The organism is Kitasatospora sp. NPDC057512 (assembly GCF_042802135.1).
In the GTDB taxonomy this organism is placed as follows: Bacteria; Actinomycetota; Actinomycetes; order Streptomycetales; family Streptomycetaceae; genus Kitasatospora.
Window position 1 is genome coordinate 1 of sequence record NZ_JBHVET010000001.1, and the last position, 57,671, is coordinate 57,671.

Genomic DNA, 57,671 nt, shown 5'->3' on the forward strand with positions numbered 1-57,671 from the left:
CCTCGGTGGTCGGCGCGGCCGGGGCGGGGACGGTCGGGACGGCGCCCGCGCCGGGGGTGGCCGACGAGGTGACGGCCGGGGTGGAGGCGGGAGCGGAGGCGGCGACGGACGCCTCGCCGTTCGTCGGGCCGCAGGCCGCGATTCCCACGGCGGTGACGACGGCCAGCGGGACGATCTTCGTAATACGGGCGATAACGGACGCGTTCATGTGACAGTCCCCCCAAGGACATGGTGATGGTGGTGATCGAATGAGCGGGCGCCTACGGTCGCGCCCCGAGGAACCGGCCCGAGCCCCCCGGCTCCGCCGGCTCGCTCTCCCCGCCTCTCACCCTGATAGACGTCCATCCCGCCGGGGGGTTGCAGGCCGGTTCGAAGAATTTCTCCCGGCCCCTCCCCGGAACGAGGCGATCCCGCACGCTCGACGGCCGGCGGGGACGCGACCGCGGACCGGAAGACGCCGTAGCCGCGGGCATCCCGTCAGAGACCCACCTGGCGCGCGCCGTAGTGCGTCCCCCACGGCTGCGAGCCCTGGCAGATCGACCCGTACGCCGGCTGCGGGACGCCGATCCGCCGCTACGGCGACACCGGCGTCCACGCCTGCGAGGCATGCCAGGCGAGGACCGCCCGACGCTGAGCACCAGGACCAGCACGATTGGCTGCCGCAGGGACCGCCAGGGGGCTCGGGAGCACCGGGCGAGCGGGGCAAAGCCGTCCCGACCGGCACCCGCCGCCCGCTACCGTCAACCATGCGGCCCGCCACCTCCGCGGCCGCTCCACCGAGGAGGACCAGGTGACTGCCCAGCCCGACCTCCAGGACACGGCCGCGCCGAGGCCGGCCACCCTACACGAGCTGCGCACCGCGATGTCCCGCTACGGCCTGCCCGGCGACCGGGACCGGTTCGAGCAGGACCTCGCCGCCGCCCTCGACGCGTCCCCGATCGGCGACCTCACCGCGCCGCGCCCCGGCGGGCTGGACGCGGTCGAGAAGCTCGTCGAGCGCCTCGCGGTCTTTCCGCGGCTGGGGATCCCGGTACCCGGCGGCACCGACCCCGAGGTCCAGGCCCGCGCGACCGACGGACGTCCCGGTGCCCGGCCGGTCCCGACGGACCGGACCGAACACGGTCGGAAGCGTCATTCGCCGTCGACATCGGTGTGCCGGCGTAGAGGGGGGAGAAGGAGCGACAGAGCGCCGATGGCGAGCAGGAGCAGGGCCTGCAGGCCGGCAGTGACTGACGCGGCGTCGTGCAGTGGCCAGGCCCAGATGCCGGGTCTGTTGTGTACCAGGCCTAAGGAGGCGCACAGGAAGGGGAACAGCGCGGTGGTCACCGTGGCGACGCGGGCTCCCGCGAGCCAGCGGATGATGAGAGCGAGGCCGAGGTAGCCGGCGAAGTCGCGGGCCAGAGCGGTGGTGGCGCTGCCCGCGCCCGCCGTGGATGCCACGGCGGCGGTCAGCGCGCAGGCCAGGACGCAGGCGGCCATGAAGGCCGCGTCCCATCCGCCCATGGCGCGGACCGCCACGCGTTCCGTGATGCCGTCGGCGCGGGCCTGGCCCTCCAGGATCAGGCAGACGGGTACCAGGGGCAGGAGCGAGGACATGGGGAGGTCGAAGGTCAGGCCGCCGATCACCACGGGGATGGGTACCGTCACGGAGTCGGCGCCGCTGCCGAGCAGGATGCAGGCGAGCAGGCCGACGGCGACGGCGGGAACGTACCTGATGCGCAGCCACCAGATCATCGGGCCGCCTGGAAGGAGGGTGCGCCCGGCTGGTGGTATTGCGCGGGGTCCAGGACCGGCTTGACGTCGCAGCGGCCCACGGTGTCCGCGTTCTTCCGGAACCATGTGAGCTGTTCGGCCTGCGGGAGCGCCATGACCTGGCGGGCGAGCTGTACTTCCTGTGGCCGGTAGCGGCCTTCGACCGTCCTGGGGGTGACTCCGGCCGTGAGCTTGAGCCAGGACGACAGGGGGGCGACGGCCTCGGATCCGGGCCAGCGGGCGAACGGTTCCTTGGCGCAGTCGGGAGCCCCGTTGGGGAGGTATCCCAGTGCGACGAGCGACTGCACCTCGTCCTTGCCGGGGCGGGCGGAGAGCGGTGAGACCGTCGCGGTCTGCGTCAGGCCCGCGGCGTTCAGGCGCTGCTGGGCCTCGAGGGCCCAGTCGGTGATGCGGGCGGCGTCGGCCTCCTGCTCGGGCCACAGGCACACCCGCGGCTCCGTCGTGGTGCAGGTCTGCTCGCTTTGCGGGCGTGCCTGCGCCGCACGGTAGCCGAGAGGTGCGGCGATCCACGCACCTGCGGCTGTCGTGGCCGCCAGCGCCAGGATCGCGGTGATCCGGTTGTTCCCGCGCAGCCGCGTCCAGATCCAGGCAGCACCCACCATCCCGACAGCCACGACGGCCGGGGCGAGGACCGCCCGGGTGGCCGGCACCTGGTCCAGGGCGCAGCACTCGGTGAGGTTGCGGCCGTTGAGCTGGCGGACCCAGAAGGCGTCGAGGGTCGACGGGTAGGCCATCCACAGGAAGCTGGCGATGAGGGTCAGGGGTACGGCGAGCAGCCGCGGCAGCATCTGTCCGAGTACGTAGCCGGCCACGGTGTGTGCGAGGACGACCAGCAGTTCCAGGAGGATGATGACGGGGACGGACCAGCCCGGGAGGCCGCCGGCCTGCGGCACGAACAGGGCGAGGGCAGCCAGGACGGACACGGTGCCGAGGGCCAGGGTGGGGGCCAGGAGGGGGAGGGCGATGGCGGTGGCGGAACGGGTTGGTGCGGTACCGAGGAGCGCGGACTGGCGCACCTTGAGGCCTTCCCAGGCCCCGCAGGCCGCGACGGCGGGTGCGGTGAAGTTGAGCAGGAAGCTGCTCTGGGCGGTGACGGAAGGCCAGTAGCCGTCGGTGATCCAGCCGGTCATTCTGCCGCTGTACATCGCGATCCACACGAGCAGGACGGGCACGGCCCGCACGGCTGAAGAGATCCGGATGATGCTGCGCCAGGGCACGGTCACACCTCTCCGGTGACGATGCCGGCGTAGGCGCTCTCGGCACGGCGTTCCGCGGAGACGGTGCTCGGCGCGAGTGCCAGGAAGGACTCGATGGGCCCTTGATGGCGTACCTGTCCCTGGTCGAGGACGACGACCGAGTCGTAGATCTCGGCCAGGTCCTCGGTCTGATGAGTGGAGACGACGAAACTCGTGAGGCCGCGCAGCTCGCCGATCAGATCCCGGAAGACTCCGCGCTGGACCGGGTCGAGTCCGGCCGTGGGCTCGTCCAGGAGTACGACCTGGGCGCTGTGCACCAAGGTCTGGGCGATCCCCAGCCGTCGTAACTGTCCACCGGAGAGCTCTCCGCTGCGCCGGTCCGCGAGCGAGGTGAGCCCGACCTTGTGGATGGCTTTCTCGGAGTGGTCCCAGGCTTCACTGCGCGACATGCCCTTGAGCCAGCCCGCGTAGGCCGCTTGCTCTCGTACCCGTAGGCCGGGTACCGGCCGTACCTGTTGGGGGAGCCAGGCGACCTTCCGGCGGTAGGCCTTGAGGTCCTTGGAGCTGCTGGTGTCCAGGCCGTCGAGGGTGATGCGGCCGGTCTCGGGCCTGAGAGAGGAGGCGATCAGGCCCAGCAGGGTCGACTTTCCCGCGCCGTTCGGGCCGAGCAGGACACTGCACCCTGTGCCCAGGCGGAGGCTGAAGGAGTCCAGGACTCGGGAACCCTTGCGGTAGCCGAAGGAGCAGTCAGTTACTTGAACAGGCACAGTTACCGATCCGGTTTCATGTGAGCTGGCGAGAGACGTGGTGCGTCCAGCCGGCTGGAGGTTCTTTTCTGCAGGTGTGTGCACCGCCAGGTTTCCGATATGGACTCTATGGGGCGGTGAACGCGCCTTGAATCTCCATGCTTTTTCGCTGGGTGAAGCACGGGCCGGGCAAGGGTTGCCGACCTCGTTCACGGTGATGAATTGAGGTCTTCTGGACTGGCGTGCCGGTCTTTGTGGCGCCTGAACTGAAGGAGGGTGCTCCGGGCGTCGCTGGCATATGCCGGAGCACCCCTCAGCCGAGGGGTGCCGGAAGCGCGCCCATGCCTGGTGATCTGCACCGACCTCCTTCCGGTGAGCCTTGCCACGAGACCTGTGGCGAGAGTTCGGATCCGATCATGCCGCATGAGCGCCACCTCCGTAGCGGCTTCCAGGGATCCGATCGCACGAAACATGACAAGTCGACCATTCGATGACCAATCATATTGCACAGTGCAATGTACGCCTTGCATCTATTGTCGTAAATTCCCTACCAGCCCGCGGGCTCAATTCCCTTGGCCTGGAATTTCTACGCCCTCGAACGTTGCAAATCACTCGGCGAAAACCGGCCGACCGTGCAGGAGTTTCAGAAAGTCTTCGCTCGTACGCAGGTATCATTAATTCGGCACTCCGGAGCTTCCCGAGTGTCGGCTTCGCTGATGGGCGAAGCCCCCGCAGAAGGGGATCAAGGTGCAGGTCACTGGATTCATACGGCGTCGCGCGGGCGTCGTCGTGGCCGCGATCGCGGCGGCCACGATCGCCGGAACGGTGCCGGCGAATGCCGAGGGAAGCTGGAGCTCCTGCATCACCAACTGGATGTACAACTCCGAGTCCCGCTGGTGGACCGACAACCACGCCGACGGGAACTGGACCACCGTCAGCTTCAGCTGCTGCTACCACAACGGTCCGTCGGACTACTTCAACCGCGGCGGGCAGGCCACCATCGAGCTGGGCAGGGACATCTCCTGGTCCCCCGACACCAGCTACGGCGGCCGCGGCAACTCCTGCAACACCGTCGACTGGGGCGAGCGCACCACGGCCGGGCGGTACTACTTCATCTTCAAGGATGACTACCCGCTGAGCGTGGACTCGGTCTACACCGCCTACTGACCGAACCAGCCCGAACGCTGGCCGCCAATGTGCCCGGCGGCGCTGATACCACCGCCGGGCACACCCAGGTCAGCCCGGGAACGGCTCAATCGCACCGCCCCAGAGATGGCCAGGCCTCCACGCTCGAATCGTGAGAGACCTGGCCATCAGCGTACGACGGTTCAGACCGAGCCCCACGGCGCCGCTCTCGCCATCGCCCGCACCACCCGAGCCGGAGCGATCCCGCTGCGCACGCCCGCCTGGCTTCGCCGCGGACCGGAGCAGCGTGAGCCGCCGCCGTCCTCGCTCAGACGATCGAGAAGTCCAGCCACCGCGTCGGCGATCCGGCCCAGCGGCATCGTCCGCCGCGTGAGCTGCGTCGGCTTCGGCCTCTCCGACCCCGTCGCCCACCCGGGACGCCTCGTCTCCGAGGTGCGCGCGCTCCTGTAGACCGCCGTCGACAACCTGCTGACCCGCGAAGCCCTTGGGGGCTTGCTTGAGCCGGATGCAGTTAACGCTGCACGTCCGGTTCTGAGGGGGCCGGGTCACGGGAACGTGACCCTGCTACCCGACCGATCTCAGATCTGCTCACCTGACGGTGCCTGTGCACCCCGGATCCGGCGCCATAGAAGGGAAGGGTGACGATCAATCACATTCCCTTCGTGTCACCGGGTCACGATCACGGGGCGTTGCGTCGCCCCGTGACCACTCCTAGGGCATCCGGGGCAGGGCCTGGTGGATGCTGCCCGGCGACACTGGCGGTCTCGGTGCCCACCGCGTCGGTGATCTCGGGTGCGGTCAGGCCCATCACGTAGTGCAGGCTCGCAAGGTCCTCGTCGGCTGCAGTGGGACGGTGCTCGGTGAGCGGCTCGCTGTTCGGCTGGTCCCACTCGGCGACCGTTCTGCGCAGGATCTGCCAGGCCATGGCGGTGGGGTTGGAGCTGCCCAGCACCTCCGGCCACACCTCGGCCAGTGTGCAGAAGGCCCGGTCAACGATGCGCCCGGCGACGGCCGGCTCGTGGAACCGGACCCGCGCATAACTCAGATAGCGCGGACGGTGCAGCTCACAGAAGGCCGTGAACTCCGGAGGCATGTCCGACAGGTCGAGCGGCTTCGTGTGGCCGGCGGCTCGGTACAGCACCTCAGCCCCTTCGAGGTCCCCGGCTCGCTCACGCAGCATCGCCAGCTTGACCAGGTTGTCGGCGCGGCCGGCGTCGGCCGCTAGGCGAAAGAGCCACCCGGGGTTGTTGATCGAGAGGGCCAGCTTGGCCAACTCGCGGGCCGCATCCTCGGCTGAGCTGACGTAGCCGGAGTCGGTAGCACCTCCACCCAGCAGCTCGATGATCATTCGTACCTCGTCAGCCCGTCGGAGCGGTGTGCGCTCGCTCAGTCGGCGGGCCCCCGGAGATCCCAGGGAGGATTGCTCCAGCAGCGCATCGAACTCCTGGTCGTCACCCACGCCTGTCACGCTCCTCCTGCTGTTTGGCCTTGGTCCGCCACCGGTAGAGCAAGCCTTCGATGGCCCGGACGGACTCGGCGCCCAGGACCTCGCAGATCTCCTGCTGTGAGTATCCGTCGACGGTCATCGCCACTGCGGCTCTGAGCCTCGGATCGTCGATCTCCTCGATGGCGAGCATCACCCGCAGGTTTCCCAGCGCCTCGTCTTCGACGCTCAAGGTGCGCACCGAGTCCTCGTGAACGGCCTTCAGCCGCTTGAGAGCCCGGGACTGCTGCTCCCCGCTGGCCCGCCAGCGTCGGAATTCGTTGGGGAAGTCGTACGCGCAGGCGCCCATGAAGTAGGTGGTGATGCTGGCACCGCCCTCGAAGCTCCAGCCACCCTCGACGAACGCCTGCCGGCGGAAGCGGGGCAGAGCGAGGGCCACGGTCATGGTGGCGAGCTCCTCCCTGAGGTCGTTGTTGAGGTGAAGTTCCTCCAGCTCCAGTTCGTTCGGGTTGAGGCCGAACCCGCGGGCCGCGACGAGCTTGAAGATGTACCCGGAGTGCATCCAGGCCTTCAGCACGGCGATTCCGTAGCGCACGAGCTCGTCGACGAACCTGTCGTACTGCGGACCCTCGAAGCCCTTCTTGGCCAGTAGCCCGACGATCCGCTGGTCGGCCAGCCGCCGGTCGACGCTCTCCTGCAGCTTCTTCGCCCTCGCGCTCTCACGGGACTCCTCCGCGAAGAACGCGTCCAAGATCTCCATCGGCACCGGCATGCCGAGCTCGGTCGCGCCGGGTCGGCCTGCGGGTTGTAGGTCCCGGACGCGCGCGGCCGCGAACTGCGCGCCCGCGTCGTCGCCCCGCATCGTCTCCCCTTCCGATCGTCTCCCGGCCCGATGAGGAACGGGGCCGTCGTCAGGCTCCGCCGGACTCCCTCAGCCTTCGGCGGATGGCCGACCCCTTTTAAGTAGCCCTCCCCCGGGTACCCCACGGACTTTTTCAAGATTTTTTGGAGCGGCTCCGAGGAAACTCGTCCGTGGGGTGCAGGGCCCGGGACGACATAGAAGCGGACGCCCGAATCACCGACAACCCGACGGAGAAGCACGTGAGTTCGCCGACCCAATCGCCGACGCCCCCGCCCGCCCCTGAGCCGTTCCTGACGGTGCGCACCGCCGTCATCCTCCTCGCCGGCGCCCTCACCGGCCTGGTCGTCGGAGGACTGACCTTCCTCGGTGGCGGCCGAGCAGCCACCGCGGCAGTAGCCGGCCTGGCGGCGTTCGGAGCGAGTGTGGTCGGGCTGCACAAGCTGATCGCCTGAGCCCGTCTCGCCCCAAGGAAGGGAAGGACAACCACCGTTGTCCTTCCCTTGGTCCGGCGCGACCCGTCTGACCGGAAGGGGAGGACCACCGTGAACACCGACCAGGTCATCGCATGTGCGGCAGCTGTCTTCGGCGGAGCATCCGCCGGCACCACCTTCTGGCATGCGGCCATCGCCAAGGGCCAGGCGAGAGACGCACGCGAAGGCGCGCAAGCCGGAGGCGGCCGCCGAAGTCGCCCGGCGCCAGGCCCGGGCCGCCGAAGAACACGTGGCTGCCGTGCAGGACCAGGTACGCGCGGCCGAGGAACGGGTCGCGCTGCTGCGCCGCCAGCTGGACGCAGAGGACGCAGAGGACGCCGAACGCCGCGAGGCCGAGCGCCTCACCGACGCCGACCGCACTATGCACATCGGTGCCCCGGCCCAGAACGATCTATCCCCGCGAGCAGCGGGGCCGACCTGATCGACACCGTCGGCGAATACTCCACCCAGGAGCTATCCCCGCGAGCGCAGGGCCGACTCCAACGGGGCGCCGGCCGGGTCGGCATCGCTGGAGCTATCCCCGCGAGCGCGGGGCTGACTGACATGGGTCGGGCCTTCGCCCGGCAGCCCGGGAGCTATCCCCGCGAGCGCGGGGCTGACCCGGCGGCAGTCGGCACGGGGCCAGTGGGGGCTGAGCTATCCCCGCGAGCGCGGGGCCGACCCTCCGTCGGCACGACGCGGTGGGTGCGCGCCGGAGCTATCCCCGCGAGCGCGGGGCCGACCGCTCAGCGCTCCCGGCCGAGGAGACACCGGAAGAGCTATCCCCGCGAGCGCGGGGCCGACGGGGTCGCGGGGATCTTCTGGTCCTCGAACGGGGAGCTATCCCCGCGAGCGCGGGGCCGACTACGAGCCCACCCCGGGTGAGACCGGTGCCGAGGAGCTATCCCCGCGAGCGCGGGGCCGACCCCTGCTCCAGGCCCCGGACGAACCTGTCCAGCGAGCTATCCCCGCGAGCGCGGGGCCGACCCCCGAGGCCGGTGTCTACCGAATCACCATGAGGAGCTATCCCCGCGAGCGCGGGGCCGACAAGTTCGTCAGCCTCAGCAGCAGGTCGATGCCCGAGCTATCCCCGCGAGCGCGGGGCCGACACTTCCTGACCTGCTGCGATTGGGCTCAGAGTGCGCCAATTTATTCAGTTCGAATCCGGAGCCCGACGTGTGCCGGGCCAACTCGCCAGCGGCTGTCTGTCTCAGCTGCGCCCCGGCGAGCCGACTCTGAACCTTCGCCAGCATCGTACGGTCTGTTGTCAGCATGGGTACAGGAGACGGGTTCGCCGGTGGCCTCGTCGGTCAGGGCCCGGGGCTGAGAAGCTGACAAAGGACGACCTCCAGCTCGGCGATGCCGCCGCCCTCGGCGCCTTACCGATCGACCGCCTCGCCGCTGTCGCCGAAGTCGTCGCCGCATACCGCCGCTGCGTGATCCTGCGGACATACGAGGTCGACCCACCGCTCGACCGCGAGCAGCCGACTGTGGATCGGGTCGTTGTGATCAGCCCGGCCGTATCGGCCCACACCTGGGACACAAAGCCAGCGGGAGCGCCGCTCACTGGTCCCGGTGGTTCGGGAGGAAGATGGCCATGGCTGCGGCGACCAGCGCCCATGCACCGAGGACGATGCAGGCGCCTCCCACCGTCCACGGCCACTGCTCCGTGGTGGACTGCTCGTGGCCGATGCGTTCCCATGCCTGGGGGATCGTCATGTGCCGGAGGCTGATGGTGAGGTGCTTCTCGCTGCTCAGCGTGGAGGGCAGGACGAAGAGCAGGGCGATCGTGGCCACGATGGTGAGCACGCTGTGCCGGATGGCCGCGGCCAGCCCCATGCCCACGAGGGCGGAGACCGGAGCGAGCAACGCGGAGGCCACGAGCAGGCGCACGACCCCGGGATGCCCGAGGCCGACAGCGGCGTGCTGGCCGGAGAGGATCGTCTGGGCGACACCGAAGGAGAGCAGGGCCAAGCCCGCACCGAGGGCGCTCGTGGTCACGGTGACCACCGCCACCTTCGCGGCCATGGCCGAACGGCGGTCGGGCACGGCCGTGAAGGTCGTCCGGATCATGCCGGAGGTGCACTCGCTGAGGATCGTGATGGCGCCGATGGCGCCGACGCCGACGATCAGCAGCGTGGCGGCACCGGTGGAGAACGAGTCGGCCAGCCCCCCGAACATCCGGAAGTACGCCCGGTGCTCCTCGTCGGACCGGCTGTAGTTGTCGAGATCGCCCACGGCGGCGGTGACCGTGGTCGTGAGGACCAGCGCGATGGTGGCCAGGAAGGCCCAAGGGGTCGAGCGCAACGACCACAGCTTGATCCACTCGGAGGCGAACAGATCGCTGAAGCGGGGCGCGGGCTCCAGGACCGGCACGTTGGGCACTCCGGTCGTCTGCGTCGTGGTCTGCGCGGTCACCTGTTCTCTCCTGCGAGGTACTCGACGCTGTCGGCGGTCAGCTCCATGAACGCCTTCTCCAGCGAGCCGGTGCGGTTGGTCAACTCATGGAGCAGGATGTGGTGTTCGAAGGCGATCTCGCCCACCCGGTCCGACTCCAGCCCGACCACGGTGAGCCTCCCGTCGGCCTCGCGCTGCACCGAGGCGCCCTCGGCGCTCAGCAGTGGCGACAGTGCCGCCGGGTCCGGCGTACGGATCACCACGCTCCGGCCGGCCCCGCGGGCCGCGAAGTCCGCCACGCTCTCGGCGGCGATCAGCTCCCCGCGGCCGAGGACGACGAGTTGGTCGGCGGTGTGCTCCATCTCGGACATCAAGTGGCTGGAGACGAAGACCGTACGCCCCTCGCCGGCGAGTCGGCGGAACAGGCCGCGCACCCAGTGCACGCCCTCCGGGTCCAATCCGTTGAGCGGCTCGTCGAAGAGCAGCACGGGCGGGTCTCCGAGCAGCGCGGTGGCGATGCCCAGGCGCTGGCGCATGCCGAGGGAGAAGCCTCCGATCCGGCGGTCCGCCGCGTCCGCGATGCCGACCTCGCGCAGCACCTCGTCCACCCGGCTGCGCGGGATCGCGTTGCTGCGGGCCAGTGCCCTCAGGTGGAATCGGGCGGTGCGCCCGCCGTGCACGTCGCCGGCATCCAGCAGCGCGCCGACGTGCCGCAGACCCCGGGGCAGCGAACGGAACGGGCGGCCGTTGATGGTGACGGACCCGCTGGTGGGGGTGTGCAGGCCGAGGAGCAGGCGCAGGGTGGTGCTCTTGCCGGCGCCGTTGGGGCCGAGGAACCCGGTCACCTGGCCGGGCTTCACGGTGAAGGTCAGGTTGTTGACTGCCAGCTTCTTGCCGTAACGCTTCGTCAGCTCGCGGACTTCGATCATGTGGCCCATCGTGCGGCCCGCGTCGTGTTCAGTGCATCGAACCCGTGGTGGCAGTCGTCCGGCCGGCCTGTCAGCCACGGTTGTACACCCGTGGTCCGATGCCCGGTCAGCACCTCCTGGCTACCATCGGCGCATGTACGCCACGTCGACCCTCCCGCTGCTGAAGCGCGTGCCACCTGGCGCCTGGACAGCCTTCAGCTGGCTGGTGGTCACTGTCTACCCCACCCTCCTCGTCGGGCGGGACGGGGCCACCACCTGGTTCACCAGCATCGCCATGGACGGGCACTCGGCGACGAACAGGGACTGGAACATGGTGTGCGCGGCCGGGCTGGTGGCCCTGGCGGGCAGCGCCCTGCTGGCTCGTCGGCCGCTGGCCGGCCTCGCCCTGCTGATCACCGCCTCGGTCGGAGTGACGAACGGCTGGTCGGCCGGGTCGCAGTTCCCGGCCCTGCAGTTCGTCTCGGCGGACATCGCGCTCCTCGTGATCACGGCCACCCGCCCGCGGCGGACGGCTCGCACCGCCACCGCCATGCTTCTCGGCGTGCTGGTCGCACACATCGGCATGGTCCCCCGCACCGACACCACCGACGCCCAGGGCGCGGTGCTGCTGGCCGTCATCGCCTGGCTGATCGGTCGCTCGATGCACCAGTCCCGCGAGCACGCGGCACAACTCGAAGCCCAGGCCGCCGCCCGGGCGGTCACCGCCGAGCGGCTGCGGATCGCCCGCGAACTGCACGACGTGGTCGCGCACACGATGGGCATCGTCGCCCTTCAGGCCGGCGCGGCGCGGCGGGTCATCGACACCCAACCGGGCCGGGCGCGCGGCGCGTTGGGCGAGATCGAGACCGCCAGCCGGGAGACGCTGTCCGGGTTGCGCCGGATGCTCGGTGCCCTCCGGCAGCCAGAGCAGGGTTCGGATGCCGAGCCGGCCCCGCTGGAGCCCGGTCCCGGTCTGGCGAACGTCGAGCGGCTCGCCACGACCACGACGGCCGCCGGTGTCCGGGTCGACGTCCGCTGGACCGGCGAGCACCGGACGCTTCCCCGGGAGATCGACATGTCGGCCTTCCGGATCATCCAGGAGGCGGTCACCAACGTGGTCCGGCACGCGGACGCCACGGAGTGCCGGGTGTCCATCGACTGCCAGGAGTCGGAGCTGACCATCGAGGTCCTCGACCGGGGCCGCCGGCACCCGTACGGCAGGACCACCGGGTCCGGCTTCGGCCTGGTGGGCATGCGTGAACGGGTCGACCTGCTGCACGGTGAATTCTCCGCCGGGCCGCTTCCCGAGGGCGGCTTCCGCGTCGCCGCGCGCCTTCCCGTTCCCGAGGGGGTCCGATGACGATCCGCGTGGTACTGGCCGACGACCAGCCACTCGTGCGCGCCGCCCTGCAGATGGTGATCACCGACGCCCCCGACCTGGAGGTGGTGGGCGAGGCCGGCGACGGCGCCGAGGCGGTCGAACTGACCGCCGCCCTGGATCCCGACGTCGTGGTGATGGACATCCGGATGCCCGGCATGGACGGCATCGAGGCCACCCGGCGGATCACCGCCGGCCCCGGGAGGGCCCAGATCGTCGTGCTCACCACCTTCGACGACGACGACTACGTCTACGCCGCACTGAGGGCGGGGGCGTCCGGCTTCCTCGTCAAGGACATGGCGCTGGACGAGATCCTCGCCGCGGTACGGGTGGTCGCCGCCGGCGACGGCCTGATCGCCCCCGGCGTCACCCGCCGGCTCATCAAGGAGTTCGCCGACCGCCCGACGGCCACGTCCTCCGCCGAACCCCGGCGAACCATCACCGGCATCACCGACCGGGAGCGCGAGGTGCTCACCCTGATCGGCCAGGGGATGTCCAACCCCGAACTCGCCGAACACCTGGTGATCAGTGTCGCCACCGCCAAGACCTACGTCACCCGGCTGTTGTCCAAACTCAACGCCCGGGACCGGGTCCAGTTGGTGATCATCGCCTACGAGGCGGGCCTGGTGACCCCGTAGCCCCGGTGGGGGTCGACGGGCCGGTGTGCCCGCGTTCCGCGCCCCCGCCGCCGGTCGGCCACAGGGCCGGCAGGATCGACGGCACCACGCAGTCGCGAAGCCGCTTGGCGGCGAACAGGACGCCCAGGCTTCGGCTCCGGCAGCTCCGGCGGCAGCAACGGCTCGATCGGTCTCCCCGTACGGTGCGGTTCTGACCGTCCGCGCCGGGGTCGAATCCCTCGGGCAGGTACACAAGGTACTTCGGCTGCGCCAGGATGTTGATGACGGTCTCGGGGACCAGATCCCTCAGGGCCGACCAGCGCAGGAACTCGCGGACGGTCCCGAGGTGGGCGTTCGCAGTGCCGGGCCGGCGGTGTCTCGGCTCCGGATCCGGGCGTCGTCCTCTCGGCGGCAGCGGCTCGCGCACCAGCCAGCGCAGGTATCCAGAGAGGTTCTGCAGGCTCGGCCGGGTCAAGTCGAACCCCCAGGGCCGTGGCGTAGGAAAGGTAGAGCGCGATGCGGCTTGCGTAGTTCCTCTCGGTGTTCACCGAGGCATCCGCGGCGCGCAGGCCATCGAGGTAGTCCACCGACGGCAGATGGAGCTGGAAGTCCTCGTCGATCACGACCCGCCGTGACGACCCGTCCGCTGTCACCGCCCTCTCTACTCGGAAGCAGCGGTGGAGTGGTGGCGATATAACTGACGTCACTGAAATCCCTGCTGCTACTCGTTAGGCACGTGAGTATCAGGCTGCTTGCCTCACATGCCAGACGGCTGGGTACAGCCAGAGATCACGTTGGCGAAGGCACAGCACTTGCCGGTGGTCCAGGTGTCGGCGCCGACTGGCGGGGAGGCACCTCGTAGGAACGTCACCGGTGTCGGCCACGTCGCTTCCTTGGACTCCGCCCGGCGGGTCCAGTCGTTCACAGGCCCAGGCCGCTCCGCCTTGGGCGCCGGGTCGGTTGCGGGTTCTGCCCGGTAGCGGCGAGACGGGCCGCTGAGCGCCTGAGGGTGATGCGGTCGGCGGCCTGAGGGTCGGGGGTGGAGGCGAGCCGGTGGTAGAGGCCCTGGGCGGCGAGGTCGGCTCCGAGCGCCGAGACCACCGTGGCGAGGGCCCGCTCGGCGGCCGCGCTCGCCTGGCCGGCGGACCGGTACTCCTCGGCGAGCTCGGCACGTCGGTCGGCGGGCAGCGGCCGGGCCGGCAGCCGGTTGTGCCCGGGGCCGGAGGCCCGCATCATCAGCCGCCGGGTGTCGGCGAGGCGCTCGGCGAGGACCGCGTGGTCCTCGGCGAGGTGCTGAAGGCGGGCGGAGATCTGACGCAGGACGTCGCTCCACACCGGCAGGGCCGCGGCGATGTCGCAGGCCTGACGGGTCGGTCCCCCGTGGCCGTGGGACAGCCGCCAGGCCGGGTCGGCGTAGAGGAGCCGGCCAACCCGGTCGACCAGGGCGTGCGACTCCGCGGTGACGGCGGAGAGGGTGTTGTCGGGAGCGGAGCGCAGGGGGAACCAACAGGCGCGTACGCGGCGCCAGGCGAGCTCGGCCGCTTCCCAGGCGGTATCGGCGGCGTGGACGGACGCGAGGTGGGCGGACACGGTGGCGGGAGCGTGGGTGGCAGCGTGGGTGAACAGCAACCGGGTCAGCTGGTAGACGGCGAAGGCGTTGGAGGCCGCGGTGCCCATGGCGGAGGCCGTGTGTGCTTGGGAGTCGTCACCCACCTGTACGGCGCGCCAGCTGATGTCCGCGAGCCGGTCGGCCGAGGCGGCGGCGCCGGCGCTGAGCTGCGCAGGGGTCTCCGCAGTGCGGGGCGGGTCCGGCTGAAGCAGCGCGCGGGGCCGTACGGTGTCGAGCGCCGCGCCGCCGATCCGGACGTCCGGGTCGGCGGCGAGCGCCCGGACCTCCTGCTGCACCACTGCCAGCTGGTCGACGACCCGGCCGAGTCCACGGATGCGTTCGGTGAAGGACGCGCTGGAGGTGGCCTCGCCGAGGCGGCCCACCAGGTCCGCGACCGTTCCGGCGAGAGCGAGGACACGGACCAGGACGGCGGTGCGCAGGTGTGTGCTCTCCAGGGCGAGTCCGTGCCGGGTGAGGGGTCGGCCGTCGGGATCGGTGTGGGTGGCGAGCAGGTCCAGGCCGGTGCGCAGAGCCTGGATGGCATGGGGGACGTACCTGGGTGCTTGGAACGCCTGGAGGGCCGTGAGGGCCGGCGGCTTGCCGTAGGCGGCTCTGAGCTGTCGGGCGGCTTCGGCCAGGGCTACGTGCAGCCGGGCCCGGCAGGCACTGTCCGGTGCGGGGCCGGGGCCGGTGGGCGCCCGGTCGGGGAGGGTGTCCACCGGTTCCCAGGCGTACCGGGTCTCCACCGCGAGGAAGAGGTCCAGCAGATCCGCGACCTGATGGCCGACGGTCCGTCGGTAGAGCTCCGAGCTCCGCTCGATCGGCAAGTAGTCGGCATCGCTGAGGTAGCTGCCGGCGAGCACAAGGAACTCGCCGAACTCCGCGCTCACCGGGCGGTCTCCGCCGGGCGGAGCGTGGTGCGCACGGCGGCGGCGGTGTGCCCGAGGAGGCGAACGGCAACCAGGACGGTGTAGGCCTCGTCCGGCGTCGCCGCGGTGGCGGCCGCTGCCGAAAGCCGAAGCTCCGCCTGCTCCAGGAATTCGGCCAGCCGTCGGCCGTCGGCGAAGGTGAGGTCGGTTTCGGGGTCGTCGCCGTCGTCGGGCTCCGGCAGGAAGCCGCGGAGCTCGATCGCGTGGTTGAAGGTACCGCAGGCGGCCAGGGTGTCGCCGCCTGTGTCGGTGGTGACGGCCAGGGCCCAGTACCCGGTCTGGTTGGCGAGGGACCAGGCCGCCGAGAGCGGGCCCTGGATGCCGGGCTCGGCGAGGCGGGCGGCGAGGCGGTCGAACCAGGCGGTCGTCATGGCGGACTCCTTCGTCAGGTGTTGTCGTGGCGGTCAGGGTGACCGATCCGGCCGTCCCAGGGGGCCGGTAGCGCGGGTTCCTGTGGATAACCCGGGGGTTGTGGGCGAATCCGGTCACCCGGACGGGGGATCAGGTGACGATCCGGCGGACGGCGACGACCTGGTCGGGGCCGCTGCCGGCTGCTCTCCAGGCCTGGTAGCTGCCCGTCCGGATCTGGAGGCCGGTGCGGGGGGCCTCCAGGAGGAGGCCGTCGCCGATGTAGAGGGCGACGTGGCCGGGGCGGCCCGGATCGCCGTCCGTTCCGGTGGTGAAGACGAGGTCGCCGGGCCGGATGCTGTCCGGGTCGACCGGTTGCCCCTCCCCGACCTGGGTGAACGTCGAGCGGCTCAGCCGGATCCCGGCGTGGGCGTAGGCCTGCTGGACCAGGCTGGAGCAGTCGCACCGGTGGGAGGGGGCGGTGCCCAGCGGGTCGGTGCAGTCCCCGCCGAAGGTGTACCAGCCGCCGCGCTGGGCCAGGGCCCAGCGGATCGCGGCGGCGGCCTGCGGGTGGGTGCCGGCCGGGACGTCCCACCCGGGTGGAAGGGCGCCGTCGGCGGGGCCCTGCGGCCCGGCGGACAGGGGAGCGGTGAAGTCCGGGACCGCGGCGACGACGGCGGCGACGTACTGCCGGGTCTCCTGGTAGGGCGGGATGCCGTGGGCGGCTTCGACGGCGTGCCAGCCCGCGTTGTAGCCCGCGAGCGCGAGCTGCCACAGGTCGGCGTCGATGCCGGAGTCGCGGGCCTGGCGGATCAGCGAGCACATCATCCGGCCCTGGGCGTCGATCGCGTCGGCCGGATCGAACGGGCTGGTCACACCGTTGCCGTCGGCGTCCCGGCCCCAGGTATGCCAGGTGTCCGGGACGAACTGGGCCATGCCCTGGGCGCCCGCCGGGCTCTGGGCGTTGGGGTCGAAGCCGCTCTCCTGGTGGAGCTGGGCGGCGAGCCGGGGGGAGGTCAAGCCCTGGTCGCAGGCCCCGGCCGCGCGCTCGATCATCGGGACGTACCGGGCCGGGACGCTGCCCGGCCGAAGGGCGCTGCCGTACGGTCCGCGCCCGGGAGCACTCGCCGCGGCCGGTGTGTCGGTGGCGGCCATCAGCAGCACCAGGGCGAGCACCCCGGCGGGCGCGGTGGCCGCGCCCGCCGCCAGCAGGATCGCCCGTTTGGGCATGGTCCAGGTCCCTCGATCGTGTGGTGCCCGACGGCATGTCAGATGCCGACCGCCCCGGGCGGGCCGGCGCTGACGACGCGCGCGTACCCGGAGGTGGGGAAGGGGACCAGCGGCGGCCCGCCCCTGCAGGGTCGTACTGCACCGACACACTCCCGATCACTATCAGCTCCCAGTCGATCGCCGAGTGTAAGCAGAACGGCCGTCACTGTGCTAGACAGTGCGGCTACAGCCAGTGATGGCCACGGATGGCATCGCTGATCATCGGTCAGGTCAGGTGGGGGTGAGCGTCGTGGGCAGGTCCGCGCCCGTGGCCGGGCTGCACTCCGGCGCCCGGCTGGTCGTCCCGGTGCTGGGGGCGGCAGCCGGCTGCGGCCGGAGCACCGTGGCCCTGCTCGCCGCGGCCGGGCTGGCCCGGCTCGCCCCGACGGTGGTGCTCGACTGCGCGCCGACCGCGCTGTCGCCGTGGCGCCGCTGGCCGCTGACCGGCGGCACCGGGCTCGCCTCCGTGCCCGCCGACCGGTCGCTCCACACCGGTCAGGTCCGCGCGGCCGCCTCGTCCTGCCTGGACGGCCTGGTCCAGGTGCTCACCGACCGCAGGCCCTGGTCGCAGCCGCCGCTCGCGCTGCCCTCGGCGCCGTCGGCGTGGCCGGCGCTGGCGGGGATGGGCGGCTGGCGGGTGAGCGTGGCGGACACGGCGCTGACCGTCGCGGACGACCTCGGTGACGCCGGGGTCCGCTCGCGCACCGCCCGGTGGATGCTGCTGGAACGGGCCGTGCCGGTGATCTGCGCGCCGACGTCGCGAGAGGGGCTGGAGGCGGCCGCCGTCGCGATCGCCGCCGCCGAGAGCGCGGGACTGCCGCTTCAGCGGTGCGTGCTGGTGCTGGTCGGCGTGGCCGGAGGGATGCCGCGGCAGTGCCGGGCGGTCGCCACCATGCTCGCTCCCCGGGTCGGCGCGGTGGTCCGGGTGCCGCACTGCCCCGCCTGGCGGGCGCACGCCCTGCGGACCGACCGGCTCAGCCGCCGGTTCGAGGCGGCCGGCTCCCAATTGACCGACACCCTGATCACCACGGCCGAGAGGTCCTGGGGCCCGCTGCGCGCCCCGGCCGGGACGGCCGCCACTCCGGAGGACCCCTCGCATGACGACCTCTACGTCCCTGCCGGCGGCCCGGCTGACCGCCCTGCCGCTCAATGACCCCACCGCCGCCCCGAGCGGGTCGTTCTACGACATCGGGAAGAACTTCACCCCGCAGGTCCCAACCGGGGAGGTCGGCAGCGCGCTGACCACGATCGTGAACTGGACGATGGGGATCTGCCTCGCCCTGGTGGTCGGCGCGCTGTGCGCGTGCGCCGCGATGGACTCGTTCGGCAGCATCTCGGACAAGCCGGACGTCAGTGCGCGGGGCAAGGCCGGCATGCCGAAATGCTTCCGGGCGGCCGTCGTGATCGGGCTGGCCTGGCCGATCGTCTACCTCGGCGCGAGCCTGAAGGGCTGACGAGGTGTACTCCGTCGAGCTCCGTCGGCACCGGGCCCTGCGCAGGCTGGCCACCGGGGCGGCCTTGGCAGCGGCCGCCGCCGCGGGCGCGGTCGCCGTCCTGCTCTGGCAGACCGGGCCCGAACCGGGGGCCGGCGCTGCCGCCCCCGCCACGGCTTCGGCTGCCGCCGTGCCTCCGTCCGCGAGCCCGTCCACGGTGGTGGATGCGGTGCCGTTGCCCGCGCCCGCCCGGGTCGAGCAGGGCATCCCGGTCGGCTACCCGCACACCCTGGCCGGTGCCGTGTCCGCGGCCGCCCACTACACCGAGGCCCGCGACCTGCTGAGCCCCGACGCGGCCCCGGCGCAGATGATGGTGATGGCCGGCCAGGGCGACGAGAACTTCTTCAAGCTGACCTCGCTGGCGATCGCGGACGCCCGGGACTGGCGGCGCCTGCTCGGCCTCCCCGAAGCCGGGGGCAGCACCGGCTCGGACTTCATCGCCCTCCAGGTCCGCGCCTACCAGGCAACTCCCGTAAGCGCGGACGCCGTCGACGTGTGGCTGCTGACCACCCAGACTCCCACCGTCAGCGGCATCCAACACGGCACCGGCGTCTTCGCCATCGCCGCCCCGGTGGTGTGGAACGGAGGCGACTGGCACCTGATCGAAAAGAAGGTCACGCAATCCCCGGTCGTCGAGGATCCGGGTACCGCGCAGGCTGACGCGGCCGGCTGGAGGCCCGTTGCCTACCAGCACTAGCGTGCGGCGCGCAATGCTGGCCCTGGTTCTCGTCCTGGCCGCGCTGACCGGGCCCGCCGCCGCGTTCGCCGCCGCGCCCCCGCCGGTTCCCGTCCCGGGCGCCATCACCGGAACGCCCTGCCCCGCGCACACCCGGCCCGTCGGGCAGCCCGAGAAGCCGGCCGCCACCGGTCCGCAACCGAAGCCCCCGGCCGAGCAGATGGACGCGCGCGGCGGCTGTGTACCGCTCGACGAGGGCGGCTGCCAGGCCCTCGGGCTGAGGGGCGACCCGCTCACCACCTGCGTGTACGCCACCTTCAAGCACAAGTACTGCGACGCCGATCTCCTGCCCCTGCCCGGGATGGAGGTCTACTGCGAGAACGCCGACAAGGAGATGGCCGCGTGGTGCCAGCAGCACACCAACAGCACCCACTGCATGGTCGGCGCCAAGCACAGCCTCGCCGCCGCCCTGAAGAACCCCGGCGCCGCGATCGCCGACGAGGGCACCAGCCGGCTCGCCCACACCTTCTCCAGCTCGGCGAAGTGGGTGCTCGGGGAGATGGCCAAGGCGGTCCTGGAGGGGTCCGTCGTGGACCTGGACGCTGACGGGATCTCGGACACCCTCGCCCTGATGCTCCAGCTGTCCGCCATCATCGCGACGATCCTGCTGTGCGTGGAGGTCACCCGCACCTGCGTCTCGCACGAGGGCAAGGGGATCGCCACCGCCGTCACGGGCCTGGTCGAGTGGGGCCTGAGCTGCGCGGCCATGTACACCGTCACCCAAACCCTGATCTGGGCCGCCGACGACGTCTCCACCTGGATGATCCGCTCCTCCGGCCAGACCACCGACCAGTTCGTCGCCCGGATCAGCGGCCTGTTCGCCGGGATGGACGCCGTCTCCGAGATCGGTTGGCTGCTGGTGCTGGGCGTCGTCGGATGCCTGGTCGCCGGGCTGATGTGGATCGAGTTCATCTTCCGGCACGACGCCCTCGACCTCCTCGTCGTGGCGTTCCCCGTGTCGGCCGCCGGGGCGATCAGCGAGTTCACCCGGCAGTGGGCGCCGACCGCCCGCAAGGCCGTGTACTCGATCGTCATGATCAAGCCGGTCGTCGTGATCACCTTGCTGATCGGGGAGGGCATGGTCGGCGCGGCCACCACCGTCACGGGCGTCGTCGGGGGCCTGCTGGTCGTCGGCGTCGGTGCCGTCGCCTGGCCGGTGACCGCCCGCTTCATGCCGTTCGCCGGTGGGGGTTCCAGCGGCGGGTCGGTCGCCGGCGGCATCATCGGCGCGGTCGGCGGCACCGCGGCCTCGGCGATCTGGGGCCGCGGCGGCGGGGTTCCGTCCGGGAGCGGCGCGGCGCCGCCGGGGCCGGCTCTGGCCAGGGCGCTGGAGTCGGACGACGCCGACCGGCGCAAGGCGGACGGCGGCCCGCGTTCCTCGGCCAGTCGCGCGGTGATGGCCGGGTTGATGGCCGCTCAGGGCGCGAAGGCGGGCACCGAGCTGGCCTCCGGCGGCCTGGACGCGATGGCCGCGCACGCCGGGCTCAGCTCCGGGCGCGACATGGGCGGATCCGTCAACCTGCCGCCCAGCCGTTCCGGCGAGGCCTCTCCCCCGGCCGGGTCGCCGGGCACCGCGGGGGCCCCGGCCGCTGCGTCTCCAGGTCGGGCCCCCGCCCGGTCGTCGACCACGCGCCCCGGCACGGTCGCGGCGCCGCCCGTTCCGGCTCCCGGTACGCCGCGTCCTGCCCCGGCCCGCCCGCCGCAGGTCCCCGCGCCGCCTGCTCCCCCGCAGCCCGGCCCGACGGACGTCCCGACGGCCTCCACCCGCCCGACCCCGGCACCGGTCCAGCCCCTGCCGGCCGACCCGCCACCAGGAGGTGAGGGAACGTGACGTCCCCCGAGGAGCCGGCGACGTACGGCGGCTGGCAGCGCGAGCGCGGCCCGTACCTGGGCGAGCTGAGCCTGGGCGGCCTGGTGACGGTCACCGGTGCGGGCCTGGTCGCGATGCTGCCGGTCTACACCCACGCGTGGGCGGGCGAGATCGTCGCCGTGCCGGTCGCGCTGCTGCTGCTCGCGGCGGTCTACCTGCGGGTGTACGGCCTGACCGCGGCGGAGTGGGCGGTCCTCGCGGTCCGGTTCGAGGTTGCTGTCGTCAGGAGGCAGACGATGTTCTTCAGTGGTGCGTTCGCGCCCCGGCGGTCGGACGGTTCGCGGCGTACGGACCTGCCGGGTGTGCTGGCCCGCCTGGAGTTCCTCACGGTGCCCACCGGGGCCGGCCGTGAGATCGGGGTCGTCCACGACCCGCTGCAGGGCCACTACTCGGCGATCATGGAGGTGCGCTACCCCGGGATCGCGCTCGCCGACACCGCCCGGGTGAACGCCCGGGTCTCCGGCTGGGGCGGCTTCCTCCGGGGGCACTGCGTCGAGGGCGGGCCGATCGTGCGGATCTCGGTCACCGACCGGTCCGCTCCCGAGGACGGCACCGCGCTGATGGCCTGGACGACCGGCCACCTCGACCGGGGCGCGCCCGCGGCGGCCCACGACCTGGTCACCGCTCTCGCCGCCGAGGCGGCGCCCGCGGCGTCCACCCGCCGCACCTACCTGACCGTCACCCTGGCCGCGTCCCGGGTCCGCCAGGACATCAGGAGCTCCGGCGGCGGCACCCTGGGGGCGACCGCCGTCCTGGTGCGCGAGCTGCTCGCGATGCAGGGCGCGATCGCCGCCGCCGACCTCCAGGTCGTCGCCACGCTGACCGTCGGCCAGATCGCCGAGGTGATCCGCACCGCCTACGACCCGGGCGAGGCGCCCGTGCTCGCCGCCCACGCGGCGGCCGCGTGCGCACCCGGGTGGGCCGGCACACCGCCGGGCGTGGACGAGTCGGCCGCCGGCCCCGCCGCGGCCGAGCAGCACTGGGGCCGCTACCGGCACGACAGCGGCGTCTCGGCGAGCTTCGAGGTCTACGGCTGGCCCGAGGGCCGGGTGTACGCGAGCGTGCTGACCCCGCTGATGAGCGCCTCCGGCAACGCCCGGCGGAGTGTCTCCCTCACCTACGAGTGCCTCGGTGCCCGTACTGCCCGGGCCACGCTGAGCCGCGAGCGCACCAAGGCCGACGTCAAGCGCCGGGTGCGCGCACGGGGCGGGCGGATCGAGTCCCTGGACGAGCGCAAGGCGCTGGTCGACACCCAGGACCAGGACCACGCCCGCACGGCGGGCCACGGCATCGCGCGCTTCACCGGTGTGGTCACCGTGACGGTCGACGAGCCCGGCGAGCTGGCGCTGGCGACCGCCCGGCTGAAGCGCGACGCGTACACCTCCGGCCTTCGCCTGCGAGAGCTCTACGCCGCGCAGGACTCGGGTTTCGCGGCGACGCTGCCGCTCGGCCTGGGTCTGCCGGTGAAGCGGCGGGCGGTGATCTGATGGGCCGCCTGCGCGACTGGAGGCGCCGCGGGGAGACCGACCTGCCCTCGATCGGCCTGCCGGACGTCCTGACGACCGGACCGGCGCCGGTTCCGGCCCAGCGCGGGCGGCGGGCACACCAGCGGCCGGCCGCCGCGGCGCCGACGCCGGTCCTGGGGTGGCCAGGCCCCCACGCCGGGAGGGCCGTACGGGTCGCGGCCCCCGAGGTCTACCGCTGCGACACCTACAACCTCGCCGGCCTCTACCCCTTCGGGGGCGGCTCGGCCCTGCCCGCGGTCGGCGCCTACATCGGCCACGACGTCCTGACCGGCCGGCAGTTCTCCATGCACCCGGGAGCGTGGGTCCAGCACAGGATCGTCTCCAATCCGGCGGTGCTGGTCACCGGCACCATGGGAGCCGGGAAGAGCGCTCTCATCAAGGCGCTGTCCACGAGGTTGGCGGCGTTCGGGGTGAAGGTGCTGATCGCCGGTGACGTGAAGGGCGAGTACGGGCGGGTGTGCCGCTGGCTCGGGTGCGAACCGCTGGAGCTCGGCCCCGGCCTGCCCGGGCGCGTCAACCCTCTGGACGCCGGCTCGCTCGGCGACGGGCTGGAGCGCGTCACCGACCCGGTGGAGTGGCGCGAGCGCCTGACGGAGATCCACCGGCGCCGCCTGAGCCTGCTGTGCACGCTGCTGGAACTGCAGATGCGCAGGCCGCTGACGCCGGAGGAGACGGAGGCGATCTCCGCCGCGATCAAGGAGGTCACCGGCCAGCTGAGCGGCAACACCGTGCTGGCCACCCCGACGCTGCGGGCCGTGCACGCCGCCCTGCGCGACCCGAGCGCCGGGATGGCGCGCGAACTGCGGATCCGGGGCGAGGACATCCAGGCCACCCGGGAGGCGACCAGGGCGTCCCGGGCGGCGCTGGCCACCATGCTCGACGGGCACGTCGGCGACCTGTTCAGCACGGCGGAGACCTCCACCAGCCGCATCGACTGGTCCGCGCCGATGGTCAGCATCGACATCTCCCGCACCCGCGCCTACGGCGACGAGACCGTCGCCATGATCATGATGTGCATCTCCAGCTGGACCCAGGCCGCGATCGACCAGCCCGGCGGGCCCCAGCGCCTGGTCGTCAGGGACGAGCTGTGGCGCGCGCTCCAGGTCGGCGGCGCCACGGTGATCCGCAAGCTCGACTCCGACCTCAGGTTGCACCGGGCCGACGGGGTCTTCGACCTCGCCGCCACCCACCGGTTGTCGGACTTCGAGGCGGTCGGCCCGGCCGGGTCCGAGGCCGTGATGATCGCCCAGCACATGGTCTCGTCGTTCGACACCAAGATCACGATGGCTCAGGACGTCCGCTCCCTGGGCGCGATCCGGGACGCGGTGGGCCTCACCGAGCCGCAGGTGGAGCTCGTCTCCGGCTGGGGCCGCGCGCACGCCGGGCGGGGCCTGTGGATGCCCGGCCGCTCCGGCGCCTATCCGGTCCAGCTCCACCTCACCGAGAAGGAGAAGGAGCTGTACCACACGGACGAGCGGATGGCCCTGTGACGGGCGACCAGCGCTCCGAGCCGACCTGGGCCGCGACCGTGCTCGGCGCCGCGGTGCTGTGGCTGCTGGCCTCCGGTGTGCTCGCCGCCCAGGCCGCCGCCCTGCTCACCGGGCACTCCTGCTGCCTGGTCGGCGGCGCCGGCCTCGCCGCCGTCACCTGGCCGTTGCGCGGCCCGGGCGCGGCCTTCGCTCCGGCACCATCGGGCTGGCTGTGGTGGCCACTGCTGGTGCTGATCTGGTCTGGCCCGGTCGCGGGCGGGACGTGGCTGTGGATGCGCCGCGGCACCGACCCCGGCACCGATGGCGCCCGCTGGGGCGGCCGGGCGACCGAACGTCGGCTCCGGGTAGCCGAGGAGCCCGGCCTGCGTCGCAACCGCATGGCCTTCGGCCGGAGCAAGGGCCGCCGGAACTGGATCCTCGCCGCCAAGGAGAACATCAGCGCGACGGTGTTCGGCCTGCCCGGCAGCAGCAAGACCACGGGGCTGGTGCTGCCGATCGCCGCCGAGTGGTACGGCCCCTGCGTGATGACCACCGTCAAGGCGGCCGACCTCGACGTGGTGTACGCGCGGCGGGCGGCCCTGGGCCCGGTGCACGTCGTCGCCCCGGCCGGCCTGCCCGACCGCCCCACCGCCCGCTGGTCCCCCGTCGACTACTGCGCGGACGCCAAGGCCGCCGACCGGATGGCCGGCTGGCTGGCCGACGCCGCCTCCACCGCGGGCGACCCGCGGTCCGGCCCCTGGGTCGACCAGGCCAAGGCCGTCGTCAAGGGCGTGCTGCTGGCCGCCAACCTCGCCGGCGGGGACATCACCACGTTCCGGCGCTGGCTCGCGCTCGCCGACGACGCCGTGGACGAGGTCCGCGAGATCCTGGTCGACGGCGGCCACCCCGACGTCGCGGACGACTACGCCGCCGCGTTCGCCCTGCACCCCGACGGCGTCGGGAGCATCAGGTTCACCCTGAGCGTGATCACCAAGGTGTACGCGGACGAGGAGGTCCGCGCCACCGCCGCGGCCAGCGACTTCACGGCCGAGGAGGTCCTCGACCGGTGCGCCACCGTCTGCCTGATCGCCAGCGAGGCCGACGGCGAACGCTTCGCGCCGCTGCTGACCGCGATCACCGCGAGCATCGTCCACGCCGCCCAGGCCCGCTACCAGCGCACCGGCCGCCCCCTCGACCCCGCGCTCGGCCTCGTCATCGACGAGGCCGGCAACTGCTTCCGCTACAAGGCCCTGCCGAGGCTGCTGACCGTCGGACGCGGCATCGGCATCACCGTGCTGACCGTGTGGCACGACCTCAGCCAGCTGATCGGCGTGCTCGGCCGCGAGGCCGCCAACACCGTCATGAACGCCTCCGGCCTGCGCATGCTGCTGCCCGGCAACGCCGACCCCGAGACGCTGAAGGCCTTCACCAACCTGCTCGGCCGGGCGCTGGTGAAGAGGAAGTCCACCAGCAGGGGAGGCGGCGGCAGCTCCACCTCCGAGCAGCTGGTCGAGACCGACCTCGCCCCCACCCACGTACTGCGGGAGCTGCCCGACTTCACCGCGATCGCCGTCTACGGCAACCAGCGCCCGGTGCGGGTGAAGCTCCGCCGCACCTACGCCGACCCGGACCTGATCGAGCTCCTCGCCCGCAGGCCCCTCCCGCCCCTCTCCGCCACCGCGGACCCGGTGCCGCTGGTGATCCCGCCGAGGCCAGGCCATCCTCCCACCGTCGCGGTCCCGCTGGACAAGCCCTCCTGACGAAACGAGAACACCGTGTCCGAGACCTACACCGACCTGACCGACGACGGCCTGGACCCGGCCGATCCATGGGCGGACGTCCCCGAACCCGACCCGGCGCCCGTGCCGCGGATCGTCCTGCGCGACATGGAGCCGGAGGAGCGACGCTTCCGGCTGGAGGAGCTGGGCCACTGGCTGCGCTGGCTGGTGGAGGTCAACCCGGAGGCCCGGGCCTCGGTACCGCCCTGCTGGCACCGGCACGAGGACGTCATCGAGGTCCTCCTCGCGCTGCAGATCGGATGGGTCCGCTCCTACACCTGCCCCAGTCCGGGCCGCGACACCGCCGAGGCGGACTGGCTGATCACGGCGAACAACCTCCTCCCGACCACCCGCCGTCCGAAGTGCGCCAACGGGCACGCCGACCCGGTCTCCCGGCCCTGGGGCGGTCCGGACGAGGAGACCCTGCGGCAGTGGCTGGAGGAGCCCGGCGGCCTCGGCACCCGCGAGCGCGAACACCCCAGCCCGGCCCTGGCGGCCGAGCTGAACAGCGACGAGCCGCCGCTGTAGTACACCGGATCCGACGACACCCTGCCCGCCCGCCGAGGTCCGGTGGAAGCCGGCCGCCCCAGAGGAGGACCCGGATCAACCCACGAAGAAAGGTATGGACCTGATGCCACCCGAGCCCGCCGAACCGCCCTACAGCGTCTTCGACGACCCGGTGTACGAGATCGTCGAGTTCCGGAGAGTCGGTGGGAGCACCTACGTGCGCGCCTACCGGCGAGGCTCCGAAGAGGAGTCCCTCTGGGTCCACCGCGGCGAGGAGTCCGAGGAGCTCATGACCGGCGGCGGGGCGTTCCGGCCCCATGACGCCTACCTCGCGATGACCGGACCGAACGCCCCGACCTCGCTCTACGAACAGCTCGTCAAGGAAGGCGACCTCTGGGACGTCCAGGTCCGCGACCACGAGAGGTGGGAACGCGAACGCGAGCGGGCCGACGACGAGGCGGCCCTGCACGGCCTGGACACGGGGCCCGACGACGACGGCATGGCCCGGGCCGAGGACGACGGGGCCGCCGCCCCGAAGATCCGTTCCTCCGACGATGGTTGGGTGTCCGACGCGCTGGCACTCACCGCCGACATACCGCAGGAGCAGGCCGCGCTCCTGCGGGACCGCCTCGGTGTGCTGACAGCGGCCCCGCGGGACGTCCGGCACGAGCCCGCCCCCGACGACGCGGCGCACGCCGGGCTCCCGCCCGAGCAGGCCCTCGCCGAACTCACCTCCGCCATCGAGACCGTACGGGCCCGCGCGGAGTGGTGGCTGGCGCTGCCGCAGTGGGCACAGGTCCAGTCGGTCCAGGCGGCGGCCGTCGGGGCCTGGGCCGCCGTCAAGGAGGCCGTCGGGCAGCAGACGGTGCTCGCCGGCGGTGAGTACCGGGCCACCCGTCTCCTGCGGGGGATCTGCGCCGCGGCCTGCCGGTCGGTCGCCCGCCACGCGGCCGACCTCGCCCACGACCTCACCACCCGCGGCTACGGCGGCACGCCCGCCTGGACCGCGCTGCGCACCTTGTCCCGGCGGGCCGGAACGCTGGCCGCACGGGTCCTCGGCCGTCCCGTCGACCGCGCCACCGCCCGGCGCCTGGCCGCACTCGACGCCGAGGTCGCGGCGGTGGCCAAGGCGGAGCGGGCCGACCGGCGCGCGGTGCTGGCCGACGGGGCCGACCGGGTCGCCGCGGCCTTCGCCGCCTGGGCCGGCACACAGATGGGCCGCCGGCTCGCGCGTTCCGCCCATCCGCGCGTCGCCGCGCTGCGCAGGGCCTGGCAGGGGATCCCGCGCCCCGGCGTCGCACCGGCGCCGGTGGCACGCGCCTACGCCCGGCTGGCGAGGGCGGCCCGCTCCCTGGCCGACGCCGCCCGCACCGCGCGCCGGTTCCGCAGCGCCGACGTGGCGGCGCTGGACGCCGTCACACGGGCCGCGGACGAGCACACCCGCCGGATCGCGCCCGCCGCCGGCCTCACCCCGCCCCCGCCCACCGCCCGGCACGCCCCGTACGCGACCAGGCAGGGCGCGAGCGGCGGCTCCCTGCTGGTCGCGGACGCGCTCAGCGCGTGGACGGCGACCGAGATGGGCGGCCACCTGCGCGGCTCCCGGCACCCCCGGGTGGCCGCGTTGCGGGCGGCCTGGAGGAACATTCCCCCGGTCGGTCTACCCGACGGCCCCGCCGCAGGAGCCCGGACCTACCACCAGGTCGCGGAGAGGGCGAGGGCCCTCGCAGAAGCGGCTCGCGCCTCCGGCCGCTTCCGGCCCAGCGACCTCGCGTGCCTGGACACCCTCGCCCTGGCCGCCGCCGTCCACGCGGGCCGACTGGCCGCCACCGCCGGCATCGTGCTGCCCGCCGGAACCGGCACGCCGACGATGCCGCCGCACCTGGCAGCGGCGGTGCGGTTCAACGGGCGGTCACAGCGGGCACCACACGCCGCGGTCTGACTCCCGTGCCCGCGTTGGCGGGCTGAACCGGCCTGGGGAATGCGGCCCGCGAGTCGCATTCCCCCGGTTGGAAGCGCTGCTACGGCCGGTATGAGGGCCCGTTGCCGTCAAGGGGGAGGCGTTCGCGGCACCGGTGCGCCGCCGCCCGCCGACACTGCCCGGCCTGCCTCCGCACGATGGTCTTGCGCTTCTCGGCCCGGCGCCGCTGGACGGCGGGCAGGCGATCGGCCGCCTCACGTCCGCGCTCGTCAACCGGCATCCCCGCACGCGCCCGCTGTTCGTCACGCAGGGCATCGATCCGCAGGCGAAGGCGGCCTGCCCGGTCGCGGTACTCGCGGACGGTGCGGTGGTGGCGCCGGGCGTCCTGGTCCGCGATCCGGCGCAGGTGGTCGCGGTAGGCCTCGGCGGAGCCGCCGATCCGTGCCCACAGGTCCAGTACGGCGTCGAGGCCGGCGGGATCGCCGATGTCGGCGAGCGCTGCTGGCGACTCGCCTGGCTCCGCGCCGCCGGCACCTGGCGCTCGGCCCTGATCACCATCCGCCGTCGCCCCGCCCCCGACGCACCCTGGATCGCCTCGCCCGCTGGGGCGAGGACCAGCAGGCCGAATGGATCGTCGTGGACGACAGCCTGCAGCTGATCCACCCATCCCGGGCACCACGCCCCACGATGACGAGCAGTCCCGATGACCTCACCGCCGTCCCCGAGCCCGCCCCCACAGAGCCCGCCCGGCGCCTGGCCGACCTCATGGCCACGACCTCACCCGAGGCCCGCGCCCGGCAACGGTCCAGCGACACCCTGCCCGTCCTGGCCCCGCTGCGCCCGCTGGAGCGGCTCAGCCCCATGGTTGCGCCCTACCGCAGCCCCGAAGACTTCGTCGCAGCCATCACCCTCATGCCGAAGGAACACCACCTCGACCACCCCGACTTCGTCAAGGCGTACAAGCGAGCCGCCGCAGCCTACAGGGACCAGCTCGTGGCACAGCGGCAGAAGAAGGCCAAGGTGGAGGCCCGTCAGGTCGGCGATCTCCGTCTCCTTCCCGCCGTCGACTGAGCTCACCGGCACGGGCTGCCTCATGGAGCCCTCCCCCACTACCGAGAGGTCCACAACCAGCTCCTGGCCGATGTCCGCGCTGCCCGGGTTCTCTCGCCCGGGACCTTGCCAGCTGGCCCGATCGGCGGGGGCACCAGGACAGCAAGTGGTTGGTGATGGCGGCTCGACACTCCCATGGTTCCTCCGAGGTGGTGTGTCAGTACGTTCTGGCACCCTGCCCACGTGCTGATATCCCTCGCCGCTGCCCGAGCGACGGCCGCGTCCGTGCTCACCGCGCCCGCGTTGCGCTTCGCCGCCAACAGCCTCCACCCCGACTTCGTTCGTGACACCGGCCACATGTACCTGGGCGCCGCGGCTCTGCCCGGCGTCAAGCGCAGCGGGGTGTGGCACGTCGACCAGGCCCAGCTCGAAGGGGCTCTGCGGGAGCTCGCGGCGGTGGCAGCCGCACCCGGCCGACTCGTTCCGCTGGGGCTGCCGTGGACGGAGCTGAGTCGGGACTGCCGGTTCGACGACAACTGGCGCCTGGCCGTCCAGGGCGAACTCGTCGACCGAGCCGCGCGGGCCCGCCGCCGCGCGCCCGCAACCGAACTCCTCGACGCCGGACTCGCCCCTGCGGCGCAGCGCCTGGCCGTGAAGGAGGTCAACCGGCTCCTGCTCGGGGCCGTCCGGGAACTCGACGGGCGCGACCCGCTGGTGGTGGCGGGAGTCGTCGTCATGGACGTGGTCCGCCGCCGGGCCGGTGTGTGGAGCATCCCCTCGAAGTGGGCGGATGTCCTGGACCGGTGGCGTGCCGGGCACCTGGCGTTGCTTGCGCGGGCGCGGCGGTGTGCCGGGTGCGGCATGATGGCGAACCGGGCCCAGCAGTACGAGTGGCGGTCGTCCGGCGCGGACGGCTGGATCACCCAGTGCCCCGCCTGCGCCGGCGGCGAACACCCGTTGTACGGGGGTTCGATGCGGGGCGTGCGGTACACCAGCGAGCGGCGGCGGGCGACGCGCGCAGACGGCTACCTCTGCGCGGTGTGTGGCCTGCGGCAGGCTGCCGTCTGGGACCACTGCCACGAGCCCTCGCACGATTTCGTCCGCGGGCCGGCGTGCGCGAGCTGCAACCAGGCGGAGCACTCCCGGCACGGCCTCTGGCGGACCTTCTGGAACAACGGACCGGCAGTGCGGCACCTGCTGGAATGCAACAGCTGCCGGACCGCCACCACCCTTCCGCTCCAACACCTGTCCGCGCTGGCCGCCGCCCGACTGCGCGCCACCGCGCGGCACGGCCGGTGCGCTACCGAGCCCTCGGCCGTACTTGAGCAGCTGCCGGAGGGCGGCTTCCTCGCCCGGCTGGAATGCACCGCCCACCCCGGCCGGGAGGTCCGCTGGGCGGAGACCGTCGGGGCAGAGACGGTCTCGGGGTGGGTTGCGGACCTGGCGGCCGAGCACGCCTGACAGTGATCGAGTACGTCGATCCGAGACTGCCCGGGTAGAACCGGTGACGACCGCGTCGTCGCCGAACCGCCGTTGGGGCTGCCCAACACCTTCGACGCGGGGCTGCCCTGCGTCACCCGGGTAAACGTTCGTGCCTCGCACACCTGCCCCGACACCCGTGCCAGCATTGTCCGCATTGCGGCAGTTTCGCCCGCACGGCGATCCTCTAGGCAAGCGGCGGTTCGCATGATCGACATGTACACGATCGGCTCCCAGTACCCGGGTACCGATCCCACCTGGACCACCATCGACATCCAGGGCACGGTGAAGAACCAGCCCATCACCCCGGCGCGGCAGTTGGCGGGGCTGACGTACAAGCCGGCGACACGGCTCTACTACACCGTGGCGCCGACCAATCCCGAGGGCCCGCTCCTGTGCAGCATCAACACGGCCGGAGCGCTGGAGATCCTGGGCCCGACCGGCCAGAACATGACCGGCGGGATCGCTTACCACGGCGCGGACGACTGCTTCTACGCGCTCTCGAACGTCAACGGATCCGTCAAGCTCTACCGCATCACCATGAGCGGGCAGGCCAGCGAACTGTTCACGATCGCCCTCGGCGTGGCCGTCGGCCTGACCTACGTGCAGGCGAGCGACACCTTCTACGCACTGATCACACAGGACAACTTCACCTGGTTCTACTCCGTCAAGACGAGCAGCACCGTGACCAAGCTCTTCGGCGCCGGGTTGCGCGTGTTCGGCGGGCTGTGCCACTCACCGTCGGAGAACCTCTTCTACTTCGTGGCGAACGAGGAGGACGGTTTCTCCTACCTGTGGACGCTCTCGCTCAGCGGCAGCGTCGTGAAGCGGATGGGCCTCGGGTACAACTTCAACCACGCCGGCATCAGCATGTCCCCGTGGTTCGGCGGGTCCATGAACATCAATGGCCCGCTCGAAGGAGAGCGCTTCGTCAGCGGCGAGACCACCTCGCTCGACGCGAACATCCTCAACGCGACCGGGCCGTCCTGGAACAGCGACGGCATCGCCTGGCAGTCGAGCATCGACGGCGCGCTCGGCACGGGCTCGCCGACCGTCACACTGTCACCCGGTACACATGTGATCACCGCCTCGAAGGAGCGCCTCAAGCAGAACGTCACCGTACGCGTGTTCGCTGACCTGGGGGCGTTGTACCAGACGCCACCCTCGCCGGCGGAGATCGGCCGCGTGCTCGGAGACTTCACGTTCTACTGGGTGGACGGCACCTCCGGCGACCCGACCCAGCAGTGGGCCTCGTATCCCGGTTTTCCCTTCGACCAGACCTCCCCGAACCCGTCGCGCACCGCCGTCATCGCCAAGCTCGACGTCCTACGCCACCAGCGGTTCTCCCAGCCGCTGCCCTACGGGACGGCCGCGACCGCCTACGAGCAGGTGCGGCTGAACACGCACACGGTCCGGGTCTCGCTGGACACCCCGCTCAACATGGCGGGCGGCGGAGTGATCAACCTCAACCGCACGTTCACCACGTGGTGGAACAACCCGGCGACACCTACCGTGGCCGCTCCGTACGTCCACTCGCTGTACCTGTTCAACCACGAGAGCCGACACAACGAGCCGGGTGACCCCGGCCACGCCACGTGCACCGCGTGGACGGGCGCTCCCGCCGTCAACAACGGCATGGACGCGACGTTCGAACCCGGCAGCGGCTTCGCTCGCGCGGCGCTCTACGTCATGTGGGTCTACAAGTACGCGCGTTACGACCCTCCGGCAATCCGCACGGAGGCGAAGAACATCGCGGTGCAGTTCAAGAACTACTTCTGCGCGCATCCCACGAGCTCGAACCCCCTCGTGCAGGCGCTGCTCGCCGAACTGTGGAACGCGTGAGTTGTCCCGAACGCGTGAGCCCTCCTGGCTTGACTCTGTCGGGGATCTTGGTTGATCGGGCTCAAGTGCCAAGGGTTCGCCAGGACTTCGGCCGGGCGACGTCGTTCTCGTCCAGGAAGGTCCGGAAGGCGGTCGGCGGTCGCGGTGACGGGGCTTCGCCGGTGACTGGCCGGCCGCTGAGCCGTTCGATGTTCACGGCGATGGCTCTGAGTACGTGCTTCGGGTGGGCTTTCGGCTGGCCTCGGTAGCGGCAGCGGCACATGCCGTGTCCGTGGGCGAACTCGTCGATGGTGCCCTCGATACCGGAGCGGACCGTGTAGCGGGCCTTCCACTCGGGTGTCTGCTGCTCGGTGCGGACACGGACTTGCAGGTCGCGGAGTTCTCGCGGGGGAAGCCCACCTTCCGGGCGCTTTCGCGGGAACCAGTCCCTTCAAGGACTACAAGAATCGCCCAAGACTCGCAGAACACCCTCTCATACCGTCGGTACACCGAGGCAATGACCTGGGGACGGTCTGAGTCCGACTAGGGTTCACGGCTGTCAACGGCCGGCCGGGGGCACCACTACCGCCAGTAGGAGGGCGGGACACCGTCGAGCGGCAGGCGTTCGCAGTACCGGTGCACCGCCTGCGGACCACGCAGCCCGGCCTGCCGGCGCACGGCGGTCTCCCGCTTCTCGGCCCGGCGCCGCCGGACGGCGGGCAGGCGTTCGGCCGCCTCGCGTGCGCGCTCGCCGGCCGGCATCGCCGTACGCGCCTGCTGTTCCTCCCACAGGGCACCGACCCGCACGCGCAGGCGAGCAGCCCGGTCGCGGTACTCGTGGGCGGTGCGGTGGTGGTGCCGGGCGTCCTGGTCCGCGATCCGGCGCAGGTGGTCGCGGTAGGCCTCGGCGGAGCCGCCGACCCGTGCCCACAGGTCCAGTGCGGCCTCGACGCCGGCGGGGTCGCCGATGTCGGCGAGCGCCTGGGCGCGGAGGAGCCGGTGGTGGTGCTCGGCCTGGAGCAGGGCCTCGAACTCCGCCTGCCGGGTGCGCCGCAGCTCGACGAGGTCTTCGCGCTCCCCGCCCGGGAACGCGGGACGGCCGGACGGGTCGGCGGCGGCGAGTTCGGCGGCCAGGTGAGCCCGGCGCCGGGTCAGGTCCGCGAGTACGGCATCGGCCGCCCGCAGCCGGGCGGCGCCGGTGACGCGGGCGACGAGCGCCCGGACCTGCTGGTCGATGCGGCCGCCGTCGCGCATCCGGGCCTCGGCACGGGCGGCACGGTCCTCGGCGTCGGCCGCGGCCCGGTCCAGGCGCGCGGCGCGGTCGAGGGCAGTCCGCAGGGCCGCGCCGAGTTCGGCGTCCGACCAGCCACCGAACGGCCGTTCCCGCCAGGCGGGAAGGCCGGCCGGGACAGGGCGCTGCCGGTCGGGAGGCTCGGCCGGCTGCCGGGTACGAAGCTGTTCGGCGGCCCGGCCGCGGCCGGCTTCGGCCCTGGCCCGCAGGCCGTCGGGGGCAGTACGGGCCCATCGCCGTTCGGCGGCGGCGAGCGCGTCGGCGGCCCGGCCGGCCAGGACGGTGTGCGCGTCCGCCCGTGCCTGCAGGGCGGCTGCGCGGGCGCGCTGGTCGTCGGTGGCGGCCGTCCGACCCGCGGCGGCGGCGCGGACCCGCTCGTCGTCGGCCTGTTGCTGTGCGCGGGCGGCCAGGCGCCGGACCGCGTGGACGGCGGCCAGCGCGTCGGCGGCCTCGGCCGCTTCAATGCGGGCGGCCCGTCCGCGTGCGGTGGCCCACCATCGCTGCTCCTCGTCGACGACGGTCGGGGCCGGGCGGTTCTGCCAGGTGGTGACCGCTTCCCGGGCGAGGTCGTGGTCGGCGGCCTGGATCGGCTCCTCGGGACGGTCGCCGAGCGCCTGCGTCTCATGTCCGTGGTCCCACAGGCCGCGGTAGGCGGCGACGAGCGCCGCCGCCCTGTCCCAGAGCGGGCGGTGGGGGTGGGCCGGGGCGGGTGCGGGGCCGAGCACGTCGAGCCAGGTGGGGCCGGTGGCGGCGAGTTCGGCGGCGTGCTGCTGCTCGTCGGGCAGGAGCTGGGCGGCACGCCACAGGCCTCGCTGCTCGGTGCGCGCGGCGGTGGGGGCGTCACCGGTGGCGCGGGTGGCGCGGAAGCCGGCCAGATCGCGCCAGGCGGCGGCCGCCGCGATCCGGTCGGCCCACGGGCGGGCCCGGTCGGCGTCCGTGGGTTCGGGCCCGTAGGCGGCCGCCCAGCCGGTGCCGGTGTGGGCGTTCGCGCGGGCGCGGGCGGCGAGGCGTTCCGCCCGGACGGTGGCGTGGGCGGCGAGGTCGTGGGCGAGGGTGACGCGCCGGTCGCCGGGGTCGGCGTCGGGCAGCACCAGGCCCATCGCCTCCAACAGCGCGGCGCCGGGCCGGGCGGAGGGCGGGGCCCAGTAGGTCGGGGCGGTCGCGGGACGGGGCGCACCCTCGGGCAGGCGGAAGCGCTCACCGCGGTGCTCGACCAGGGCGTCGAGGCGGGCGACCACGATGGCCGCCAGGTCGCGCAGCGGCCGGCCGGTACGGTGGTCGGTCTCGTTGCCCCGCTCGTCCGCCCAGACGGCGCGCAGGAGCCGGTCGGTGTCGTAGCCGTCGTCGGCCAGGCACGCGCACCGGGCACGCAAGGCGGGCCAGGCCTCGGCGGCGGCCAGGCGGGCGGCGGCGCGGCCTCCGAGCAGTGCGGCGACCGCCTGCTGCGCGGCTTCGGCGTTGAGTTCGTCGAGGACGTGGACGAGGCGGCTGGTGGAGGTCGCGAGGGACTGGGCCCGCTCCTCCTGGCGGCGGGCGGTGGCGCTCGCAGAGAGCTGGGTGCCGTCGCGTTCGACGACGGCGTGCCAGATCTCGCGGGCGGTGTGCGGGTGGCCGGGTTCGCCGCTGTCCTCGTCGGGGGGCTCCTGGGTGACGAGGTAGGCGTGGTTGCCGTAGCGGCCGCGGGTGAGGGCCGGGTAGGCGCCGTTGCGGTTCCAGCCGGTGTCGAGCAGGGCGCGGCCGACGTCGACGGTGACGCCCTGGCAGCGCGCGGAGGTGATCGCGTAGCCGAGGTCGACGGCGTCGGCGACGTAGGCCGGGGGCAGGGTGACGGTGCGGCGGGTGCGCTGGTGGCGCACGGTCAGGGAGCCGTCGGCGCCGACGGCCTCGACGCTCCAGGTGTCGCCGTTGCGGACCCACTGGCGCCGGTCGGCGGTGGCCAGGCGGCGGTCGTTGACGCGGGTGACCACGATGTCGCCCGCGCCGGCACGCCCGCGGTCTCCGAGGTCGGCCGTACGCCGGTCGTCCACCAGGCCGCGGGCGATGCGGTCCTCGCGGGCGAGGCGGGACAGCTCGGCGACGGCGGCGACGGTGGCGGCGATCATGACGGAGGTCAGGCCGTCCTCGACGTCCCGCCGCCAGTCCTCGAAGAGCTGCCGCATGACCGGGGCGGCCGGGCCGGAGTGGATGCGCCCGCGCAGGTCGTACGCGTCGAAAGCGTCGCCGGCGTCGCCAATGGACAGCAGGCGGGCCGCGTCGACCTCCCACTGGCGGACCCTGCCGCCCGGGTCTCGGAAGCGGCGGACCTCGGTGAGGCGGACGACGGCGCCGGGAACGGTCTCCTCGATGTCGGCGAGCGCTCCGCCCGCTCCGGGCGAGCCGAGCTGGCGCGGGTCGCCGATCGGCAGCAGCCGCCCGCCGGCCTGCCGGACCTGGCCGAGCAGCGCGGCGAGATCGGTGGTGGAGGCCTGGCCGGACTCGTCGACGATGACGATCGTGCCGGGCTGGAGCGTCCAGTGGCGCAGGCCCCGCCCGTACCGCTCGGACATGGTCCGCCACCTGGCGATGTTCTCCGCCCGGATGCCCGCCTCGGCGGCCAGCAGGTCGGCCTGGACCTGGCCGCCTGCCAGGCCGATGACGGGGATCCCGTGGGCCTGCGCGACCTCCCTCACCAGGCGCATGATCGTGGTCTTGCCGGTGCCCGCGGGACCGACCACCCACATGGCCCGGGTGTCCGCTCCGAAGATCCGGCGGACCGCCTCGCGCTGCTCGTCGGACGGCGCGAAACCGCGCCCGGCCTCGCCGGCCGCGAGCACCCGGTCGACCTGCCCGGTCGTCAGGCGGTGCACCGGCACGGGCGTCGTGGACGCCTCGGCAAGGCTCCGCTCGGCGGCCCGGATGCCGTGGGAGGTCCACACCCGGGCGCCGACCTCGGCGAACAGCGACGGACGGTCGTCGGAGCGGGCGTACCGGGCGGGGAGGGGGACCGCGTCGGGCGGGGTCAGCAGCTCGCACCGGACGGGGCTGAGGACGCCGTCGACGGCGCGGACGAGGACCCGGTGGTAGTCGTCGAACAGGTGGGCGCCGAGCGCGGTGAGCCGTCGGCACGCCTCGGCCTCGACGTTGGCGCGCGTCCAGGTGGCGCGGTGGCTCTCCAGCTCGGCGAGCACCGCGTCGATCGCCTTCGGGACGACCATCGGATCGGGGCCCGGTGCGGGGTGGGTGGCGGAGGTACGGGCGGCGGCCCGCAGCAGCTTGTCGGGACGCCTGATGCCGTACGCCTTGGCGCGGCGGCGCCACTGCCGGCGCTCGCCGTCGACGGTGGTCGCGGTCTTCGCCGGACGGGACTCGAGGGTGGCGGCCTGGGCCAGCTTGTACTGCTCGGCGCGCTCGGGCGCGCGGCCCTCCCGGACCGTGAACTGCGCGATCATCCGGGCCAGGGCCCGCTCGGTGGCCTCACGGCGCTGGGAGAACCCGCGCACCGCACTCAGGGGCACCCCCAGGAACTCCCGCACCGGCCGCTTCGCGGGCCGGATGCTGTCCTGGCGCGCCCCCGCGCGGATGCCGAACTCGGCGTGCATCTCGCGTTCCAGCTCGGCGGTGTAGGCCTCCGAGAGGGCGACCGCGATCCGGTGCAGATGGCGCGCGTCCAGGGCCAGCCAGCGGCCGTCCTCCACCCGCACCTTGCTGCTGATCGCCAGGTGCCGGTGATACGCCGGATCGGCCGCCCGGCTGCTGCGGTGGACGAACACGCAGGCAATGAAACCCCTGGCACGGACCTGCACCTGGGAGGCGGGCGTCGGGCCGGTCCGGGTGATGCAGGCCTCGCGCTCGACACGCTCGAAGACCCGCCGGAACGCGCGCTCCTCGACGGCCTCCAGCCGGGCCCGCTCCTCGTCACCGGCGCACCCCCACAGCACGCTGAAGCTCTTCACCGGGGAGAACACCATCTCCCACCCGCACCGGGCGGTCCGGTTGCCCTCCTTCTCGGCCTTCGCCCGCAGCTGGAGCAGCCGCTCCTCGGTGGCCTGCGGCTCGGCGGCGGCATACCGCTCGTAGAGCTCGTCGGCGCTCGGGTAGCGCGTCCAGGCCCGGCCGAGGGGACTGCCGTCGACAGGGTTGAGGGCGTCCTTGAAGAGGGCGTCGGCGGCCTCCTGAGTGACCCGCCGGCCGGCGATGCCGAGTTCGGCGGCCTGCGCCCCGAGCCACACGCCGGGGGTGTCACCGCCACCCTCCCAGTGGGCCGCCAGCAACCGCGTACCGATCCTCACGTCGTCGCCGGCGACGGTGGAGAGCAGGTAGTCGATGCCGCTGCCCGCACTGATCGGGTGAAGGGTGATCATCGACCGACCCCGACCCCGACCCCGGCGCCGTTCCGACGCACCGGAGCGCCGACGACGTACCGGTCGCTCGGGCGGCCGACGGAGCAGGGCACCTGGCGCGCTCCTTCGGGATCAACGGCGGATAGCAAGAGGTGTGCTGTTCTTGATCAGGCTAGTTGCTTGTTCGCTCTCGCTTCGGCACCTCGTCCGTGTCCGCTGCTCTTCCTCGATCGCCTCTCTCCCCTCCTGGTCGTCGCTCCGTCGCCTTCCGATCTGCTCGTGATCGGGGACTTCCGGAACGCGTATTCCTTCTGCCGAGCGACAACGCGAGGCGGCTCACCCGAAGGTGCTGTACTCGGGCAAGGTGGGACGCCAGGATCGCGCCATGACCTCACACAGGAACGAGCAGATGATCGACCGGCGCGCCACCCTGAAGCGGCGCCAGGAACAGGAACGCGAGGACCTCCGGCAGCGGCAGAACCGCCAGACCTCCGCCCTGACCGCGATCGACAGGGCCAAGGAGCGAGTCGAGCTGGCCCAGGGAGAGCTCGCAAGGGAACTGGAGAAGGCCGTGCCGCTCTTCGACGGCGACATCGAGGAACTCGCGGAGACGGCCGGGATCCCCAAGCGCGATGTGCAGGCCGCGCTGAAAGGCCGGAAGGAGATCTCCGCACGCATGGCGAAGCTCGCCTTCCCCTCCCCCGCAGCAGCGCCGGCGAGTGGCGAAAGCCAGGACGCGGAACCCGAGCCGGCCGACGCTTGATGACCGAGGCTCCTCAACCCGCGCACGCCGCCCGATCCGCCTCCGTCCGCACGGCCTGACGGAGGCACTGCGCCGAACGCATGACGCCCTCAACGCGCGGGCTCACCGTCGGCCCCGGCACCACCAACGACGAAGGGCAACCGGCGAAACTCGCTGTCCGCCGACACCGGCACCCGAACCGTGTCGAGGACAGCCACCGCCTGGGCCACGCCCCGCCCAGTGCCTCCCGCATCGCTTTCCGCACCTCCACCGCCGCCTCCGACGACATCCCCCAAGCCCTCTCTATCGCCTCCGAGGATGGTCCGGCCCGACCACCATCGCCGTCTCCTTCCACCACCACCCCGCACCGGTCTCCGCCACCGCCCACAGGCCGAGTAGGGCGCAGCCCCGTTCTGTATCAGGACCTCCCGTAGGCCGACGGCCCCAGAGAACCACCGGCGGAATGGCCCGCAAGCACGTGGCCTGCTGCCCGCTACTGACGTGGCGTCACACCAAGGCGTGTCGGCAAGACACCCGCCACACACACGCGGGGCAGATCCGAAGCCGACCAACAGCTCCCTCTGCCAACTCAGAACCGCCCCCGCGCACGCGGGCTGACTGGTCGCTCGCGCCGTTCGGGTCGTCGAGCAGGGAGCTATCCCCGCATGCGCGGGGCAGATCCTGTGGCCTTCAGCTTCTTCATGTCGTCGCGGGGGCCATCCCCGCATGCGCGGGGCAGATATGGTCATGCCCTACTCCACGATCGACCCGCTGGGGCCATCCCCGCATGCGCGGGGCAGATTTCGGCGACCGGATCGGGCTCTCCGAGTGGCAGGGGCCATCCCCGCATGCGCGGGGCAGATAACTGGCGCGACGCCGCTCTCGACCTCGGCGAGGGGCCATCCCCGCATGCGCGGGGCAGATCGTGCCCTTCCCCGCCGCACTTGCAGTCGGGGAGGGCCATCCCCGCATGCGCGGGGCAGATACTTCCTGACCTGCAGTCTTTCACCGCAGAGTATGCCAGTTCATTCAGTTCGGTTCCCGCAATGCCCACCTTATCGGCACACCCGCGCAGGCAACGAACCCCTCGCACCCGCAGCTCCGCGACGGCCAACTGCACGGTGCCATCGGCCCGCGGCTCGACCTCACCAGCCGGGCACCTCGCACCTGCGGAGACGACCCGTTTGGGTTGGCAACCAACTCCGGATCGACGGAGCCATCCGCCCAAAGGCTGGGCCGATGCACAACGGCAGCTCAACCGTGCGCAGCGGGGCGGGGCCACCCCGCTCACACGGGGCCGATTAGTGAGATCCCGATGCGACCTACTCCGAGCGAGTAGGCGGGGGTTCGGCAACACTGCTGGTGCGGGTGTCGGCCTGGCGGATTGGAATGAAGGCTGAGCTGATATCCGTTCCAGAAAGGGGATTTCACGCCATAATGGTGTTTCTGTGGAGGTAGCCGCCCTCCAAGACCGGCCAGGATGCCAGGCCGAGTCCGACCGGCCCCAGTGAGCACCATCAGGCAGTCATCGGACCAGGATCAGGCCGCAGCTGTAGGCACGGGCGTGGCCGAAGCCGTGGGTGAGGGCGGCCGTGAGTGCTTGCGGGTCCGTGACGGTCAGAGTGCCGCGGATCTCGGCCCGGCTGATGAGCAGGCCCCGGTGAGGGCCGGGGCTGGAGACCTTCGGGAGGATGCGGAGGGCGAGCCGTTCTATGTCCGAGTCGACGCCGAGCCGGACCACTCCGTCCGGGGCCACCGCGGGTTCGCCGGCCGGCTGGAGGCGGCGGGCGAACCAGGCCTTCACGTGTTCCGGGCGGGTGTGCGGCACCCGTACACCCCTTCCGCCTCGGCCGCCTCCGGCGACTGGCTGCCCGGCCGGCCGGCTGCTGACCGGGTTGACGACCGTGCGGAAGTCGAGCCGGTCCCCGGTGCGGAAGGTGCGGTCCACCACCAGGCTGTGCGGCGGTTCGACCAGCGCCGCCCGGGGCAGGCCGCTCCAGTCGCCGGGGACGGCAGACTGTACGACGAGGGAGAGCCGGGCGGTGTTCAGGTCGACGGTCCAGCTGGAGAGCACCTTCATCTGGGCGCGGGCGTCCCGGCTTCCGTCGTCGACCCAGCCGCGGAAGCCGCTCATGACGGTCCGGTGCATGTCCTGGGCGTCGATCAGCGACTTGGCGGTGAAGGGGTGCCTGGCGTCCAGGGTGATCAGAGTGTGGGTGGCGACGAATCTGGCCGCCGTACGGGCCGGTACGGGCTCGGTGGTGCGCGGGGTGTTCACGGGATGATGTCCCATTCGGTGGCGTGTGGGGCGATGGTGATGCGGTGCCGGGACTCCCAGCGCTGCCGGTGGACGGGGCCGCTCGCCAGGAACCGTTCGGGCTGGTCACGGACCGGCCCGACGCCCGGCAGCGGGTGCGGGCTCTCGATCCAGGCCCACCGGGTCTGGGCGACGTTCGGCGGCGCTTGCCCGTCGTCGGCTGACGGGAGCAGTGCCCGGGTTTCGAAGACCTCCGCCAGGGTGCCCGGGGCGATGCCGACGAAGAGGTCGCCCGAGGGCGGGCAGGATTTGCGGCCCAGCCAGAGCAGGCGCTTCGGGTGCTCCAGTGCGTGGGCGATCCGTTCGATCAGTGCACGGTCGGAGTGCTGGAGGCCGACAAGGAAGGCTGCGTCGGACAGGTACCAGCGCTCGGTGATCATGGCGTGACGGCTCACGTCACCTGCGACCAGCGCCCCGGAACGGGGGTCCGCCGCGATCCGCTTCGGCGCGCCGTACCAGGATGCCAACGCATGGCTGCCGAAGGATCCGGCCGTGCCCTCCCCCTGCTCCCCGAGCGCTTCCAGGGCCGCGGCCCGGCGGTGGTCCGTCACGAGGTCGCGTGGGCGGACGGGATACTTTCCGCCCCCGACGGTGTGGTAGTCCCGCATCGGCGTTCCGGGGCGGTCGGCGCGGACGCCGAAGAGAACGGACCCGAGTTCGTCGAGCGGGTCCTCCCGGTCGAGGCCGAGGGCTGCCGCGCAGAGGCCGATCACTGCGGACTTGGTGGGCCGGGTGTGGGTGTCGCGTTGGGCGAACCGGCCTTTGATGCCCCAGGACTGCAGCGGCCCGGCAAGTCTGATGAGCAGAACGTGCTGCGGTGCGTCCGGCGTCGCGTTGGTACCGGTCGTCACACTGGGAGCGGTCGCGACAGGGGCCCCGGTCACGGGGTGAGGCCCTTGATGGTGTCCACGACGTCCACTGCGCCGGAGAGGTCGACCGTCTCCAGGAGGTCCGCGATCTCCGGGGCGTAGGTGAGGACGCGCGCGGATCGCAGGTCGTCGCGGCGCTTGCTGACGAAGAGGTGGTGCCGCATCAGTCGGCGGACCGCCGCCTGGCCGGCCGGGCCCTCGCCGCCGCTGCTCTCGGGGTTCTCGTCCACAGGGTTCTGGAAGGCGGCGGCGTAGTTGTACGGGCGCTCGCCCTCGAAGGCGAGCACGAGTGCCGGAAGCGAGCCAGTGGAGGCGGTGGAGTTCTTCTTCGCCTCCGGGACGGCCTCGACGAAGGCGTTGACGAACTCCGCCTCGGCTGCGGTCGCCGCTTCCTCCACCTCCTCCGCATCCATTCCGGCCTGCCGGAGGTTGGCGCGAAGCTGTCGCCGGTCCAGGACGGCGTGCCGGTAGAAGGTCCCGGAAATCAGCGACTGGTAACCGGTCATGCCCGCGCCCGCGTCGTCCGCCGTGTCGAGGAAGCTGAGGGCGTTGCGCTTGCGGTCGAGCTTCGCGTCGTCGGCCGCCGCATAGAAGTCCTCGATCTGCTCCGCGGCGTGCACGGTGAAGGCATGGCTCGTCTGCACTGCCCCGTCGACGTTCGGCGAATCGGCGATTTCGGCGAGGAAGCGCCCGTAGAGGGCGATGTCCACGGCGTCACGGGGCGCGATGGCGAGCAGGACGGCGTTGCGCGTGCTCTTGGGGAGCGGCGGGAGGCCTGTGGTGCCGGGCTCCGTGGCGGTCTGCTCCTCGCCGTTCTCCTGCTCCTCGCCGTTCTTCGCCGCTCCGCGGCGGGGCTTCTTCGCGGCCTTCTGCTGGCCGGCGACGTAGCTGTCGCGCCACGGCCGGAGCTCGTCGGCGTTCTCGGCGATGTGCCGGGCGATCCTGGTGCCCGCGTCGGCGGGCGCGAAGATCAGCACCTTGGTCAGATTGGCCACCGTCTTCTTGGCCGGGTCGCCGAACTTCAGGCCGCTCGCCTCGATCACGGCACGGGCCGTGGTCAGGGCCTCCTCCTTCTCCCAGCCGTGCTCGGAGGAGAGTTCGGCCGCCGTAAGGAGTGCCCATTCCCTGGTCCGAGTGCCCATGCTCCGGCCCTTGAGGGCGCCGATGCCGGCGTTGGCGCGGTTGCGGGCGTAGACCCGCTCCGCGCGGCGCCGGGCCTGGCTGGTGATCATGTGCCGTTCGAACCCGCCGTACACGAGGGACTTGGGCTGACCGTTCTCGTCCCTGACCGGGAGCACGGCGACGAGCGTCTCCAGGAGGTGGAGCGAGAGGAACGGGCTTCGGGCGTCTGCGGTCACGCGGTCGTGTCCTTATGGTCGGTCGGGATCGTGTACGTGTCGTGCTCGGCCTGCCGGTCCTGCCGGTCCTGCTGGGCCTACCGGCTCTGCCGGCTGCCGGCGGGCGTCCGGCCCCGGTGGAGCGGGGCGTGGAAGTCGACCGACCACTGGTAGGCGATGCGGGCCTTGCGGTCGTTCCAGAGGATCAGGTCCTCGGTGAGCTGCGCCCAGGAGGGCGGGAGCTGGTCGCAGGACCGCAGCCGGACGATCGTGTGCTGCAGGTGCCGCCACGGCACCCTCCTGCTGACGACCACCCTGTCCACGAGCCGCTGCGCACCCGGGTCGCCCGGGCCCCGCCCCAAGCTGTCACCGATGCGCGCCGCCGCCGTACCGAGGCTTCCGTAGCCGTAGGCGGGCGTCGAACGGCCCTGGTGGTAGAGCGCGAAGAGGAAGGCCATCCGCTCGAACAGGTCGCGGTGGTTGTCGCCGCCGTACCAGCCGGCCCGGATGTGCGCGTTCGTCCGGCCCCCGGCACGGCGCAGGTTGGCCAGGGTGCCGTACTCGCGGTTGCGCACCAGGGTGGTGAGCCAGGCGACCAGTGCGGTGCTGTCGTGCGGGAATGCGTCCTCGGCGGGGTACCCGTCTCGGGAACTGTCCTCAGTCATGGGCGGTCTCCCCCCGGAGTTCGGCCGGGGCCTTCGGATGGCTGATGTCGTCCTCGAAACGCTTCAGGGCAACTGCCCTGGCCTGGAAGCCCCGCTCGTTGGGCGGGAGGGTGTCGAGGCGGTAGACGAGGTGGGTGCGGGCCACACCGGTGAGGGTCTGCGTGTACTCCAGGAGCAGGGCCGCGACCGGGTCTCCCGGGTTGTCGTACCCCTCGTCGATCACTGCCTCCAGCAGCTGGTCGAAGGGCTTGGCAGCCTCGGGCCAGAACATCCACCTCGCGTCGAACCGGGACATGTGCCGGGCCTCGTCGGCCGGCCGCGCTGCCGAGTGGACCTTCTCCGAGGCGAGGATCGCCGCCCGTTTGAGACTCCACGCCAGGTACTCGGCGATGCGCGAGCCCCGCCGGGACGCGCGGTAGAGCTGCGCCTCCATCGCGGGGGCGTAGGGGAAGTAGCCGTCCGTCCAGGAGACGGGCAACGTCTTGTTGGAGACGAGGCCGACAGCCCACAGGTGGTAGGGCGCGCCCTGGGAGTCCCGCTTGCGCGGCAGCGAGCGCAGTCGTGCGTACAGGCCGGGCTGCGCGTCCTTCACCGCGCTGTACAGGGCGTGTGCTTCCTGCCAGAGAGCACGCGTGGGCGACGGCCACAGGGGCTTGACCTCCCCGCCGGTGGTCCGGCTGAACACGGCGTCCTGCATGTGCTTTTCCGGTTCGAGTTCGAGGACCTCGCCGGCTCCGATCAGCACGCGGTCGACGACGATCCCACCGTCCGCACCGCGCTTCGGTCGCAGCAGGACGGAGCGGCCGAGGGCGCTGTGCAGGTCGGCAGGGCTCTCCGGCACTCGGGGGCGGGCCCGCACGGCGAAGTTCCGGCGGCTGACGGAGCCGCTGGTCCAGGAGGTGTTGAGCCGGCCCGGGTCTCCTTCCGGCGGATAGAGGTTGAGCCGCAGGGTCTCGCCGAACGTACGGCCGAGGGGGACGACCCGGATCCGTCCCTGCAGCCGGCCAGTGGACAAGTTGGTGACGGTAGGCCCGAGGATCCGGCCGGAAATCCTCGCCCTGCCGTACGTGCCGTACACGTGCTGGGCGAGCATGGCCCGGAACGCGTCCGCCGCGGGCAGCGGCTCGCCGTCCTCCAGGTGGTGCTGATCGAAGAACTGGTTGTAGTCACCGGCCCGCTCGATGACCAACTGCGCGGTCCCTGTGCCGCTCTCGTCGAAGGAGGAGGCCAGGAGGGAGTTCTGTCCGAGGGGTGTATCGGGATGGAACAGGTCCCAGTCCTCGGCCGGCTCACCGGCCAGCCACTCGGCGGCGGAGCGGAGGCTGCGTTCGTCACCGATCCACTCCCGCCACTCCTCGGGCGTGGTCGGACAGGTACCGGAAGCGAAGCAGATGGCCATGACGAACTCGATGACGGCAACGGTCTCGCCCGGAGTCGGACAGTCGATCGTCGTCAAATCATCTGCTCGATCGAGGAGTTCACACAACGAGAGCGCAACCCTGGCGCCATCGGGCGTCACGGAGGGAATGCACGGCTCTCGCCGCGGGTCCCAGCTGAGGCGCTGCTCGACCGGGACCGAAGGGTGCGTTGGCGGCAAGGCTCTGCCCATCACTTCATATGATCGCCGTTTTCTGCAAGGGAGTTGACATTCCCGAGCAGAGCCCGACGCTAGCACCCCGGATTGGATCGTGTAGGTCGATCGACCGGATTGCCCCGCCATCCCGGTCGGGGATAGCGGGGCACCGGGACAGCCCCGCGCACGCGGGGAAACGACCTGGCAGACGCTCGCTGCCGTCGACGGTCCATGCCCGCTGCATGCGGGGGCATCTCTTCCGTGATGCCGACTGGGCTCCATCACATCACCGCCCATGGGCAAGGAGCAGAAGACTCGCCCTAGACTGAAACGCCGTCGATTCGCTCGACTGCCCAGCCTGCTCGATAACCGGGGGTCGCCACCTCCGGTCTGGGCCCCGCCCCGCGGGAACGAGGCGGGACCCTGCAGCGGGCTGGAAGGGCCGTTCTCGGAGCCTAAGCTGCTCCGAGAACGGCTCGAAGGTAGTCCAGCAACTGGACCGTCAGTGCCGCTGCAACCGATGCAAGCCAAAGCAGCGCCAGCTCACTCAACCAACTACGTGTTCTCAAAGGCATCTCAGGTCCTCTCGTCTAGGTGATGTCAGCCCCGGCGACCGGGGCCGACATCACCACAACGGCGGCCCCGCGCCTGGTACGCCAGCGAGTTTCTCAGAGGCTAGCCGCTCCGGAGCGCATACAGGGTCACTCTGCGTGTCGCGTCGCTGGCAGCTTCTTGCTGCTGTCGAGTTGCCTGACGTAACCTCTGGCAATTCCTAGCAGCTGTCGAGTTGCCGACCCACTCCAACCAGCGCCTCACCGGGACTGGCGGCGCCTGGCGAGAATGACCAGAGTGGACCGGGCATCACGGCGACGGTCCGGGGTCCGGGCCAGGACCGAGGCGAGGGCCACGATCGCGAGGACGCCCCCGTACAGCAGGCCGGCTGCGGCGGCCAGCACGGCGGCCGCGGTTGCGTCCTGGGTCAGCATGGAAAGCACGCTCATGGGGAGATCCTCTTTGTCGGGGGCCGTCTGCGGCCCGCGGTCGATGGGTCGAGCTTCTGACGGCGTGCCGGTGCGCCTCCACGTCCGGGCGGGACTTCAGCTGGTCAGGGGCGCTTTATTCACCAACGCGGGAGCAGAAGTGGTCAGTGGTAGGGCGCCCGGGGCAGCACGCAAGCGGCTCGGTGCGATGCTGCAGGAGTCGATCGACGCCCGAGGTATCAAGCGGCGGGCCGCCGCACGACTCGTCCCGGACGGCGCGTTGCGGGAGTCGGTCCTCCGGAACTGGTGCCACGGCAAAGCCGCTCCTCACGCGACGGACTCCTTCTGGAGCCTGATCGAGCACTTGCAGGACCCGGACGGCCGACACCTCTATCCGCGCGAGGAATGGGAAGCGGCTCTCCGCGCCGCCCAAAGGGAGACCACCAGGGGTCGGCACGATTGGAAAGCCGCATCGGAAAGGCGCGGCAGGAAGGGCGAGCGCGCCACGATGGACGCCTTCGTCCGTGATCGGGGCCCGCAGGCGGCCTCGTACCTGTGGTGGCACGCGCAGCTGCCCGTGGGAAAGACAGCGCTGCTCACCGACTACGTGAGGAAGCCACCGAAGGACGTCGACCCCCTGATCTGCGTCCTGTCCGAGGAGCACGGGAGAAACACCCGTACCGGATTCCTCGCCGACCTGCGCCAGCAGCTCCAGGTGCCCGAGCCCCGGCGGAAGCAGTCCGACGAGGCGGAGTTCACACACCTGCTCACGAAGGCCGCAGGTCGCAGCCGAAAGCAGAAGCGGCAGCTCCTCCTCGTGGTCGACGGCTTGGACGAGGACCTCGCCTGGCCGACGGCCGGGGCGCCTGGTGGGACCGGGGTGGCGAGCATCGCCGCACTCCTCCCGGCCGCTCCTGCGGCAAACGTCCGCGTCATCGTTTCCAGCCGGCGGAGCGGGCCGCTGCCCGCCGACGTCCCCGAAGGGCATCCGCTGCGCGGGCGCGAGTGCCTTCGCCCGCTCGCGGCTGGCGACTGGTCGGAGGTGGTCGAACAGGCAGGCTTCGCGGACCTGGAGCGGCTGCGTACGACCAACCTGGGCCGGGCCGTCACCGACCTGCTCGCCATCACGGACGGCGGGGGCGGCCTGCGTGCGGCCGACCTCGCGGAGCTGACGGGGGCCTCCGCCGAGGACGTGACCGGTCTGCTGCACAGCAGGGAACGGCGCTGCATCGTCTCGAACGAGGAATCGGCCGGGGCCCACCTGCTGAGCCACCCCGACATGCCGCACGCCATCCGGCGGGATTGGGACCAGGCCACCAGGGAGCGCTGCACTCGTCGGCTGCACGCCTGGGCGGAGCGCTGGCGCGAGGCCGGCTGGCCCGAGGGCTCTCCGACGTATCTGCTGACCGAGTATCCGCAGATGCTGGACACGGCCGGTGAACGCGGACGGTTCCTGCTCGACCCGCTGCGACAGCTGCGGGTCGAGGCCGCGTTGGGCCCTCAGGTCGTGCTCGACCAACTACGTCTTCTCAAATCCGAGCTCAAGGCAGTCGAGGTATCGGACCCTGAACAGCAGGAGGCCGAGACCGCCGTCCGGCTGGCCGCCGCGCTGGACCTCGTGCAGCGCCGGGTCGGGCCGGTCCCGCCTCGGGCTCCGGTGCTCCTCGTACGGTTGGGGGACGTCGTCCGCGCCTGCACCGTGGCCCGCTCGGAGCCGGAACTCGTGGTGCGGGCCGCCCGGCTGGCCGAAGTCGCCGTCGAAGCGGCACGCGTCTGGCACCCCGATGCCACGGCGATCGCGCGAGAGGCGGCCGACTGCATGGTCCGGGCGGGCCGGTTCACTCCGCGGGCCGGTGGCTTCTTCGAGGACGCCTGTGCGGAGGTGGCCGAGGCAGCGCGCGCGTTGGACACGATCGGCAGGAGGGATGAGGCGAAGGCGCTGTTCCGAGCCGTGGTGCTCAGCGACGCGGCCGACATGGATGCGCTCGCCGACGGGGCCGTCCTCCTCTCCGCAGGCAGCTGCGAGCGATTCGTGGAAGTCCTGGAGGAGCATGCGGAGGAGCTGAGCGAGGCCGACCCTCGGGCCCAGGCCATGGCTGTGGACATCTGGGCGACCATCGCCCGCGCCTCCGGCTCCCGCAACGTCGCGAACCTGGACCGGATCGAACGCCTCTGCACGGCCATCGACCTGTCCGACGGGCTGATCGTGGTGGATGTTCTCGCAATCGCGGCCCAGGCCCTGGCGACCATGGGCCGCCGGTCGAAGGCCTGGGACGTGCTCAAGACCGCGCGGGACCGGTTGCACGCTGCCCTGGTCGGGCTGGACTCCCCAGCCGACCGGGCCCACCGGGGACGCGAGTTCTCCGGCACGATGGACCGTATGGTCCGCGCCGAGACGGCGGCCGGCACCGGCCTCACACCTCACCTGGACGCCAAGCTGCTGGTGACCGCCCTTGGCCAGGGGGTTCGCACCGGCGTTCTCGGCGACGACCAGCTGGAGCGGGCGGAGGCCTTTCTCGCAGCAGTCGACGAACAGGTGGCAGCAGAGCACGCCGCCCACCTCGCGGCGAAGAAGGAGGAACGACGGGCCCACCGGGCGAAGGTGGAAGCGAGCGCGAAGGCCCTGAAGGAGGAACGGGACGCCAAACGGAACCTCGCTCAGGCTCCCCCGACTCGACGTACACGGCCTCGTGCCCAGGCGGACGAAGAACCCTCACCGTCCACAGTTCCGGGCCGAAGCCCGGCGCTCGGGAACCACGAGCCCGTCATCGGTCCGGTCACCCGGCTCCAGTACGCGGAACAGCTGGTGCACGACGGCAACGTCGAGCTCGGGCGCGAGCAGGTGGAGGCCGCTGTCCGCTCCTCGCTCCCCGACTCTCCGATCGTTCTGAGCCCCCGCTCGGCCGAGGAGTTGCTCCGGGCGCTCGGTACGGCCGGTGAGTTCGGGCGGGCCGAACAGCTGATCAGCTTCTCGACGAAGCCGGGCGACCGCACTCGGCAGTTGGCCGCGCTGTCCATGGGGTGCTCTCTCGGCGGGCGTTCACCGGAGGCGGTTGCTTACGCCCACGAGGCCGCCCGGCTGATCCCTCCCGCTCCGCACTTCGCCGTGCAAGGAGCCGTCGCGCAGGCCCTGGCCCATGCGGGGGACGCGGAAGCGGCACTGTTGGTGGCCCGGATGGACGAGTCGGCGGATGTCAAGGCGTCCTCTTCGGCACGGGGCAGGCGGACTCGACGCGCGCTGCTTCTCGTCGCAGTCGGCCTGGCACGGCACGATCCGGAACGGGCCGCTGAACTGATCGGGCCAGCGGTCCGGCTGGTACAACGGCGCATCGGCGTCGGCCGCCCGGTCGGCCAACTCCCGGCGCTGGCAGAACTGTTGCTCGCAGTCCCCGATCCGATGCGACCGGATCCGGAGCTCAGCGAAGCGATCCGGCTCGCCTCGAAGTTCGTGAAGGGGCCTCGCCAGACCTGGGACCGGGAGGAGGCGGTGCTCCTGGCCCTGCTGCGGCGGCTCGGCTGCGCACCCGCACCGGGACGCGCCGCGGGCGAGCTGGACGAGTGGCTGAGCTCCCTTCGACCCGAACGGGCTCCCCACGCTGAACTCGCCCTGCTCAGCGCCCTGGACGGCGATGCCGCGAGTGCCTTGCGCGTCGCGAACGCAGCACCGACACCGACGACGCGTGCCGTTGCGCTGGCTGCTGCCGCCCATGTCCTGGCTGGGGCGCCCGCAGTCCTGCCCGTCGAGGAGCCTCAGGACAGCGGTGTTCAGCTCTGCCTCGCACTCGCTCACGCTCGGGGAGACCGTCACGGCCGCACGGACACAGACAGGGCGGCAGCCCAGGGCCTTCTCCAAGAGCTGCTTGCCGACGGCGGTTGGACTCAGGCGATCCCGTTGCTGCCGCGGTTGCTTCCCGACTCCCTAAACCCCCTGAGCGAACTCGTCGCCGCACATATCAGCAGCCGAACAAACATCTGACGACGGAAGCCACCCCGCGCCGTCGGCGCTGAGCCACCGCTCGCTCTTGTAGTTGACCGTCCGTGGGGCATGACTCCATACAGGACCATGGACGCTCGGAGAATCCGATGGTCCGTACGTCGGCCCCGCGCTCGCGGGGGTTGCTCCGACGAGCTGGTGAACGATCCGCAGTTCACGGCGTCGGCCCCGCACTTGCGGGGATGCTCCGCGGCATCGCACGGTCAGCCGTCCAACCGAGTCTTGGAGCGGCGGAGGTGTTCCCGTGGACTCCGGCTGGCCGGAGGCGGCCGTGCCGGGGCCTGGCACGGCTTCCCTACCTGCCGGCCAGGAACGACTGTGGTGAGGCCGCCTTGGCGCAGACGCTACAGTCCGTTCGGCGGGAGCCGGCTGGCACGACCGGGGCGACCAGCGGGCGCGGCAGCGGGGCCAGCCCGCACCGCTGCCGCCCGGGTCACCGGTGGTTGCGGTGTCGCCCTCAGGCGGTCTGATCGATGACGGCCCGGGCTGCGCGCAGCAGTGCCTCGTCGTCCTTGACGCTCCCGAAGAAGCCGCCGCTTCGGCGGGCGAGGACGAGTTCGGCTTGGATTCGTGGAAGGGCAGGTGCGGCAGCGGGGCCCATCCGCTGGAGGCAGTCCACGACGGGGCCTGCGGTCGAGTCGTTCTCCTCCCATGCCTCCAGCAGCACAGGCAGGACCGCCTCGGCCGGGCCGCCGATGTCGTGGATCGCGGCGGCGGCGTGCACCCGGATCCCGACATGGCCGGTTTCGGACAACTGCCGCAGGCGGGGCAGTGCTGCGGCCGCAGACCCTCCCATCCGGCCGAGGACGTCGGCGGCGTCCTGGTCCTTGCTGGTGTCGAGCAGGGCGGTCAGCCGCGGCACGGCATCGGCGGGGTTGCACTCGATGTCCCACAGGGCCTTCACGGCCGCGAAACGCAGGTCCGTGTCCTGGGCGTCGACGAGCGGCCGGACCGTCTCCAGCGCTGACGCGGCGCCGGTGCCGATGGATCCCAGCGCGTAGAGGGCCGCGCCGGCGGTCTGCCACTGCTCCTGCTCGACGGCGGTGGTGAGGGCCGTGGTGAGCGCGGGTACAGCCGCCGGGTCGCCGAGCCCGTTGAGGGCGGCCATCAGCGCGGTGGCGGATCCCCAGGGCCAGGAGAAGTCCGCGTCGGCCAGGCGCCGGGTCAGCCTCGGCAGCAGTTCTCCGGCGGCCTGCGGGAGGTGTCCGGCGACCTGCACGGCGCGCCAGTCGTCGATGCCGGTGTCGAGCGCCGTCAGAAGGCTGGGCAGGGCTCGCTCGTCACCGAGGCCGGCAAGCGCCATGACAGCCTGCTGGTGGGCCCGGCGCAGCAGTGGGTGTGGTGCGGCCCAGACGTTCGGGCCGTGGGTGGTGCGGTGTGCTTGGACGAGGGCGGCGAGGGCTTCACGTGCGGGTTCGGCGAGGGCTGGGGGGAGCTTGCCGAGAGTTTCGGCCGCTTCGGCGGTGGTGTACGGGTCGTCGGGGGGCAGGCAGGCGGCGATCAGGAGGACGAGGCCGGTGTGGTTGCCGCGCCAGGAGCGGATCAGGTCCCAGGTCATGGCGATGGCGTCGTAGCGGGTGGCCGCGTCGGGGCTGCGGAGTTGGGCGCTGAGCAGGGCGGTGCGCTCGGGCACCCGTGCGTCCAGTACCCGGTGGAAGGTGGTCAGCAGCTCGGTGGTGGGGGCGTGGACGCGGCCGTGGCGGTCGAGGTCGTCGAAGACGGCGGCTATCTGCGGTGGGACACCTCGGTCCGGTGCCGGTTCGGTGGCGATGTCCGTGCAGGTGCACTGCCCGCCGTCAGCCGGTCGGGCCTCGTCCTCGGGCTCGGGTTCCGGTTCGGGGGTGAGCTGCCGGAGCAGACCGGTCGCCGTCGGGACGAGGCTGTCGTCGATCGCCTCCGGTGTGCAGGCGGCCTGATGGACGAGGGCGGCGAGCCGGATGTCGGCGTCCAACGCGGGGTCGGCCGCCAGCACGGCGAGCCAGGTCGTCACCGGGCCGAGTGCGCCTGGCAGTCGTTGGGCCAGTGTCGCGGCGGTCTCGATGACCAGGAGCCGCTCCAGAGTGCCGCTCTCGGCCGCCAGCCGCTCACGCAGCAGGGCGAACGCCCGCTCGGCGTCGTCGAGGAACAGCCCCAGGGCCGGGACGGCGGCCTGTCGCACCTGCCGATCCGGGTCCGCCGCGTGCCGGACGAAGTCCTCGATGCGCTCACGCATCCGCGGCACGACGTCCGCGTGGGGCGTCGACGCGTGGCCGGACGGACTGTAGTAGACGCCGTCGGGGTCGCGGTCCAGCGCCGCGCTGCCGATGCTGAGCACGAGGCGGATGACTGCCGCGCGGTCGGGCACCTGCGGGTCGTCGGCGAGCGCGAACAGGAACGGCAGGCTCGCCGCCGTGCACGAGTAGACGTCGCCCTGGTGGTGCGCCGAGCTGTAGAAGCGGCTGAAGGCCCGCTCCCGGACGTCGGGGTCGGGCGAGGCCATCTGCTCCAGCCACAGCGGTACTTCGTCGGCAGGGCCGTAGGCGTGGCCCATCGACGACCAGTCGACGCTGTCAAGGTTGTTGGTCATGAGCCGTACCGTGCCACTGAACACTGACACGGCCATCAGCGAACAGCGAGTCACCTGGGACCGTCCCCCGCCCTCGGCGCGGCTTCGATGTCGGCGCCGGGCTGAAGCAGGGCCGACCCCCTGTGCTGTCCGCCCCCACGGTTAAGGTGACGGCATGGCACAGACCCTTCCGCGCCTGATCACCGAGGCGGCGGTGCTGTCCACTGCCGGATCCGGGCTCCGGCATTACACAATGGGCCCGGTGCTCGTCGGCGCAGGGACGGATGCCACAGTCGTCATCCTCGTACCCGGAGATGACCCGAAGAACGGTGTACAGGACTCCAGCAGGATCCTCCTGCACGGGGAGGGGGTTCCGGACCTCCACGCACGGTTCTGTGCCCGGAACGCCCCGCCCATTCAGCTGTTCGCACGCCTTGACCAGGGATTTCTCCCTCTTGGCAGCGCCTTCTGCCGGGGGACCTCCTTGGGACCTGACGGCTTCGACCACGCTGAGCTGGAGTTCACTCAACCGCTGAGCCGAGAGTTGCTGGAGGCGGTCAGGCCGGTCCAGGCTGTCGGTCCGGTACCGGGAGTGGACTGGGTCGACCATGTGGGAGCAGACCCGATCCGTGCCCTGGAGTTGTTTGCCCTTGAGTGGTTTCCCGCCGATCGGACGGGAGCTTCCGGGAACGGCGGCGCGGCGGGCGGACAGGAGGACCTACCGGAGGCGTTGGACGCATTCCACCGCCTGGCACGCCTTCGCCCGGCCCTCCACGGGTTCCACGACCCGGTCCTGAAACAACCGGAGCCTGCCGGCGGACCGCTCGGTGACCGGCTGGTCTTCGCAAGGTGGGCGCAGGGCTACCGGGACTGGTCCATCCCGTGGCCGCTGCGGGAGCAGGACGGATCCGATCCCGTCGTGTGGGAGACCGAGGACCCCCAGAGCGCCGCCTACCGGGAGACGACCGTCGAGCAGGAACCGCTCAGCCGCTTCCTCCTGAAGTTCACCCTCTTCGAGGCCATGATCGCCGCCCCCTACCACGCCCGGACCTACCGCCTGCCGACCGCGAGCCTGGACCCGCTGCTGAGCACGCTTCGACCGGTGCCACTGAGCCCGTTCCTGCCGACCTACGACAACGCACGGTTCTTCGTCGCCCCGGACCTGATCGCGGCGGTCAGCATCGACGGGAACGACGCGGGCATCGGCTTCGCCGCCCTCCATCGCGGGACTCTGACGGCACTTCTCGACTATGGCTTCCGCTGGTTCCGCTTCGACGGATGAAACCGGCACCACGTTCCCGGGCAATCGGCCGGCCCGCCCGAAGACTCGGCGGGCCGATACCTGCTGCTACGCGCAGGTGTCGAGCTTCTCGACGAGCGCGGCCCTCTCGGATGTGGTGGTGCTGAGGCCGTAGAGATACTTGTCGACCCACGGGAGTAGGTACACCAGTACGACCGGAGCGGCGGCCGCCTGGCGGCCGGTCCCTTGTCGGCCTTCGCACGTCTCCCGGAGGTGGCCCGTGTCACCGACCTGGTCAACGCCGGCTGTCTCCGCGGTCACGGTGGCTGGAGCGCACTCCCACCATGATGTCTATAGATCGTTTATATGCGTCTTTTGTGTTCTCGGCGTTGCCTGCGAAAGTCGCTCGACGTGAAATTCCAGGATCACCTGAGGTCATTCCTCCCGGGTCGGTCCTCGCACGCCGTCGAAGAGCCGCCACCGGTCGCTGGAAGCCCCTCGCGCGCAGGCACCGGCCTGACAGCATGTCGGCGTGACTGAAGAAGTGCACAACCACACCCACAACCACAACGAGGGATCGCCTCAGTACCTGCTCCAAGCACACAACGTCTACGGCGTCCATCTGGGCTCTGCCCCTGCCTCCCGGGACAGATGGTCGGCCTCCACCGACGCCGAGAGCGACGCCCTGGACCGATTGGCCCGCGAGGTTCTGGATCAGTGGCGCGACGAGGCCAGTGTCCGTGGTCTGCACCACCAAGTTCCGATGACGATCCCCTGGGAGCTGGAGCAGGCTCACTGGAGCACTCCGAACGCAGAGCGCCCCGAGCTGGCCGGGCTTGAGGATCTGGTTGCCTGGGTCCGGTCGCTCACGCCACGCCAGCTGGTGGTCACCGGTCCCCGCGAAGCGGGGAAGTCGTCCTTGGCCGTCCTGTTGGTGGTCGAGCTGTTGAAAGCCAGACCCCCCGGCTCCCGGGAGAGCGTGCCGGTCATCCTGTCGATGCCGGACTGGGAGCCGGGCGGCAGCATCAAAGAGTGGGTCATCAGTCGCATCGTCAAGGAGTACGGGGGCCGCGTCAAAGGTCTGGACCGGCCGACCGTGGAGTCGCTGGTACAGGATCGACGGATTGTTCCCGTGCTCGACGGTCTCGACGAAATGCCACCGTTGGCTCGCGAGGACGCGGTGAAGGAGCTGGAGCACGCACTCGGCGCGACGGACCCCGTGATTCTGACCTCCCGGCCGGAGGCCTATCAGCCTTTCGCGGACGAGTTGCCGGTGCTGCGCAATGTGCCCGTTCTGCGTCTCTGCCCGGTGCCTCCGGAGGCCGGAAGGGCTTACCTCGCCCAGATGTGCCACCCGGATCGCCTCGGCCCCTGGCAGTCGCTCTTCGATGCGATAGAGGAAGATCCCGAAGGCCCGGTCGCCGCCACCCTCTCCTCCCCCCTGATGCTCTGGCTCGCGGCAACGGTGTACGCACCGAAGAACGCCGATCCTCGGGAACTGCTCGATGCGACACGGCTGCCCACCCGGACGGACATCGAGGGCCACCTCCTCGACAAGCTGATCCCGACCGTCTGTACACGGGGACCCCGACGGTCCGACCCCGCCAGGCCGGTGCGCCGTTGGAAGTCCAGCAGAGCACCCGGATACTTCCAGTTCCTGGCCGGCGAGCTTCACCGCCGACGCACCCAGGACATCGCGTGGTGGCACCTGCGGAGCCGACTGACCGAGCCGGGTATCTGGGGAACCGTCGTCATCGTCGCCGTCGGCATCTACGGCACGTCGGTGAGCTATGCGATCGCCGAGCTGGCCGCCCTCGCGGGAGTCGCTCCCCCGCGGCCCGGGCTCGGGGTCTGGGGAGTCGGCCAGGTGCTCGGGGCCGTCGCCGCGGTCGCCATCATCGCAACGGCATTCGGGAGGACGCTCACACGGCACCTGTTCAGCGGCTTCGACGATCGCCCACGACGGCCGGCGCCCGGAAACAGTGGCTGGCTGTTCCTGGCAATGGCGGCCGCGGCCACGACAGCCGTCGGCATGGCCCTGCCTGGCAGCACGTCGGCGAGCGTGTGCCTCTTCCTTCTTCCTCTGCTCTCCGGTGTGCTCCTGACCCGGGCGGCAGATTCCGACATGGCGGCCAAGCCGAGGCAGTTGCTGCGCGACGAGCGCAGGATCGCACTTGTCGAATCCGCAGTGGTCGCACCGGCCGTCGCGGGAACCTCTCTGGCGTTCTTCCACTGGCTCAACGGCAATCCACTCCTCATTGAGAGCGGACAACGCAAGATCCAGGAAGACGGACAATTCGGGTCTTGCTCCGCGGACAGCTCATCTCCCTGCTGGTAGGGCCGTTCGGGCGGAAGCCTGATCTACCGTCCCCGATTCCGAACAGATGATCCCTCCGGCTGCTCACGCTCGGTGTTGACGAGACATCGAGTGAGAGTCCGGCCGGAGGGATCGTTGAGGAAGTCTGCCAGGGAAGTCATGGAAATCTTCGAGGCTCTCGACGCCACCGAGTGCGTCCACTCGGCTGCCGCGCTGGCGGGAGTCGATCCGAAGACCGTGCGCCGGTACGCACGGATGAGGGACATGGGCGTGAGCGAGACCGCGCGGTCGGTGCGGCCGAAGCTGATCGACCCGTTCGTCCCGAAGATCGAGGAGTGGGTTGAGCGGTCGCAGGGCCTGGTCCGCGCGGACAAGCTCCATGAGCGCCTGCAGCTGCTCGGGTTCACCGGCGACGAGCGGACCACCCGTCGCGCGGTCGCGGCGGCGAAGGAGCGTTATCGGGCCGGCAAGCGCAGGACGTACCGTCCGTGGATCACCGAGCCGGGGCTCTGGATCCAAGCGGACTGGGGCTGGGGACCGAAGGTCCCGGGCCTGGACGGCGAACCGCGGCAGACGCTGCTGTTCTGCGCCTGGCTGGCCTGGTCCCGCTATCGCGTGGTGATCCCGACGTGGGACCGCACGCTGGCGACGCTGATCTCGTGCCTGGACGCGACGCTGCGTCAGATCGGCGGCGTCCCGACATATGTGCTCACCGACAACGAGCGCACGGTCACGATGGACCG

General features: G+C 71.8%; 41 protein-coding genes, 1 pseudogene and 2 CRISPR repeat arrays (1 of these 44 running past the window's edge). Of the genes and pseudogenes, 22 read left to right on the forward strand and 20 right to left on the reverse strand.

The genetic code is table 11. The features are described from left to right. The 4 genes and pseudogenes from ACFU6K_RS00005 to ACFU6K_RS00020 all read right to left on the reverse strand — a co-directional run. A pseudogene (locus ACFU6K_RS00005) lies at positions 1 to 208 on the reverse strand (hypothetical protein); the annotation flags it as partial. 923 nt (positions 209 to 1,131) lie between these two features. Then, entirely contained in the window at positions 1,132 to 1,734 is a 603-nt protein-coding gene (locus ACFU6K_RS00010; RefSeq protein WP_380659942.1) for a hypothetical protein, read from the reverse strand. After that, positions 1,731 to 2,990, reverse strand: a complete 1,260-nt coding sequence (locus ACFU6K_RS00015) for a hypothetical protein (protein WP_380659943.1) — start codon at positions 2,988 to 2,990, stop codon at positions 1,731 to 1,733. Before ACFU6K_RS00015 ends, ACFU6K_RS00010 begins: the two co-directional genes overlap by 4 nt. Positions 2,991 to 2,992: 2 nt before the next feature. Continuing rightward, complete coding sequence (locus ACFU6K_RS00020; RefSeq protein WP_380659944.1) at positions 2,993 to 3,736, reverse strand: ATP-binding cassette domain-containing protein; 744 nt, start codon at positions 3,734 to 3,736, stop codon at positions 2,993 to 2,995. Positions 3,737 to 4,462: 726 nt separating this feature from the next. Here ACFU6K_RS00020 and ACFU6K_RS00025 point away from each other — a divergent pair. Next, complete coding sequence (locus ACFU6K_RS00025; protein WP_380659945.1) at positions 4,463 to 4,882, forward strand: hypothetical protein; 420 nt, start codon at positions 4,463 to 4,465, stop codon at positions 4,880 to 4,882. A 658-nt stretch (positions 4,883 to 5,540) separates the two neighbouring features. Here ACFU6K_RS00025 and ACFU6K_RS00030 read toward each other — a convergent pair. Next, positions 5,541 to 6,320, reverse strand: a complete 780-nt coding sequence (locus ACFU6K_RS00030) for a hypothetical protein (RefSeq protein WP_380659946.1) — start codon at positions 6,318 to 6,320, stop codon at positions 5,541 to 5,543. Continuing rightward, positions 6,313 to 7,167, reverse strand: coding sequence for a hypothetical protein (locus tag ACFU6K_RS00035; RefSeq protein WP_380659947.1), 855 nt, complete (start codon positions 7,165 to 7,167; stop codon positions 6,313 to 6,315). Before ACFU6K_RS00035 ends, ACFU6K_RS00030 begins: the two co-directional genes overlap by 8 nt. Positions 7,168 to 7,406: 239 nt before the next feature. Between ACFU6K_RS00035 and ACFU6K_RS00040 the strand changes: the two genes are divergently transcribed. After that, entirely contained in the window at positions 7,407 to 7,619 is a 213-nt protein-coding gene (locus ACFU6K_RS00040) for a hypothetical protein (protein WP_380659949.1), read from the forward strand. A 427-nt stretch (positions 7,620 to 8,046) separates the two neighbouring features. Then, a CRISPR array of direct repeats spans positions 8,047 to 8,746; the repeat unit is 28 nt; unit sequence GAGCTATCCCCGCGAGCGCGGGGCCGAC. Between the two features lie 454 nt (positions 8,747 to 9,200). Here ACFU6K_RS00040 and ACFU6K_RS00045 read toward each other — a convergent pair. Beyond that, a complete protein-coding gene (locus ACFU6K_RS00045) occupies positions 9,201 to 10,055 on the reverse strand; it encodes an ABC transporter permease (protein ID WP_380659950.1) in 855 nt (284 codons plus the stop codon). Then, a complete protein-coding gene (locus ACFU6K_RS00050) occupies positions 10,052 to 10,963 on the reverse strand; it encodes an ABC transporter ATP-binding protein (RefSeq protein ID WP_380659951.1) in 912 nt (303 codons plus the stop codon). Before ACFU6K_RS00050 ends, ACFU6K_RS00045 begins: the two co-directional genes overlap by 4 nt. A 133-nt stretch (positions 10,964 to 11,096) precedes the next feature. Here ACFU6K_RS00050 and ACFU6K_RS00055 point away from each other — a divergent pair, with 133 nt between their 5' ends. Together ACFU6K_RS00055 and ACFU6K_RS00060 are read left to right on the forward strand one after the other, a co-directional pair. Beyond that, on the forward strand, positions 11,097 to 12,302 hold the full coding sequence (locus ACFU6K_RS00055; RefSeq protein WP_380659952.1) for a sensor histidine kinase: 1,206 nt from the start codon (positions 11,097 to 11,099) through the stop codon (positions 12,300 to 12,302). After that, positions 12,299 to 12,958, forward strand: coding sequence for a response regulator (locus ACFU6K_RS00060; protein ID WP_380659954.1), 660 nt, complete (start codon positions 12,299 to 12,301; stop codon positions 12,956 to 12,958). The genes ACFU6K_RS00055 and ACFU6K_RS00060 overlap by 4 nt, the downstream gene beginning before the upstream one ends. Before the next feature lie 900 nt (positions 12,959 to 13,858). On the opposite strand, the gene ACFU6K_RS00065 is transcribed toward ACFU6K_RS00060, so the two are convergent. The 3 genes from ACFU6K_RS00065 to ACFU6K_RS00075 form a co-directional block, all read right to left on the reverse strand. Further along, positions 13,859 to 15,436, reverse strand: coding sequence for a hypothetical protein (locus ACFU6K_RS00065; RefSeq protein ID WP_380659955.1), 1,578 nt, complete (start codon positions 15,434 to 15,436; stop codon positions 13,859 to 13,861). Continuing rightward, complete coding sequence (locus ACFU6K_RS00070; protein ID WP_380659956.1) at positions 15,433 to 15,846, reverse strand: hypothetical protein; 414 nt, start codon at positions 15,844 to 15,846, stop codon at positions 15,433 to 15,435. Before ACFU6K_RS00070 ends, ACFU6K_RS00065 begins: the two co-directional genes overlap by 4 nt. Before the next feature lie 130 nt (positions 15,847 to 15,976). Continuing rightward, positions 15,977 to 17,053, reverse strand: coding sequence for an NlpC/P60 family protein (locus ACFU6K_RS00075; RefSeq protein WP_380659957.1), 1,077 nt, complete (start codon positions 17,051 to 17,053; stop codon positions 15,977 to 15,979). A gap of 289 nt (positions 17,054 to 17,342) precedes the next feature. Here ACFU6K_RS00075 and ACFU6K_RS00080 point away from each other — a divergent pair, with 289 nt between their 5' ends. The 13 genes from ACFU6K_RS00080 (at position 17,343) to ACFU6K_RS00140 (ending at position 32,760) form a co-directional block, all read left to right on the forward strand. Continuing rightward, a complete protein-coding gene (locus ACFU6K_RS00080; RefSeq protein ID WP_380659958.1) occupies positions 17,343 to 18,245 on the forward strand; it encodes a hypothetical protein in 903 nt (300 codons plus the stop codon). After that, positions 18,190 to 18,546 (forward strand): hypothetical protein, encoded by a 357-nt coding sequence (locus ACFU6K_RS00085; RefSeq protein ID WP_375875824.1) that lies wholly within the window; start codon positions 18,190 to 18,192, stop codon positions 18,544 to 18,546. Before ACFU6K_RS00080 ends, ACFU6K_RS00085 begins: the two co-directional genes overlap by 56 nt. Positions 18,547 to 18,550: 4 nt before the next feature. Then, positions 18,551 to 19,282 (forward strand): hypothetical protein, encoded by a 732-nt coding sequence (locus ACFU6K_RS00090; RefSeq protein WP_380659959.1) that lies wholly within the window; start codon positions 18,551 to 18,553, stop codon positions 19,280 to 19,282. Between the two features lie 13 nt (positions 19,283 to 19,295). Next, a complete protein-coding gene (locus ACFU6K_RS00095; RefSeq protein ID WP_380659960.1) occupies positions 19,296 to 21,152 on the forward strand; it encodes a hypothetical protein in 1,857 nt (618 codons plus the stop codon). Then, positions 21,149 to 22,678, forward strand: coding sequence for an SCO6880 family protein (locus ACFU6K_RS00100; protein ID WP_380659961.1), 1,530 nt, complete (start codon positions 21,149 to 21,151; stop codon positions 22,676 to 22,678). Before ACFU6K_RS00095 ends, ACFU6K_RS00100 begins: the two co-directional genes overlap by 4 nt. Further along, positions 22,678 to 24,207: a type VI secretion protein gene (locus tag ACFU6K_RS00105; RefSeq protein WP_380659963.1), complete on the forward strand. Its 1,530-nt coding sequence runs from the start codon at positions 22,678 to 22,680 to the stop codon at positions 24,205 to 24,207. The genes ACFU6K_RS00100 and ACFU6K_RS00105 overlap by 1 nt, the downstream gene beginning before the upstream one ends. Then, positions 24,204 to 25,946, forward strand: coding sequence for a type IV secretory system conjugative DNA transfer family protein (locus ACFU6K_RS00110; RefSeq protein ID WP_380659964.1), 1,743 nt, complete (start codon positions 24,204 to 24,206; stop codon positions 25,944 to 25,946). The genes ACFU6K_RS00105 and ACFU6K_RS00110 overlap by 4 nt, the downstream gene beginning before the upstream one ends. 15 nt (positions 25,947 to 25,961) lie before the next feature. Continuing rightward, positions 25,962 to 26,492 carry a hypothetical protein gene (locus ACFU6K_RS00115; protein WP_380659966.1) on the forward strand — a complete coding sequence of 177 codons (531 nt, stop codon included), beginning with the start codon at positions 25,962 to 25,964 and terminating at the stop codon, positions 26,490 to 26,492. 103 nt (positions 26,493 to 26,595) lie between these two features. Further along, a complete protein-coding gene (locus tag ACFU6K_RS00120) occupies positions 26,596 to 28,410 on the forward strand; it encodes a hypothetical protein (RefSeq protein WP_380659967.1) in 1,815 nt (604 codons plus the stop codon). Between the two features lie 133 nt (positions 28,411 to 28,543). Next, positions 28,544 to 29,047 (forward strand): hypothetical protein, encoded by a 504-nt coding sequence (locus ACFU6K_RS00125; protein ID WP_380659968.1) that lies wholly within the window; start codon positions 28,544 to 28,546, stop codon positions 29,045 to 29,047. 29 nt (positions 29,048 to 29,076) lie between these two features. Beyond that, on the forward strand, positions 29,077 to 29,460 hold the full coding sequence (locus ACFU6K_RS00130) for a hypothetical protein (RefSeq protein WP_380659969.1): 384 nt from the start codon (positions 29,077 to 29,079) through the stop codon (positions 29,458 to 29,460). Positions 29,461 to 29,682: 222 nt separating this feature from the next. Beyond that, positions 29,683 to 30,900 (forward strand): endonuclease domain-containing protein, encoded by a 1,218-nt coding sequence (locus tag ACFU6K_RS00135; protein ID WP_380659970.1) that lies wholly within the window; start codon positions 29,683 to 29,685, stop codon positions 30,898 to 30,900. Positions 30,901 to 31,125: 225 nt separating this feature from the next. Continuing rightward, the gene (locus ACFU6K_RS00140) at positions 31,126 to 32,760 is read left to right on the forward strand and encodes a hypothetical protein (protein WP_380659971.1); all 1,635 of its coding nucleotides are present in this window, start codon (positions 31,126 to 31,128) and stop codon (positions 32,758 to 32,760) included. 61 nt (positions 32,761 to 32,821) lie between these two features. Here ACFU6K_RS00140 and ACFU6K_RS00145 read toward each other — a convergent pair whose 3' ends face one another. After that, on the reverse strand, positions 32,822 to 33,130 hold the full coding sequence (locus ACFU6K_RS00145) for a transposase (protein ID WP_380659995.1): 309 nt from the start codon (positions 33,128 to 33,130) through the stop codon (positions 32,822 to 32,824). A gap of 191 nt (positions 33,131 to 33,321) precedes the next feature. Continuing rightward, on the reverse strand, positions 33,322 to 38,370 hold the full coding sequence (gene mobF, locus ACFU6K_RS00150; RefSeq protein ID WP_380659972.1) for a MobF family relaxase: 5,049 nt from the start codon (positions 38,368 to 38,370) through the stop codon (positions 33,322 to 33,324). Positions 38,371 to 38,734: 364 nt separating this feature from the next. Between mobF and ACFU6K_RS00155 the strand changes: the two genes are divergently transcribed. Next, positions 38,735 to 39,112, forward strand: coding sequence for a hypothetical protein (locus ACFU6K_RS00155; RefSeq protein ID WP_380659973.1), 378 nt, complete (start codon positions 38,735 to 38,737; stop codon positions 39,110 to 39,112). 630 nt (positions 39,113 to 39,742) lie between these two features. After that, a CRISPR array of direct repeats spans positions 39,743 to 40,076; the repeat unit is 29 nt; unit sequence GGGGCCATCCCCGCATGCGCGGGGCAGAT. A 540-nt stretch (positions 40,077 to 40,616) separates the two neighbouring features. Here ACFU6K_RS00155 and ACFU6K_RS00160 read toward each other — a convergent pair. The 6 genes from ACFU6K_RS00160 to ACFU6K_RS00185 all read right to left on the reverse strand — a co-directional run bounded on the left by ACFU6K_RS00160 (position 40,617) and on the right by ACFU6K_RS00185 (position 46,853). Continuing rightward, positions 40,617 to 41,369, reverse strand: coding sequence for a type I-E CRISPR-associated protein Cas6/Cse3/CasE (locus tag ACFU6K_RS00160; protein WP_380659975.1), 753 nt, complete (start codon positions 41,367 to 41,369; stop codon positions 40,617 to 40,619). Beyond that, positions 41,366 to 42,259, reverse strand: coding sequence for a type I-E CRISPR-associated protein Cas5/CasD (gene cas5e, locus ACFU6K_RS00165; RefSeq protein WP_380659976.1), 894 nt, complete (start codon positions 42,257 to 42,259; stop codon positions 41,366 to 41,368). Before cas5e ends, ACFU6K_RS00160 begins: the two co-directional genes overlap by 4 nt. Positions 42,260 to 42,288: 29 nt before the next feature. Beyond that, positions 42,289 to 43,635 (reverse strand): type I-E CRISPR-associated protein Cas7/Cse4/CasC, encoded by a 1,347-nt coding sequence (locus ACFU6K_RS00170; protein ID WP_380659977.1) that lies wholly within the window; start codon positions 43,633 to 43,635, stop codon positions 42,289 to 42,291. 77 nt (positions 43,636 to 43,712) lie between these two features. Beyond that, positions 43,713 to 44,279, reverse strand: a complete 567-nt coding sequence (gene casB / locus ACFU6K_RS00175) for a type I-E CRISPR-associated protein Cse2/CasB (RefSeq protein WP_380659978.1) — start codon at positions 44,277 to 44,279, stop codon at positions 43,713 to 43,715. Next, positions 44,272 to 45,888, reverse strand: a complete 1,617-nt coding sequence (locus tag ACFU6K_RS00180) for a type I-E CRISPR-associated protein Cse1/CasA (RefSeq protein WP_380659980.1) — start codon at positions 45,886 to 45,888, stop codon at positions 44,272 to 44,274. Before ACFU6K_RS00180 ends, casB begins: the two co-directional genes overlap by 8 nt. 776 nt (positions 45,889 to 46,664) lie before the next feature. Next, positions 46,665 to 46,853, reverse strand: coding sequence for a hypothetical protein (locus ACFU6K_RS00185; protein WP_380659981.1), 189 nt, complete (start codon positions 46,851 to 46,853; stop codon positions 46,665 to 46,667). 187 nt (positions 46,854 to 47,040) lie between these two features. Between ACFU6K_RS00185 and ACFU6K_RS00190 the strand changes: the two genes are divergently transcribed. Further along, the gene (locus ACFU6K_RS00190; RefSeq protein ID WP_380659982.1) at positions 47,041 to 50,808 is read left to right on the forward strand and encodes a hypothetical protein; all 3,768 of its coding nucleotides are present in this window, start codon (positions 47,041 to 47,043) and stop codon (positions 50,806 to 50,808) included. A gap of 475 nt (positions 50,809 to 51,283) precedes the next feature. Here ACFU6K_RS00190 and ACFU6K_RS00195 read toward each other — a convergent pair whose 3' ends face one another. Then, a complete protein-coding gene (locus tag ACFU6K_RS00195) occupies positions 51,284 to 53,392 on the reverse strand; it encodes a HEAT repeat domain-containing protein (RefSeq protein ID WP_380659983.1) in 2,109 nt (702 codons plus the stop codon). 154 nt (positions 53,393 to 53,546) lie between these two features. On the opposite strand from ACFU6K_RS00195, the gene ACFU6K_RS00200 reads away from it, so the two are divergent. From ACFU6K_RS00200 to istA, 3 genes are all read left to right on the forward strand, one after another. Beyond that, a complete protein-coding gene (locus ACFU6K_RS00200; protein ID WP_380659984.1) occupies positions 53,547 to 54,653 on the forward strand; it encodes a hypothetical protein in 1,107 nt (368 codons plus the stop codon). Between the two features lie 490 nt (positions 54,654 to 55,143). Further along, a complete protein-coding gene (locus ACFU6K_RS00205) occupies positions 55,144 to 56,949 on the forward strand; it encodes an NACHT domain-containing protein (protein WP_380659985.1) in 1,806 nt (601 codons plus the stop codon). Positions 56,950 to 57,087: 138 nt separating this feature from the next. Continuing rightward, on the forward strand, positions 57,088 to 57,671 hold the beginning of the coding sequence (gene istA / locus ACFU6K_RS00210) for an IS21 family transposase (RefSeq protein ID WP_380659986.1). It continues 952 nt past the right edge of the window; 584 of the gene's 1,536 nt are visible here — the first part of the coding sequence; the start codon lies at positions 57,088 to 57,090; its stop codon lies beyond the right edge, outside the window.

Coding starts and splice junctions, on each gene's coding strand:
- ACFU6K_RS00010 (WP_380659942.1), bottom strand. CDS start 1,734: ATGATCTGGTGGCTGCGCATCAGGTACGTTCCCGCCGTCGCCGTCGGC.
- ACFU6K_RS00035 (WP_380659947.1), bottom strand. CDS start 7,167: ATGCGGGGCGACGACGCGGGCGCGCAGTTCGCGGCCGCGCGCGTCCGG.
- ACFU6K_RS00050 (WP_380659951.1), bottom strand. CDS start 10,963: ATGATCGAAGTCCGCGAGCTGACGAAGCGTTACGGCAAGAAGCTGGCA.
- ACFU6K_RS00055 (WP_380659952.1), top strand. CDS start 11,097: ATGTACGCCACGTCGACCCTCCCGCTGCTGAAGCGCGTGCCACCTGGC.
- ACFU6K_RS00060 (WP_380659954.1), top strand. CDS start 12,299: ATGACGATCCGCGTGGTACTGGCCGACGACCAGCCACTCGTGCGCGCC.
- ACFU6K_RS00070 (WP_380659956.1), bottom strand. CDS start 15,846: ATGACGACCGCCTGGTTCGACCGCCTCGCCGCCCGCCTCGCCGAGCCC.
- ACFU6K_RS00075 (WP_380659957.1), bottom strand. CDS start 17,053: ATGCCCAAACGGGCGATCCTGCTGGCGGCGGGCGCGGCCACCGCGCCC.
- ACFU6K_RS00085 (WP_375875824.1), top strand. CDS start 18,190: ATGACGACCTCTACGTCCCTGCCGGCGGCCCGGCTGACCGCCCTGCCG.
- ACFU6K_RS00095 (WP_380659960.1), top strand. CDS start 19,296: ATGCTGGCCCTGGTTCTCGTCCTGGCCGCGCTGACCGGGCCCGCCGCC.
- ACFU6K_RS00105 (WP_380659963.1), top strand. CDS start 22,678: ATGGGCCGCCTGCGCGACTGGAGGCGCCGCGGGGAGACCGACCTGCCC.
- ACFU6K_RS00120 (WP_380659967.1), top strand. CDS start 26,596: ATGCCACCCGAGCCCGCCGAACCGCCCTACAGCGTCTTCGACGACCCG.
- ACFU6K_RS00130 (WP_380659969.1), top strand. CDS start 29,077: ATGACGAGCAGTCCCGATGACCTCACCGCCGTCCCCGAGCCCGCCCCC.
- ACFU6K_RS00140 (WP_380659971.1), top strand. CDS start 31,126: ATGATCGACATGTACACGATCGGCTCCCAGTACCCGGGTACCGATCCC.
- mobF (WP_380659972.1), bottom strand. CDS start 38,370: ATGATCACCCTTCACCCGATCAGTGCGGGCAGCGGCATCGACTACCTG.
- ACFU6K_RS00155 (WP_380659973.1), top strand. CDS start 38,735: ATGACCTCACACAGGAACGAGCAGATGATCGACCGGCGCGCCACCCTG.
- casB (WP_380659978.1), bottom strand. CDS start 44,279: ATGACTGAGGACAGTTCCCGAGACGGGTACCCCGCCGAGGACGCATTC.
- ACFU6K_RS00180 (WP_380659980.1), bottom strand. CDS start 45,888: ATGGGCAGAGCCTTGCCGCCAACGCACCCTTCGGTCCCGGTCGAGCAG.
- ACFU6K_RS00185 (WP_380659981.1), bottom strand. CDS start 46,853: ATGAGCGTGCTTTCCATGCTGACCCAGGACGCAACCGCGGCCGCCGTG.
- ACFU6K_RS00190 (WP_380659982.1), top strand. CDS start 47,041: ATGCTGCAGGAGTCGATCGACGCCCGAGGTATCAAGCGGCGGGCCGCC.
- ACFU6K_RS00195 (WP_380659983.1), bottom strand. CDS start 53,392: ATGACCAACAACCTTGACAGCGTCGACTGGTCGTCGATGGGCCACGCC.
- ACFU6K_RS00200 (WP_380659984.1), top strand. CDS start 53,547: ATGGCACAGACCCTTCCGCGCCTGATCACCGAGGCGGCGGTGCTGTCC.